Annotated in this window: 39 protein-coding genes and 1 pseudogene (2 of these 40 running past the window's edge); 26 read left to right on the forward strand and 14 right to left on the reverse strand. The window is 70.9% G+C overall.

What is annotated here, in order from left to right:
* Window positions 1-60, reverse strand: the start of a protein-coding gene (locus OOK38_RS06005; RefSeq protein WP_266762966.1) for an Ig-like domain-containing protein. The gene continues 1,170 nt to the left of window position 1, outside the view; only the first 60 of its 1,230 coding nucleotides appear in the window; it begins with the start codon at window positions 58-60; the stop codon falls past the left edge of the window.
* Window positions 61-211: 151 nt separating this feature from the next.
* On the opposite strand from OOK38_RS06005, the gene glgX reads away from it, so the two are divergent.
* From glgX to OOK38_RS06050, 9 genes are all read left to right on the forward strand, one after another.
* A complete protein-coding gene (glgX, locus tag OOK38_RS06010; RefSeq protein ID WP_266762964.1) occupies window positions 212-2,533 on the forward strand; it encodes a glycogen debranching protein GlgX in 2,322 nt (773 codons plus the stop codon).
* Window positions 2,534-2,673: 140 nt separating this feature from the next.
* Complete coding sequence (locus OOK38_RS06015; RefSeq protein ID WP_266762962.1) at window positions 2,674-4,611, forward strand: ABC transporter ATP-binding protein; 1,938 nt, start codon at window positions 2,674-2,676, stop codon at window positions 4,609-4,611.
* Window positions 4,608-6,548 (forward strand): ABC transporter ATP-binding protein, encoded by a 1,941-nt coding sequence (locus OOK38_RS06020; RefSeq protein ID WP_266762960.1) that lies wholly within the window; start codon window positions 4,608-4,610, stop codon window positions 6,546-6,548. The genes OOK38_RS06015 and OOK38_RS06020 overlap by 4 nt, the downstream gene beginning before the upstream one ends.
* A gap of 59 nt (window positions 6,549-6,607) precedes the next feature.
* On the forward strand, window positions 6,608-8,476 hold the full coding sequence (locus tag OOK38_RS06025) for an ABC transporter ATP-binding protein (RefSeq protein WP_266762958.1): 1,869 nt from the start codon (window positions 6,608-6,610) through the stop codon (window positions 8,474-8,476).
* Window positions 8,473-10,230 carry an ABC transporter ATP-binding protein gene (locus OOK38_RS06030; protein ID WP_266762956.1) on the forward strand — a complete coding sequence of 586 codons (1,758 nt, stop codon included), beginning with the start codon at window positions 8,473-8,475 and terminating at the stop codon, window positions 10,228-10,230. The genes OOK38_RS06025 and OOK38_RS06030 overlap by 4 nt, the downstream gene beginning before the upstream one ends.
* 149 nt (window positions 10,231-10,379) lie before the next feature.
* Window positions 10,380-11,357 (forward strand): NAD(P)-dependent alcohol dehydrogenase, encoded by a 978-nt coding sequence (locus OOK38_RS06035; RefSeq protein WP_266762954.1) that lies wholly within the window; start codon window positions 10,380-10,382, stop codon window positions 11,355-11,357.
* 435 nt (window positions 11,358-11,792) lie between these two features.
* On the forward strand, window positions 11,793-13,856 hold the full coding sequence (locus OOK38_RS06040) for a M4 family metallopeptidase (protein WP_266762952.1): 2,064 nt from the start codon (window positions 11,793-11,795) through the stop codon (window positions 13,854-13,856).
* A 310-nt stretch (window positions 13,857-14,166) separates the two neighbouring features.
* Window positions 14,167-15,831, forward strand: a complete 1,665-nt coding sequence (locus OOK38_RS06045; RefSeq protein WP_266762950.1) for a M4 family metallopeptidase — start codon at window positions 14,167-14,169, stop codon at window positions 15,829-15,831.
* 70 nt (window positions 15,832-15,901) lie between these two features.
* Entirely contained in the window at window positions 15,902-16,402 is a 501-nt protein-coding gene (locus OOK38_RS06050; RefSeq protein WP_266762948.1) for a DUF1990 family protein, read from the forward strand.
* 171 nt (window positions 16,403-16,573) lie between these two features.
* Here OOK38_RS06050 and OOK38_RS06055 read toward each other — a convergent pair whose 3' ends face one another.
* Window positions 16,574-19,192, reverse strand: a complete 2,619-nt coding sequence (locus OOK38_RS06055; protein WP_266848183.1) for a glycosyltransferase family 1 protein — start codon at window positions 19,190-19,192, stop codon at window positions 16,574-16,576.
* A 381-nt stretch (window positions 19,193-19,573) separates the two neighbouring features.
* Here OOK38_RS06055 and OOK38_RS06060 point away from each other — a divergent pair, with 381 nt between their 5' ends.
* The 5 genes from OOK38_RS06060 (at window position 19,574) to glgB (ending at window position 29,245) form a co-directional block, all read left to right on the forward strand.
* A complete protein-coding gene (locus tag OOK38_RS06060) occupies window positions 19,574-20,770 on the forward strand; it encodes a S8 family peptidase (protein WP_266762944.1) in 1,197 nt (398 codons plus the stop codon).
* Between the two features lie 222 nt (window positions 20,771-20,992).
* Window positions 20,993-23,380 (forward strand): alpha-1,4-glucan--maltose-1-phosphate maltosyltransferase, encoded by a 2,388-nt coding sequence (locus tag OOK38_RS06065; RefSeq protein WP_266762942.1) that lies wholly within the window; start codon window positions 20,993-20,995, stop codon window positions 23,378-23,380.
* Window positions 23,377-25,098: a maltose alpha-D-glucosyltransferase gene (gene treS / locus OOK38_RS06070; protein ID WP_266762940.1), complete on the forward strand. Its 1,722-nt coding sequence runs from the start codon at window positions 23,377-23,379 to the stop codon at window positions 25,096-25,098. Before OOK38_RS06065 ends, treS begins: the two co-directional genes overlap by 4 nt.
* A 110-nt stretch (window positions 25,099-25,208) precedes the next feature.
* Entirely contained in the window at window positions 25,209-26,645 is a 1,437-nt protein-coding gene (locus OOK38_RS06075) for a phosphotransferase (RefSeq protein ID WP_266762938.1), read from the forward strand.
* A gap of 47 nt (window positions 26,646-26,692) precedes the next feature.
* Window positions 26,693-29,245 (forward strand): 1,4-alpha-glucan branching enzyme, encoded by a 2,553-nt coding sequence (glgB, locus tag OOK38_RS06080; RefSeq protein WP_266762936.1) that lies wholly within the window; start codon window positions 26,693-26,695, stop codon window positions 29,243-29,245.
* A gap of 70 nt (window positions 29,246-29,315) precedes the next feature.
* Here glgB and OOK38_RS06085 read toward each other — a convergent pair whose 3' ends face one another.
* The 4 genes from OOK38_RS06085 to OOK38_RS06100 all read right to left on the reverse strand — a co-directional run bounded on the left by OOK38_RS06085 (window position 29,316) and on the right by OOK38_RS06100 (window position 33,098).
* On the reverse strand, window positions 29,316-31,643 hold the full coding sequence (locus tag OOK38_RS06085; RefSeq protein ID WP_266765861.1) for an AAA family ATPase: 2,328 nt from the start codon (window positions 31,641-31,643) through the stop codon (window positions 29,316-29,318).
* A gap of 119 nt (window positions 31,644-31,762) precedes the next feature.
* A complete protein-coding gene (locus tag OOK38_RS06090) occupies window positions 31,763-32,119 on the reverse strand; it encodes a thioredoxin domain-containing protein (RefSeq protein ID WP_323178783.1) in 357 nt (118 codons plus the stop codon).
* Entirely contained in the window at window positions 32,092-32,520 is a 429-nt protein-coding gene (locus tag OOK38_RS06095; protein ID WP_266762934.1) for a MerR family transcriptional regulator, read from the reverse strand. The genes OOK38_RS06090 and OOK38_RS06095 overlap by 28 nt, the downstream gene beginning before the upstream one ends.
* Window positions 32,521-32,576: 56 nt before the next feature.
* Window positions 32,577-33,098, reverse strand: coding sequence for an Lrp/AsnC family transcriptional regulator (locus tag OOK38_RS06100; protein WP_266762933.1), 522 nt, complete (start codon window positions 33,096-33,098; stop codon window positions 32,577-32,579).
* Between the two features lie 110 nt (window positions 33,099-33,208).
* Here OOK38_RS06100 and OOK38_RS06105 point away from each other — a divergent pair, with 110 nt between their 5' ends.
* Entirely contained in the window at window positions 33,209-34,111 is a 903-nt protein-coding gene (locus OOK38_RS06105; RefSeq protein WP_266762931.1) for an NAD-dependent epimerase/dehydratase family protein, read from the forward strand.
* A gap of 1 nt (window position 34,112) precedes the next feature.
* Entirely contained in the window at window positions 34,113-35,039 is a 927-nt protein-coding gene (locus tag OOK38_RS06110; protein ID WP_266762929.1) for an aldo/keto reductase, read from the forward strand.
* Between the two features lie 21 nt (window positions 35,040-35,060).
* Here OOK38_RS06110 and OOK38_RS06115 read toward each other — a convergent pair whose 3' ends face one another.
* Together OOK38_RS06115 and OOK38_RS06120 are read right to left on the reverse strand one after the other, a co-directional pair.
* Window positions 35,061-35,825 carry a DUF2127 domain-containing protein gene (locus OOK38_RS06115; RefSeq protein WP_266762927.1) on the reverse strand — a complete coding sequence of 255 codons (765 nt, stop codon included), beginning with the start codon at window positions 35,823-35,825 and terminating at the stop codon, window positions 35,061-35,063.
* Window positions 35,826-36,356: 531 nt separating this feature from the next.
* A pseudogene (locus OOK38_RS06120) lies at window positions 36,357-37,967 on the reverse strand (MFS transporter); the annotation flags it as partial.
* Between the two features lie 214 nt (window positions 37,968-38,181).
* On the opposite strand from OOK38_RS06120, the gene OOK38_RS06125 reads away from it, so the two are divergent.
* Window positions 38,182-38,790 carry a TetR/AcrR family transcriptional regulator gene (locus OOK38_RS06125; RefSeq protein ID WP_266762925.1) on the forward strand — a complete coding sequence of 203 codons (609 nt, stop codon included), beginning with the start codon at window positions 38,182-38,184 and terminating at the stop codon, window positions 38,788-38,790.
* Window positions 38,791-39,222: 432 nt separating this feature from the next.
* On the opposite strand, the gene OOK38_RS06130 is transcribed toward OOK38_RS06125, so the two are convergent.
* Window positions 39,223-40,632: a cation:dicarboxylase symporter family transporter gene (locus OOK38_RS06130; RefSeq protein ID WP_266762923.1), complete on the reverse strand. Its 1,410-nt coding sequence runs from the start codon at window positions 40,630-40,632 to the stop codon at window positions 39,223-39,225.
* Between the two features lie 192 nt (window positions 40,633-40,824).
* Between OOK38_RS06130 and OOK38_RS06135 the strand changes: the two genes are divergently transcribed.
* The 6 genes from OOK38_RS06135 to OOK38_RS06160 all read left to right on the forward strand — a co-directional run bounded on the left by OOK38_RS06135 (window position 40,825) and on the right by OOK38_RS06160 (window position 47,303).
* On the forward strand, window positions 40,825-42,480 hold the full coding sequence (locus OOK38_RS06135) for a sensor histidine kinase (RefSeq protein ID WP_266762922.1): 1,656 nt from the start codon (window positions 40,825-40,827) through the stop codon (window positions 42,478-42,480).
* Entirely contained in the window at window positions 42,477-43,154 is a 678-nt protein-coding gene (locus OOK38_RS06140; protein WP_266762920.1) for a response regulator, read from the forward strand. The genes OOK38_RS06135 and OOK38_RS06140 overlap by 4 nt, the downstream gene beginning before the upstream one ends.
* A gap of 165 nt (window positions 43,155-43,319) precedes the next feature.
* The gene (locus OOK38_RS06145) at window positions 43,320-44,690 is read left to right on the forward strand and encodes an extracellular solute-binding protein (protein ID WP_266765859.1); all 1,371 of its coding nucleotides are present in this window, start codon (window positions 43,320-43,322) and stop codon (window positions 44,688-44,690) included.
* 77 nt (window positions 44,691-44,767) lie between these two features.
* On the forward strand, window positions 44,768-45,622 hold the full coding sequence (locus OOK38_RS06150) for a carbohydrate ABC transporter permease (RefSeq protein ID WP_266765858.1): 855 nt from the start codon (window positions 44,768-44,770) through the stop codon (window positions 45,620-45,622).
* 1 nt (window position 45,623) lies between these two features.
* Window positions 45,624-46,478 (forward strand): carbohydrate ABC transporter permease, encoded by an 855-nt coding sequence (locus OOK38_RS06155; protein WP_266762918.1) that lies wholly within the window; start codon window positions 45,624-45,626, stop codon window positions 46,476-46,478.
* 195 nt (window positions 46,479-46,673) lie between these two features.
* Window positions 46,674-47,303 (forward strand): helix-turn-helix transcriptional regulator, encoded by a 630-nt coding sequence (locus tag OOK38_RS06160; protein WP_266765857.1) that lies wholly within the window; start codon window positions 46,674-46,676, stop codon window positions 47,301-47,303.
* An 81-nt stretch (window positions 47,304-47,384) separates the two neighbouring features.
* Here OOK38_RS06160 and OOK38_RS06165 read toward each other — a convergent pair whose 3' ends face one another.
* A complete protein-coding gene (locus tag OOK38_RS06165) occupies window positions 47,385-48,410 on the reverse strand; it encodes an ATP-dependent 6-phosphofructokinase (protein ID WP_266762916.1) in 1,026 nt (341 codons plus the stop codon).
* 255 nt (window positions 48,411-48,665) lie between these two features.
* Here OOK38_RS06165 and pta point away from each other — a divergent pair, with 255 nt between their 5' ends.
* The 3 genes from pta (at window position 48,666) to pyk (ending at window position 53,542) form a co-directional block, all read left to right on the forward strand.
* Window positions 48,666-50,756 carry a phosphate acetyltransferase gene (pta, locus tag OOK38_RS06170; RefSeq protein ID WP_266762914.1) on the forward strand — a complete coding sequence of 697 codons (2,091 nt, stop codon included), beginning with the start codon at window positions 48,666-48,668 and terminating at the stop codon, window positions 50,754-50,756.
* On the forward strand, window positions 50,753-52,015 hold the full coding sequence (locus OOK38_RS06175; protein ID WP_323178784.1) for an acetate kinase: 1,263 nt from the start codon (window positions 50,753-50,755) through the stop codon (window positions 52,013-52,015). Before pta ends, OOK38_RS06175 begins: the two co-directional genes overlap by 4 nt.
* Before the next feature lie 96 nt (window positions 52,016-52,111).
* The gene (pyk, locus tag OOK38_RS06180; protein ID WP_266762912.1) at window positions 52,112-53,542 is read left to right on the forward strand and encodes a pyruvate kinase; all 1,431 of its coding nucleotides are present in this window, start codon (window positions 52,112-52,114) and stop codon (window positions 53,540-53,542) included.
* Between the two features lie 89 nt (window positions 53,543-53,631).
* Here the strand turns inward: pyk and OOK38_RS06185 are convergent, their stop codons facing one another.
* From OOK38_RS06185 to OOK38_RS06200, 4 genes are all read right to left on the reverse strand, one after another.
* Entirely contained in the window at window positions 53,632-54,942 is a 1,311-nt protein-coding gene (locus OOK38_RS06185; RefSeq protein WP_266762910.1) for a hypothetical protein, read from the reverse strand.
* Window positions 54,932-55,510: a DUF6114 domain-containing protein gene (locus OOK38_RS06190; RefSeq protein ID WP_266762908.1), complete on the reverse strand. Its 579-nt coding sequence runs from the start codon at window positions 55,508-55,510 to the stop codon at window positions 54,932-54,934. Before OOK38_RS06190 ends, OOK38_RS06185 begins: the two co-directional genes overlap by 11 nt.
* Before the next feature lie 117 nt (window positions 55,511-55,627).
* Window positions 55,628-56,263 carry a DUF6230 family protein gene (locus tag OOK38_RS06195; protein WP_266762906.1) on the reverse strand — a complete coding sequence of 212 codons (636 nt, stop codon included), beginning with the start codon at window positions 56,261-56,263 and terminating at the stop codon, window positions 55,628-55,630.
* 620 nt (window positions 56,264-56,883) lie between these two features.
* Window positions 56,884-57,671: the 3' portion of a tetratricopeptide repeat protein gene (locus OOK38_RS06200; protein ID WP_266762904.1), read on the reverse strand. It continues 187 nt past the right edge of the window; the window shows 788 of its 975 coding nt (coding positions 188-975); its start codon lies beyond the right edge, outside the window — the gene reads right to left on this strand; the stop codon is at window positions 56,884-56,886.

A 57,671-nucleotide genomic window follows, 5' to 3' on the forward strand; every position in this document is an offset into this window, starting at 1 on the left:
GGTCAGTACGGCGGCCAGCGCGGCCCCTGCGCGCCGCGCGCGCGTCTGTACGTGCTTCACAAGGGACCCAACGACGCCGCCCCTCCGGGGAAACGTGAGTGCGAGCCACGCTCTGGGCAGAACAGTGGGGAGGACGACGCGACAAGGAGCTGCGGCCGGGACGCCGTGCACCCTTTTTCCTGTCGTTCCACGAGCCGTGGGAGGCTGACCGGTGTCGAGCGCACCCGAGCAGGAGGCGGTCCACGAGGGACGCGCCGCGGGCGGCGGGCTGCCCGCGCAGACCGCCGCGGACCCGGTGGGGCAGTCCGCCGCCGCACCGCCGGCAACAGAGCCGGCGGCGCAGCCGGCCGCTCCCGCGCTGAACGGCGCACGGCGCCCGGCGGCGCCCCCCGTCTCCGCGTGGCCGGGTGCCCCGACTCCGCTCGGAGCACGCTTCCGGGTCGGGCCCGACGGCACCACGGGCACCAACTTCGCACTGTGGGCGGGCGGCGCGGAGGCCGTCGACCTGTGCCTCTTCGACGAGACAGGCGCCGAGACGCGCGTCCCGCTCACCGAACTCACCCACGAGATCTGGCACGGCTTCGTCCCCGGAGTGCTCCCCGGCCGCCGCTACGGCTTCCGGGTGCACGGCCGCTGGGACCCGTGGACCGGCGCCCGCTGGAACCCGGCGAAGCTGCTCCTCGACCCGTACGCCCGTGCCGTGGACGGCGACTTCACCCTGCCGCCGGAGGTGTACGGACACGTCCGGGACTGGCCCCAGCAGCAGGTCGCCGACACCGTGCGCGACGACCGCGACTCGGCGCCCTTCGTCCCCAAGGGCGTCGTCGTCCAGGACGACGACGACTGGTCGGACGACCACCGCCCCAAGACCCCGTGGGCGGACTCGGTGATCTACGAACTGCACGTCCGGGGATTCACCCGTCTGCACCCCGGGATCCCCGAGGACCTGCGCGGCACGTACGCGGGGCTGGCGCACCCGGCCGCGGTCGAGCACCTGGTGAACCTCGGGGTGACGGCGGTGGAGCTGCTGCCGGTGCACCAGTTCGCCCACGAGGACCATCTGCTGCGCCGGGGCCTGAAGAACTACTGGGGCTACAACTCGATCGGCTACTTCGCCCCGCACGCCGGCTACGCCGCCTCCGGCACGACCGGCCAGCAGGTCGGCGAGTTCAAACGGATGGTGCGCGCGCTGCACGCGGCCGGGATCGAGGTCATCCTCGACGTGGTCTACAACCACACCGCGGAGGCGGGCGAGCTGGGCCCGATGCTGTCGCTGCGCGGCATCGACAACCGGGGGTACTACCGGCTCCAGTCCGACGCCCGCCGCTACGCGGACTACACGGGGTGCGGCAACACCCTGCACGTCGTGCAGCCGCAGGTGCTGCGGCTGATCACGGACTCGCTGCGCTACTGGGTCACCGAGATGGGCGTCGACGGCTTCCGCTTCGACCTGGCGGCCGCGCTCGCCCGGTCCATGCACGACGTCGACATGCTGTCGCCGTTCCTCGCCGTCATCGCCCAGGATCCCGTTCTGCGCCGGGTCAAGCTGATCGCCGAGCCGTGGGACGTCGGCTCCGGCGGCTACCAGGTGGGTGCGTTCCCGCCCCTGTGGACCGAGTGGAACGACCGCTACCGCAACGCCGTCCGGGACTTCTGGCGCGGTGCGCTGCCCGACGTACGGGACCTGGGCTACCGCCTGTCCGGGTCGAGCGACCTGTACGCCTGGGGCGGACGGCGCCCGTACGCCTCCGTCAACTTCGTGACCGCGCACGACGGCTTCACCCTGCGGGACCTCGTGTCCTACGAGCGCAAGCACAACGAGGCGAACGGCGAGGGCAACCGGGACGGCACCGACGACAACCGGGCGTGGAACGGCGGGACGGAGGGCGAGAGCGAGGACGAGCGCGTACAGGCTCTGCGGCGGCGCCAGTTGAGGAATCTGCTGACGACGCTGCTGCTGTCGACCGGGGTGCCGATGCTGGTCGCCGGGGACGAGTTCGGGCGGACCCAGCGGGGCAACAACAACGCCTACTGCCAGGACAACGAGATCAGCTGGGTCGACTGGTCGCTGATGGACGACCCGGGCTGGCGGGCGCTGTTCGAGCTGACGTCGCGCCTGATCGCGCTGCGGCACGAGCATCCCGTGCTGCGCCGCCGGGCGTTCTTCTCCGGACGGGCCCATTCGGCCGACGGACTGCGGGACCTGGCCTGGTTCACCGCGCGGGGCACCGAGATGACGGAACGGGACTGGTACGCGCCCGCCGCGACCCTCGGCATGTATCTGTCCGGCCGCGACATCCCCGGCCGGGACGCGCGGGGCACACCGGTCGTCGACGACAGCTTCCTCGCCGTGCTGCACGCCGGGGACCGGCCGGCCTCCTTCGACCTGCCGGGCGCTCCCTGGGCCGCCCGCTACGAGGTGGTCGTGGACACCTCGCGGGAGGAACAGTCCGAGGCACCCGGGGTCGTGCACCGGGCGGGGACGTCGATCACGGTGCCGCCGCGGTCCGTGCTGCTGCTGAAGGTCTGCTGAGGGCGGTCCGGGCGGTCCGGGCGGATCCCTCGAACGCCCGGCCGGGTGCCGGGCGCGGGCCGGTCGCGGGCCCTCGAAGGATGCAGGTGCGCCGAAAACTCGGTGGGCACTGTCAGTGGTGAAACGTAGGCTCGCCCCTGATGCCCACATCACCAGATGCAGCCGCCCAGGACCACCCCGACCGTTCGACCGTACGCAGCCTGCTGCGCCTGTGGCCGTATGTACGGCCGGTGCGGGCGCGGCTGTTCGGCGCGGCGTTCGTCGCGGTGGTCGCGTCCTGCATGGCGCTGGTGTTCCCGCTGATCCTGAAGTGGATGGTGGACGGTCCGGTCGCCGGGCACGATCCGGCGGGCGTATGGCTCGGGGCGCTGTACCTGCTGCTGCTCGGCATCGCCGAGGCCGGGCTGTTCGGGCTGCGCCGGTGGCTGGTGGCACGGCCGCTGGCCGGGGTCGAGGCGGCGATGCGGGCCGATCTGTACCGGCATCTGCAACGCCTGCCGGTCGCCTTCCACGACCGCTGGGCCTCGGGCCAGCTGCTGTCCCGGGGAACCACCGATCTGATGCTGGTCCGCATGTTCCTGGCGTTCCCGCTGACCTTCCTGCTGGTGAACGCCGTGACGATCTCCGCGGGCATCGCCATCATGCTGGCCCAGGAATGGACCCTCGGGCTGGTGCTGCTCGCCCCCGCCATCCCCGTCATGATCGTCTGCTGGCTCTTCGAGCGGCGCTACTCGGACGTGGCACGGCGGGCGCAGGACCAGGTCGGTGACCTCACGACGGTGGTCGAGGAGAGCGTGCTCGGCATCCGGATCATCAAGGGGTTCGGACGCCATCGCAGCCAGGCACGCGCCTTCCGCGACCTGTCCCGGACGCTGCGCGGCACAGAGCTCGTCAAGGCCCGGCTGCTCGCCTCCATCTGGGCCGTCATCGTCACGCTGCCCGAATTCGCCATCGGCGCCGCCCTCGTCCTCGGCACGGTCCAGGTCGCCGACGGCCACCTCTCCGCCGGCACGCTGGTCGCGTTCCTGTCGACCGCGCTCGCCCTGCGCTGGCCCGTGGACTCCATCGGCTTCCTCCTCGCGATGAGCCAGGAGGCGGCGACGGCCACGGAGCGGTACTTCGAGGTCATGGACGCGGCCCCGGAGTCGGCCGTCGTCCCGGCCCCCTCCCGGGAACCGTCACCGGCACCGGCCGTCACGTCCGCACCCGCCCAGGAACCGTCACCGGCCACCACCGCCACAACGGATCGCGAGCCGGTCCCCGTGACGGCCGCCGCCGGCGCGCCCCTGGCCGGACCGGCGTCCGCGGCGGGTGGCGGTGCACCGGAGGCCGACGGCGGACTGCGGTTCCACGGCGTCGAGTTCCGCTACCCCGACGCCCCCGCGGACACGCCGCCCGTCCTGGTCCACATCGATCTGCACATCCGCCCCGGCGAGAGCATGGCCCTGGTCGGCGCCACCGGCACCGGCAAGACCACGCTCACCGCGCTCGTCCCCCGCCTGCACGAGGTGACGTCCGGCCGGATCACCCTGGACGGCCGGGACATCACCGGGATGCCGCGCGAGGAGCTGCGTGAGCTCGTCGCCGTCGCCTTCGAGGAGCCCACCCTCTTCTCGGCCACCGTCGGCGAGAACGTCCTCATGGGCGCGGCGGACACCGCCGGCCGGGCGGAGCTGGACCGTGCCCTCGCCGTCGCGCAGGCCGACTTCGCGCACGCGCTGCCCCAGGGCACGGCGACGCAGGTCGGCGAGCAGGGTCTCAGCCTCTCCGGCGGCCAGCGGCAGCGGCTCGCGCTGGCCCGCGCGGTGGTCGGCCGGCCCCGCTTCCTGGTGCTCGACGACCCGCTGTCGGCGCTGGACGTGCACACCGAGGCGGCGGTCGAAGCCGCCCTGCGCCGGGTGCTGGCGGAGACGACCGCGCTGATCGTGGCGCACCGCCCGTCCACCGTCCTGCTGGCCGACCGTGTGGCCCTGCTCTCCGGCGGCCGTGTCGCGGCGGTCGGCACCCACCACGAACTGCTGCGCACGCACGCCGAGTACGCCCATCTGATGTCGGGTGCAGAGGAGGACGGCCGATGACGGCGGCGCCCACGACCACCGCGCCGGGCAAGGACCCGAACGAGGAACCGTACGGGGGATCGACCGGGAGACAGGACGAGCGCCCGGAGGAAGAACCGGGCGGAGGGCGGGGGAAGGACCGGGCGGCCGGGGAACCCGAGCCGCACCAGGACCCCTTCGACCGCGACGCCCTCCCCACTCCCCCGGGCGCGACCGCGGCACTGCTGCGCTCGCTGCTCGCCCCGCTCAGGACCCGGGTGGCCGTGACCACCGTCCTGCTGCTGCTCCAGCAGGCCGCGGTGCAGGTGGGTCCGCTGCTGGTGGCGTACGCCATCGACCGCGCCGTGCCCGCGTTCCGGCAGGACGACCACGGGCCGCTGATCGCCGTCGGTGTCGCCTATCTGCTGTGCTCGGCGGCCTCGGGCGGTCTTCAGTACGCGTTCATCACCGCCTCGGCCCGGGTCAACCAGGACGTGCTGCTCGACCTGCGCGGCCGGATCTTCCGGCACGCCCAGGCGCTCAGCATCGACTTCCACGAGCGCTACACCTCGGGCCGGCTGATCTCCCGGTCCACGACGGACGTCGAGTCGCTGCGCGAACTGCTCAGCGAGGGCCTCCAGGAACTCGTCACGGTCATCCTGTCCTTCGTCTACATCTCGGCGATGCTGCTCTGGCTCGACGCCAGCATGGGCGCGGTCGCGGTGGTGTCCTTCGTGCCGCTGTATCTGCTCATCCGCCGCTACCAGCACCGGGCGGGCCGGATCTTCGCCGTCCGCTCGACGACGATCGCCGCGGTGATCGTGAAGTTCGCGGAGACGATGAACGGCATCCGGCCGGTGCGCGCGTTCCGCCGGGAGGCCGCCAACGAAGCGGACTTCCGGGTGCTCAACCGGCGGCACGAGAAGACGAACGGCGACGCCCTGCTGGAGATGGCCCGCTATGTCGTCGGCTCCCGTCTCGTCGCCAACACGGCGGTCGCGGGCATGGTGCTGTGGGGCTCCTACCGGGTGGCGTCGGGTTCGCTGGCGCTCGGAGTGCTCGCGGCGGCGGTCCTCTATCTGCGCCGGCTGTACGACCCGATCGACCGTCTCGGCATGTTCCTGAACTCCTACCAGTCCGCGGCGGCCTCGCTGGAGAAGATCGCCGGTCTGCTGGCCCAGACGCCGTCCGTGCCGGAGCCTTCCGTGCCGCGGCGACTGCCGGCGCTCGCCTCCGAACACCCCGGCCGCGAGGTCGTCTTCGACGAGGTCCGCTTCACGTACCGCACCGGCGGGGAGGTCCTGCCGGCCTTCTCGCTCACGCTGCCCGCCGGACAGACGGTGGCCGTGGTCGGCTCGACCGGCGCCGGCAAGTCGACGCTGGCCAAGCTCCTCGCCCGGTTCTACGACCCCTCCGACGGACGGGTCCTGCTCGACGGCGTCGATCTGCGCGAGCTGTCGGTGCCCGAGCTGCGGCGCGGGGTGGTGATGGTGACCCAGGAGGCCTTCCTGTTCTCGGGCACGGTCGCCGAGAACATCGCGATCGGCCGTCCCGAGGCGTCCCGCGAGGAGATCGAGCAGGCCGCGAAGGCGATCGGCGCGCACGACTTCATCAACGCCCTGCCCGACGGCTACGACACGGACGTCCGCAAGCGCGGCGGCCGGATCTCCGCCGGTCAGCGCCAACTGGTCGCCTTCGCACGGGCGTTGCTGGCCGACCCGGCCGTCCTGATCCTCGACGAGGCGACCAGTTCGCTGGACATCCCGGGTGAACGGGCCGTGCAGCGCGCGATGTCGACGGTGCTGCGGGGCCGTACGGCGGTGGTCATCGCGCACCGGCTGTCGACGGTGGAGATCGCCGACCGGGTGCTGGTGATGGAGCACGGGCGGATCGTCGAGGACGGAACGCCCGCCGAACTCATCGCGGGCACCGGGCGGTTCGCGGACCTGCACCGGGCATGGCGCGACAGCCTCGTATGACGGCGGACCGGCTGAACGGCGGTCCGGCTGAACGGCGGTCCGGCAGGCGAAGGGGACGGATGATCGACGCGTACGCGGATCCGGGAACACCGGACCGCCGGGGCGGCTGGCGGTTCCTGTGGTGGCTGGTCACCCGGCAGGCGGGCCGCTCACTGACGGGCGCGGTGGTCGCCACCGTGTGGATGGGGCTCACGGCGCTGACGCCGTATCTGCTGTCCCGGGCGATCGACGACGGTCTGGAGCCGGGCGACGGGACGGCGCTGGCCGGCTGGACGGCCGCCGTGCTGGGTGCGGGCGTGTTCAACGCCTGGCTCGGCGTCGTACGGCACCGCACGATGACCAAGGTCCGGATGGACGCCAACTTCCGTACGGTCAAGGTCGTGGTCGAGCACGCGGCCCGGCTCGGCGCGGCGCTCTCGCGGCAGATCGGGGCCGGGGAGGTCGTCACGGTCGGCGTCGGTGACGTGCAGACGATCAGCACGTCGCTGACCGTCGTCGGGCCCGGTCTGGCCGCGGTCGTCACCTACGCCGTGGTCGCCGCGCTGCTGCTGCCGGTCTCGGTGACGCTGTCCCTGGTGATCCTGCTCGGGGTGCCGCTGATCGCCGTTCTCGTCGGGCCGCTGATGGGCCGGCTCCAGGGGACCGAGACGGGGTACCGCGAACGGCAGGCCGTGCTGACGGCCCGGATCGGCGATCTCGCGGCCGGCCTGCGCGTCCTGAACGGGCTCGGCGGCAAGGGGCTGTTCGCGGACGCGTTCCGCCGCGACTCGCAGGAGCTGCGGGAACAGGGGTACCGCGTCGGCGCGGTCACCAGCTGGATCCAGTCGCTGGGCATGGGACTGCCGACCCTCTTCCTGGCCGTGGTGACCTGGATCGCGGCCCGGCTGGCCGCCCAAGGAGCCATCACCATCGGCGAGTTGGTCTCCGTGTACGGCTATGTCGCGGTCCTCGTCCTGCCGGTGTACTTCTTCATCGACTGCGCCTACGAACTCTCCCGGGCCGTGGTCGCGGCCCGGCGCGTCGTACGGTTCCTGTCGCTGGAGCCCGTCACCGGACCGTCAAAGGCGCTGGACGGCCCGGGGTTCCCGGCCGTGCTGCACGATCCGGAGTCCGGGGTCCGGGTGGTCCCGGGGAAGCTGACCGCGCTGGCCGGGGCCCGCCCCGCGGAGTCCGAGGCCGTGGTCGACCGTCTCGGCCGGTACGCCGCGTCGGACGTGACCTGGGGCGGCGTACGCCTGGACGAGGTCGCCCTGCCCCAGGTCCGCGAACGGATCCTGGTCGCCGACAACGAGGCCGACCTGTTCGCGGGCACCCTGCGCGAGCTTGTCCGAGGACGCCGGGACCCTGATGAGGAGACCCTGGCCCGGGCCGTGCGCACGGCCGCCGCCGACGACATCGTCCTCGGCCTGCCGGGCGGTCTCGACTCGCCCGTCGACGCGCAGGGCCGCAGCCTGTCCGGCGGGCAGCGGCAGCGGGTGCGGCTCGTGCGCGCGCTGCTCGCCGACCCGGAGGTGCTGCTCGCCCTCGAACCGACCTCCGCGCTCGACGCCCACACCGAGGCGGCCGTCGCGACCCGGCTGCGCGCCGCGCGCTCGGGCCGTACGACCGTCGTGACCAGCACGTCGCCGCTCGTGCTGGACCGCGCGGACACCGTCTGCTTCCTGGTCGACGGCAAGACCGCGGCGATGGGCACCCACCGCGAACTCCTCAGAACGGAACCGGGTTACCGGGCCCTGGTGGCCCGTGACATGGAGCCGGACACCGACGCGGGCCCGGCGGCGGACCCGGACGCGGAGACAGGCATGGAGACGGACACCCGTCCGGTGGCGGACGCCGGAACGACGGCCGACGCGGGCCCGGCGGCCGACGCCGGTCCGGCGGGCGGCGCGGGCCCGGCGGCGGACGCGGACGAGGAGGTCATGTCGTGAGCGGCCGTCTGCCGGTCGCCGGGCGGGCCGAGGTGCGGCGGGCGGCCGTACGGCTGATCCGGGCGGACGGGCGGGTGTTCGCCGCCGTGCTCGGTCTCAACGCGCTGGCCGCCGCGGCCGGTCTGGTCGGCCCCTGGCTGCTCGGCCGGATGATCGACGACGTACGGAGCGGCGCCGGGGTGGAGGCGGTGGACGGGCCCGCGCTCGTCATCCTCGTGTCCGCGGTGGCCCAGCTGCTGCTGGCACGCTGGGCCCGCTACGTGGGGCACCGGTTCGGGGAGCGGACGCTCGCGCGGGTGCGGGAGGAGTTCGTGGAGCGGACGCTGACGCTGCCCGCGTCGATCGTGGAGCGGGCGGGCACCGGCGATCTGACGGCGCGCGGCACCGCGGACGTCACCGTGGTGGGCAACATGCTGCGCGACGCGGGCCCCCAGCTGATGATCTCCGGCGCGCAGGCCCTGTTCGTCCTCGTCGCCGTCTTCGCCATCGATCCGATGCTCGGCGGCTGCGGGGTGCTGGGCCTGGCCGGTATCGGGTTCGCGCTGCGCTGGTATCTGCGCCGGGCGCGCACGGCCTATCTCGCCGAGGGCGCCGCCACTTCGGAGGTCGCCGAGATCCTCGCGGCCACCGCGTCCGGCGCCCGCACGGTGGAGGCGTTCGGGCTGGGCGGGCGCCGGATCGGGGCGAGCCGGGACGCGCTGGAGGTCTCCCGGGTGAGCCGGATGCGGACCCTGTTCCTGCGCAGTGTGTTCTTCCCGGCCGTGGACATCTCGTACATCGTCCCGGTGGTCACCGTGCTCCTGGTGGGCGGCGCGCTGCACGCCCGGGGCACGCTGAGCCTCGGCACGGTGGTCGCCGCGACGCTCTATCTGCACCGGCTCGCCGAGCCGCTCGACCAGATCCTGAACCAGGTCGAGCAACTGCAGAGCAGCGGAGCCTCGTTCGCCCGCGTGGAGGGCCTGGCCCGCGCACCGCGCGCCGTCCCGGCCGGTTCGCCCGCGCCGGAGGACGACCGCATCGACGTCACTGGCGTCCGGTACGCGTACGACCGCGGCGGTGAGGTGCTGCGCGGGGTCGACCTGACGGTGCGGCCCGGGGAGCGACTGGCCGTCGTGGGGCCCTCCGGCGCCGGGAAGACCACCCTGAGCAGACTGCTGGCGGGGGTCGACGCTCCGGGCAGCGGGACGGTGACGGTCGGAGGGGTGCCGGTCGTCGACCTCGACCCCGAACAGCTGCGCCGGCAGGTCGTCCTCGTCACCCAGGAGCACCATGTGTTCCTCGGCACCGTCCGCGACAACCTGCTCATCGCCGAACCCGCCGCCGAGGACGCCGAGTTGCGGGCCGCGCTCGCGGCGGTCGGCGCCGACGACTGGGCGGCGGAGCTCCCGGACGGGCTGGACACCGAGCTGGGTCCCGAGGCCCTCCCCGTCGACGGCTCACGCGCCCAGCAACTGGCGCTGGCCCGGGTGGTGCTGGCGGACCCGCACACCCTGATCCTCGACGAGGCCACGGCGCTCCTCGACCCGACGACCGCCCGGCACACGGAGCGCGCCCTTGCCGCCGTCCTCGAAGGCCGCACCGTCATCGCCATCGCCCACCGGCTGCACACCGCGCACGACGCCGACCGGGTGGCGGTGATGGAGGACGGCCGTCTGACCGAACTGGGCACGCACGAGGACCTGGTGGCGGCCGACGGCGCCTACGCGGCGCTGTGGCGCTCGTGGCACGGGGAGCGACGGCCCGCCGACGGCTGAACGGGGGACGCCGCCCCCGTTTGCCCGGTGCCCCCTAGGGCTTGTCCCCGATTCCCGTGAACCGGGTCCCCGGCTAGCCTCGCAAGCAGTGGCGCTCCTCCGGCCAGCCGATCAACTTCCGCACCTCAGGGGTGCTTTACGGAGTTCCGATGAAAGCGATCGCCCAGGACCGGTACGGCTCTCCCGACGCCCTTGAGCTGCGGGAGGTCGACAAGCCCGTGCCGGCCGGGAACCAGGTGCTGGTGCGGGTGGAGGCGGTCTCCCTCAACGCGTACGACTGGCACCACCTGCGCGGCGATCCATATCTGGCCCGGCTGACGTTCGGTGTCCGCCGGCCCAAGCAGCGGGTCCTGGGGCGGGACTTCGCGGGCCGGGTGGAAGCGGTGGGCGCCGACGTGAAGCGGCTGCGTCCCGGGGACGATGTGTTCGGTGAGGCCGAGGGGGCGTTCGCCGAGTACGTGTGCGCGCCGGAGGACGTGGTGGAGACGAAGCCGGCGGGTCTGACCTTCGAGCAGGCCGCCGCGCTGCCGCTGGCGGGGAACACCGCTCTCGTCGGGCTGCGCGACGTGGCTCCGCTGCGGCCCGGGCTGCGGGTGCTCGTCAACGGCGCGTCGGGCGGCGTCGGCACCTTCGCCGTGCAGATCGCCAAGGCGTACGGCGCGGAGGTGACCGGCGTGTGCAGCGCGCGGAACGCGGACCTGGTGCGGTCGCTCGGCGCGGACCGCGTGATCGACTACGCCGCGGTGGACTTCACCCGTGAGGGGCGGCGTTACGACGTCGTGTTCGACCTGGTGGGCAACCGCTCCCTGACCGCGTTCCGGCGCGCGCTGACACCCACGGGCACGCTCGTGCTGTCCGGCGGCGGGGTGTCCGAGGGCGGCAGCCTCTTCGGGCCGATGGGGCTCCTCCTGAGGGGCCCGGCGCTGTCGCGCTTCGTCGGCCATCGGATCCTCACCTTCTCCGCTACGCAGTCCGGGGAGAACCTCGCAACCCTGCGGGAACTGGTCGAATCCGGAAAGGTCGCCCCGGTCGTCGACCGGACGTACGCGTCCCTGGCCGAGGTGCCGGAAGCGATCCGCTACCTGGAAGTGGAGCACGCCCGGGCGAAGGTCGTCGTCACGGTGTGAGCCCTGCCGCCGGCCGGGCGGCCGGCGCGGCACGCGCGCCACGGGTCCTCGACTCCCCGCAGGTCGGCGGGGATCCGGTCCCCTCGCGGACTCCCTCCGCGAGGGGTCCGACCGTTGCGGCGCGGTTCCCGGCGCGTGTCCGAGGAACGAATTCCTCCTCACATCCGACGGAAGACCGGCACACCGCCCGGAGGACAGTTCGTTTACCGAACATGGCGCCCCGGTCAACGAACCGTTTCCGGCCAATGTGCTGACGCGGTCCTGACAGAAAGCGTCGTCTCCTGCCACTCTTCCCTCGGCTACTTCACAGCAACCTCACAGCTACGTCCGCTGTGTCGTGCCGAACGACCCCATGCACCTGGTTCCGCGTACGCCCAGTTCTGCCCGGACGGGTCACCCATCGTCCGGTCTCCCCTGGCCGCGCGACCCGCGGCCATGCAGAAGGAGTCAGTGTTGAGCAGCAGTTCTCCCCACAGACGCACCTCCCACATCACCAAGCGCCGCATCGCCGGTGTCGCCCTCGTCGGCGTCTCCGCCCTGCTGGCCGCGGCCGTCCAGTCGGGCGCCGCGAGCGCCGCCCCGGAGCAGGCTCCCCGGGCGGGCAGGATCAACCCGGGCGCCGTCGCCATGAAGCTCACCGCCTCGCAGCGCGCCGAGCTGATACGCGACGCCGACACGGCCAAGGCGGCCACCGCCAAGGACCTGGGCCTCGCCGCCGGCGAGAGCCTCGTCGCCCGTGACGTCATCAAGGACCACGACGGCACCGTCCACACCCGCTACGAGCGGACGTACGAAGGACTGCCGGTCCTCGGCGGCGACCTGGTCGTCGACACCGCCAAGTCCGGGAAGACCGGGCACGTCTACAAGGCCACCAAGGCCGCCCTCAAGGTCGCCACCCTCAAGCCGACGGTCGCCGCCGCCACGGCGGAGAAGCAGGCCCTGTCCGCCGCCAAGGCCGCCGGTTCGAAGCGCACCGACGCCGACCGCGCGCCCCGCAAGGTGATCTGGGCGGCGAGCGGCAAGCCGACCCTCGCCTACGAGACCGTCGTCGGCGGCTTCCAGGACGACGGCACCCCGAACGAGCTGCACGTCATCACCGACGCCGTCACCGGCAAGAAGCTCTACTCGTGGCAGGGCATCAAGAACGGCATCGGCAACACCCAGTACAGCGGCCAGGTGACCCTGACGACCACGCAGTCGGGCTCCACCTACACGCTGAACGACGGTGCGCGCGGCGCCCACAAGACGTACAACCTGAACCGCGGCACGTCGGGCACCGGCACGCTGTTCTCGCAGACGAGCGACACCTGGGGCAACGGCACCACGTCGAACGCCGCGACGGCCGGCGCCGACGCCCACTACGGCGCCGCGGAGACCTGGGACTTCTACAAGAACACCTTCGGTCGCAGCGGCATCAAGAACAACGGCGTGGGAGCGTACTCGCGCGTCCACTACGGCAACGCGTACGTCAACGCGTTCTGGGACGACAGCTGCTTCTGCATGACCTACGGCGACGGGTCCGGGAACGCCGACCCGCTGACCTCGCTGGACGTGGCCGGCCACGAGATGAGCCACGGCGTCACCTCCAACACCGCGGGCCTGAACTACTCGGGCGAGTCCGGCGGTCTGAACGAGGCGACCTCCGACATCTTCGGCACCGGCGTCGAGTTCTACGCCAACAACTCCTCCGACGTGGGCGACTACCTCATCGGCGAGAAGATCGACATCAACGGCGACGGCACCCCGCTGCGCTACATGGACAAGCCCAGCAAGGACGGCGGCTCCAAGGACTCCTGGTACTCCGGTGTCGGCAACGTCGACGTGCACTACTCGTCCGGCGTCGCGAACCACTTCTTCTACCTGCTGAGCGAAGGCAGCGGCGCCAAGGTCATCAACGGCGTCAGCTACAACTCGCCCACCTCCGACGGGCTTCCGGTCACCGGCATCGGCCGCGACAAGGCCCTGCAGATCTGGTACCGCGCGCTCACCACCAAGTTCGTGTCGACCACCAACTACGCGGCGGCCCGCACCGGCACGCTCGCGGCGGCGGGTGAGCTGTACGGCACGACGAGCGCCGAGTACACGGCGGTGCAGAACGCCTGGGCGGCCGTGAACGTCGGTTCACGTCCGGGCGGTGGCGGCGGTGGCGGTACGTCGTTCGAGAACACGGCCGACGTATCGATTCCGGACAACGGCGCGGCGGTCACCTCGTCGGTCACGGTCAGCGGCCGTACCGGCAACGCCCCGTCGAACCTCGCGGTCGCCGTGGACATCGTGCACACCTGGCGCGGTGACCTGGTGATCGATCTGGTGGCCCCCGACGGCTCGACGTACCGCCTGAAGAACTTCAGCTCGTCCGACTCGGCGGACAACGTGAACGCGACCTACACGGTCAACGCGTCCTCCGAAGTGGCCAACGGCACCTGGAAACTGAAGGTCCAGGACCAGGCGGCCCAGGACACCGGCTACATCAACAGCTGGAAACTGACCTTCCCGTAGACCGCGGCGGAAGCCTGCGCGAAGGCAGAACCCCAGGGCGCCGTCCCGGAGATTCGACTCTCCGGGGCGGCGCCCTCCTTTGCCCTCAAGGAGGTTTGCTTTGACCCTTCCTTGACGGCGACCGACAAGGCGCCCGGCCACCCGACTGTTCACCTGATCGACGATTTTCAGCCAAGGTCTTTATGGACTCCTGACATGTACGCGCCTGGGATGGCACGCTTCCACCGCACGGCTCACCCGCACCGCAACTTCACCATCGTCCCTCCGGCCACCCCACGCCGTACGGACGCCCCCACAAGAAGGAGCTTGCGTGACTCCCCTCTACGCGCGTCACAAGCGCACCACTCTGGCCATCGCCACCGCAGTCGCGGCCGGAGCCCTGCTCACCACCGGTCTGACCACCGGTGCCGCCGCCCAGACCGCGGCGGTCTCGTCCGGCAAGACCACCCCCCTCGCCGGTTCGCCCGTCCTGCTCTCCAACTCCGCGCGCACCGCGCTCATCCAGAAGGCCGACGCCGCCACGGCGGAGACGGCCCAGCAGATAGGCCTCGGTGCCAAGGAGAAGCTGGTCGTCAGAGACGTCGTCAAGGACGCCGACGGCACCGTCCACACCCGCTACGAACGCACCTACAACGGGCTTCCGGTCCTCGGCGGCGACCTCGTCGTCCACGAGACCAAGGCCGGCAAGACCGAGGGCGTGACGAAGGCGACGAAGACGGCCATCAAGGTCGCCTCGCTCAAGCCGCTGGTCACGACCGCGAAGGCCGAGAAGCAGGCGCTCACCGCGGCCAAGACCGCCGGCTCGGAGAAGACGACCGCCGACAAGGCGCCCCGCAAGGTGATCTGGGCCGCGAGCGGCAAGCCGACCCTCGCCTACGAGACCGTCGTCGGCGGCCTCCAGGACGACGGCACCCCCAACGAGCTGCACGTCATCACCGACGCCGCCACCGGCAAGAAGCTCTACGAGTACCAGGGCATCGAGACCGGCACCGGCAAGAGCCTCTACTCGGGCACGGTCACCCTCAACACGACCCTGTCGGGCTCGACGTACCAGCTGACCGACGGCACCCGCGGCAGCCACAAGACGTACAACAAGTCGCACACCACCAGCTCCTCCGCGGGCACGCTGTTCACCGACGCGGACGACGTGTGGGGCACCGGCGCGGCCTCCAGCTCGACCACCGACCAGACCGCGGCCGTCGACGCCGCCTACGGCGCGCAGGCGACCTGGGACTTCTACAAGAACACCTTCGGCCGCAGCGGTATCAAGAACAACGGTGTCGCGGCCTACTCCCGCGTCCACTACGGCAACGCGTACGTCAACGCGTTCTGGGACGACAGCTGCTTCTGCATGACGTACGGCGACGGCTCGGGCAACACGCACCCGCTGACCTCGCTGGACGTGGCCGGCCACGAGATGAGCCACGGCGTCACCGCCAACACCGCGGGCCTGAACTACTCGGGCGAGTCCGGCGGTCTGAACGAGGCGACCTCCGACATCTTCGGCACCGGCGTCGAGTTCGCCGCGGCGAACTCCTCCGACGTGGGTGACTACCTCATCGGCGAGAAGATCAACATCAACGGTGACGGCACCCCGCTGCGCTACATGGACAAGCCCAGCAAGGACGGCGGTTCCAAGGACTCCTGGTCCTCCACCCTCGGCAACCTGGACGTGCACTACTCGTCCGGCGTCGCGAACCACTTCTTCTACCTCCTCTCGGAGGGCAGCGGTTCGAAGACGATCAACGGGGTCAGCTACAACTCCCCGACGTCCAACGGCACCACGGTCACCGGCATCGGCCGGGCCAAGGCGCTGCAGATCTGGTACAAGGCGCTGACGACCTACATGACGTCGACGACCAAGTACGCGGGCGCCCGCACGGCCACGCTCTCCGCGGCGTCGGCCCTGTACGGCTCCACGAGCACGGAGTACAAGACGGTGGCCGCCGCCTGGTCCGCGGTCAACGTCGCCTAGCGAGCGCGTAGCCGAACAGAGGCGGCACCCGGGGAAGGACAGTCCCGGGTGCCGCCTTACTCTTGCCCCCATGCCCTACACGTACGAGGACGTGGGCGCGACCCGCGAGGATCGCTGCCCGCCGGGCTTCCACCGACTGCATGTCCGCTTCCGGATCGGCGAGGGCGAGGCCGTCTTCCGGCGCGCCTCCGAAGCCCTGATGACCTGGGAGCTGCACCGTGCCATGGGTATCGGCATGGTCTCCGACGCCGACAAGGCGGCTCCGGGCGTCGACGTCACCGTCGGTCTCGGCCCGATCAAGGCCCCCTGCCGCGTGGTCTGGACGGCGGAGGAACCCCGGCGCACCGCCTGGGCCTACGGAACGCTGTCCGGCCACCCCGAGTGCGGCGAGGAAGCCTTCGTCGTCTCCCGTACCGGCGACGGCACCGTCTGGCTGACGATCACGGCCTTCAGCCGCGCGGTCAAGTGGTACGCCCGCGCGGGCGGCGCCGCGACGAGAGGACTCCAGCACGCGTACGCCCAGCGGTGCGGGAAGGTGCTGCGGAGGTTGTGCGCGGGGCTGGACAGCTGAACCCGGAGGCAGGTGTGCACAGCCCCGCGGGGCGGCGGACGCCGGAGTGATTCCGGCGGGGTGACCGATGTGACCGATGCCGGACGGGTGTGCCGGGGACGGCCCGGCGTCGGGCGGCCCGAAGGCGAGCCGTGGCGTGCGGCTCGCCCCCGGCGGTGTCCCGCCCGCGCCTCACCGCATCAGCAGACCCGCCCCCTCCCCCATCTCCTCCGACGGCACCGCCAGCAGGCCGAGTTCCGCGCCGGAGGCCAGTAGGCGGTGGGTCGGCAGGATGCGGACCGTGTAGCCGAAGGGGCCCGTGCGGTCGAGGGACAGCGGGCCCTCGTACACCCAGCGGCCCTCGAGGTCGGGGCCGCCGGCCGGTTTCAGCGGGACGCAGACCGCGTCGCCGATGCGGTCGTCGGTGTCGACGCGGCCCGCGACCGCCTGGACCTCCACGTCGTCGGGGGCGAGGTCGCCGAGGCCGACGCGCACGCGCAGCGACAGGGTGGTGCCGAGTTCGGCGGTCGTGGTGGCCGAGGACGCCTCGACATGGTCGACGGTGACATGCGGCCAGGCGGCGCGGACACGTGACTTCCACGTGGCCAGTTCGCGGGCCGTCTCGGCGGTGAGGGACCGGTGGGCCTGGGCGGCGGGGGCGTACAGGCGCTCCACGTACTCACGCACCATCCGGCCGGCCAGGACCTTCGGGCCGAGGTGGGTCAGCGTCTGGCGGACCATCTCGATCCAGCGGTCGGGCAGACCGTGCTGCCCCCGGTCGTAGAAGCGGGGGGCCACCCGCTGTTCGAGGAGGTCGTAGAGGGCCCCGGCCTCCAGCTCGTCACGGCGGTCGTCGTCGGTCGCGGTGCCGTCCGCGGTCGGGATCGCCCAGCCGAAGTCGGGCTGGAACCACTCGTCCCACCAGCCGTCCAGGACGGAGAGGTTGAGGCAGCCGTTGAGCGCCGCCTTCATACCGCTCGTGCCGCACGCCTCCAGCGGGCGCAGCGGATTGTTGAGCCAGATGTCGCAGCCCGGATACAGCTTCTGTGCCATCGCCATGCCGTAGTCGGGCAGGAAGACGATCCGGTGACGCACCCGGGGGTCGTCGGCGAATTTGACCAGCTCCTGGATCAGCCGCTTCCCGCCGTCGTCGGCGGGGTGGGCCTTGCCCGCCACCACGATCTGGACCGGCCGCTCGGTGTGCAGCAGCAGATCCATGAGCCGGTCGCGGTCGCGCAGCATGAGGGTCAGCCGTTTGTACGAGGGGACCCGGCGCGCGAAGCCGATGGTGAGCACGTCGGGGTCCAGCACCCCGTCGATCCAGCCGAGTTCGGCGGTGCCGGCGCCCCGCTGGCGCCAGGAGGCCCGGAGTCGGTCCCTCACCTCCAGCACCAGCTGTTCCCGCAGCACCCGTCGCAGGTCCCAGATCTCCTGGTCGGCGATCTCGGCCACCGCGTCCCACCGGTCCGAGCCGCCGACGGTCAGCGCGTCCTCGGTGCGCTGCGCGCCGATCTGCCGGGCACCGAGGCGGAAGACCTCGGGCGCCACCCAGGTCGGCGCGTGGACGCCGTTGGTGACCGAGGTGATCGGCACCTCCTCGGGGTCGAAGCCCGGCCAGAGCCCGGAGAACATCTCCCGGCTGACCTGGCCGTGCAGCAGCGAGACCCCGTTCGCCCGCTGGCCGAGCCGCAGGCCCATCACGGCCATGTTGAAGAGGTTCGGCTCGCCTCCGGCGTAGGTCTCCATGCCGAGGGCGAGGATGCGCCCCACGTCGATGCGCGGGAGTTCGGCGTCGGGGCCGAAGTGGCGGGCGACCAGTTCCCGGTCGAAGCGGTCGATGCCGGCGGGTACCGGGGTGTGGGTGGTGAAGACCGTGCCGGCCCTGACCGCCTCCAGCGAGGACGCGAAGTCCAGCCCCTCGTCGGCGAGTTCGGCGATCCGCTCCAGGCCGAGGAACCCCGCGTGCCCCTCGTTGGTGTGGAACACCTCGGGCTGCGGATGCCCGGTCAGACGGCAGTACGTCCGGACCGCGCGCACCCCTCCTATACCGAGCAGCATCTCCTGGAGCAGCCGGTGCTCGCTGCCGCCGCCGTACAGCCGGTCGGTGACTCCGCGTTCGCCGAGGTCGTTCTCCTCGACGTCGGAGTCGAGCATGAGCAGCGGGACGCGGCCGACCTGGGCCAGCCAGACCCGGGCGTGCAGCGCGCGGCCGCCGGGCAGGGCGAGGGAGACCTGGGCGGGCGTGCCGTCGTCGTCGCGCAGGGGCACCACGGGCAGTTCGTTGGGGTCGAGGACCGGATAGTGCTCCTGCTGCCAGCCGTCGCGGGACAGGGACTGGCGGAAGTAGCCGTGCCGGTAGAGCAGGCCCACGCCGATCAGCGGGGCACCGAGGTCGCTGGCCGCCTTGAGATGGTCGCCGGCGAGGATGCCGAGGCCCCCGGAGTACTGCGGCAGCGCGGCGGTGATGCCGAACTCGGGCGAGAAGTAGGCGATGGCGGCGGGCAGGTCGGAGGTCTGTGTCTGGTACCAGCGGTCACCGGTCACGTACTCGCGCAGGTCGTCGGAGACCTCGCCGAGGCGGCGAAGGAACCGGCTGTCCTGCGTGAGCTCCGTGAGCCGTCCGGCCGACACGCTGCCGAGCAGGCGTACGGGGTCGCCGCCGGACGCGGTCCAGCGCTCCGGGTCGACGGACTGGAAGAGGTCGCGGGTCTCGGCATGCCAGGACCAGCGGAGGTTGCGTGCCAGGTCACTGAGCGGGTGAAGGACTTCGGGGAGAACGGGTCGGACGGTGAATCTGCGGATCGCCTTCACGAGTTCCACCTTCACGGAGGACGTACGCGGCAGAGGGACGCACGGCGTTGTGCGGCCTTCGTCACCCACGACGGTAGCGGCGAGGGTGCCTTCGCGACACGGCGCATCGCGGCACGACCCCCGGATCGGATCGACCGGGTGACATCGGCGGGAAGGCGTGTTACATCGGCGAGAAGCCGGGTTACGTCGGCGAGAAATCGACGCAACCTTCACGGACAGCCATGGACACACCCGTGGGCGGTATGGCCGATTCCGCCCTCCTGGGCGGCCTTGTGGTGCTTCGCGCCGCACGAGAGGCTGCCAGGTGACGTACGGCCGGGCCCTGCCCAGAACGGCCGGCTCCGGCCTGCGTACGTCGACTTGAGGAGGGGAACTCCAGTCATGGCACGGACGAGGAAGTGGCGTCTGCGCTGGGCGGCGGGTCTCACCGCGGTCACGACGGCCGCGGTGCTTTCGGCCATCGCCCCGCCCGCGCAGGCGGCCCCGGAGGGGCAGATACGCGGAGCCGGTCTCCCGGGCTCCGTCGGCGGGAGCTACATCGTGACGCTCAAAGGGGGTACGCGGGCTCCGTCTCCGGCGGGCACGGGCATCGCCGAGCGGTACGGGGCGAGAATCAGCCACACGTACGGAACGGCCCTCAACGGCTTCGCCGTGCGGGCCGAGGAGAGACAGGCCAGACGGCTCGCCGCGGACCCCCGCGTGGCCTCGGTCGTCCAGGACACCCGGGTGGCGCTCGACGGTGTCCAGAGAAACCCGCCCTCGTGGGGCCTGGACCGGATCGACCAGCCGGGCCGGCCGCTCGACAAGCGCTACACGGCGCCGGGATCGGCGGGCTCGGGGGTGACCGTGTACGTCATCGACACCGGCATCCGCGTCACCCACCGGGACTTCGGGGGCCGGGCGGCCGACGGCTGGGACTTCGTCGACGACGACAGGACCGCGCGGGACGGCAACGGCCACGGCACCCATGTGGCCGGAACCGTCGCGGGCACCGCGTACGGCGTCGCCAAGAAGGCCAGGGTCGTCGGCGTCCGTGTCCTCGACGACCAGGGGGCCGGTTCCACCGCCCAGGTCATCGCCGGCATCGACTGGGTCACCCGGCACGCGAGGAAGCCGGCCGTGGCCAACCTCAGTCTGGGCGGGTACGCCAACACCCAGCTGGACGCGGCCGTCCGCAACTCCATCGCCTCCGGTGTGACCTACACGGTCGCGGCCGGCAACGACGGTCTGCCGGCCTCGCTCTACTCCCCGGCCCGGGTCGCCCAGGCCGTCACGGTGGGCGCGAGCGACCGGACCGACGCGCGGGCGAGCTTCTCGAACACCGGGTCGGCGCTCGACCTCTTCGCGCCGGGGGTCGCGATCACGTCGACTTCGTACACCGGCGACACGGCGAAAGCGACGTACTCCGGCACGTCGATGGCGAGCCCGCACGCCGCCGGCGCGGCCGCGCTGTATCTGGCGGGTCATCCGCGGGCCACACCGGCCCAGGTGGCGAAAGCGCTGGTGAAGCGGGCGGCCTCGGGAAAGGTGTCGGGCGTCGGCCCGGGTTCACCGAACAAACTCCTGCGGGTCGGCTGACCCAGGTGGAACGCTGGTACAACCAGGGTGATTCGGCCACACCGCACCGGCCTCGCCTGCCCGGGACGAGGCCGGTCTTGTGTGTAGACATACGCGTGAGTAGTTAACAAAGTGCCGGAATGCTCACCCGCATAGGGTGGGAAGGCTCCCCCGGTACACCCGCAGGCCCCACCTCCCCACACCCTCATCCGCCCACCCACGTTGACGCGGACAGGAGCGGTCATGCCCGCCACGCACCACACGTCGCCACCCACGACGACCACCCCCGAGACCCCCCGAACACGCAAGGCCGATGCCGGTCCCCGTACCCCGGAGAAACCCTCCGCCGCCCCCGGCGGCGGCAGCCCGGCCGCCGCCGACGCGGCGGCGGCCACCACCGCCCCGGGCACCGGCACCTCCGCTCCCGCCACGTCCGACCCCGGCACGTCCGATCCCGGCACGTCGGCCCCCCGCGCCGCCGCTCCCAAGCCCAAGGCCAAGACCAAGACAGGCGGGTCCGTTCCGAAGGCAGGCAGGGCCGCGCCCAAGAAGAGCAGGGCCGCCGTCCCCGCCACGCGCACTGCCGATACCCCGGCCGCCTCCGCCGTCACCGCGGCGACGGCCGTCGGGCGCATCCCCGTCCTCGACGTCCGCCCGGTCGTGCAGCACGGGCGCCGTCCCGCGAAGGCGGTGGTGGACGAGGAGTTCGAGGTCTCGGCCACGGTCTTCCGCGAGGGCCATGACGCGGTCGCCGCGAATGTCGTCCTGCGCGACCCGGACGGCCACCCCGGCCCGTGGGCGCCGATGCGCGAGCTCGCCCCCGGCACCGACCGCTGGGGCGCCACGGTGAGCGCCGGCAAGGAAGGCCGCTGGACGTACACGGTGGAGGCGTGGGGGGACCCGATCGCCACCTGGCGGCATCACGCGGGGATCAAGATCCCGGCCGGGATGGACACGGAACTGGTGCTGGAGGAGGGCGCCCTGCTGTACGAGCGGGCGGTCGCCGCCCTGCCGAAGGGGCAAAGGAGCAAGCGCCTCAGGGACACGGTCCTCGGTGCCGTCGACGCGTTGCGCGACACCGGCCGTCCCGTCGCCTCCCGGCTCGCCGCCGCCCTCACCCCCGAGGTGGACGAGGTGCTGGCGCGGCACCCGCTGCGCGACCTGGTGACGTCGTCCGAGCCGTTGCCGCTGCTGGTGGAGCGGGAGCGGGCGCTGTACGGCGCCTGGTACGAGTTCTTCCCGCGTTCGGAGAGCGGGCAGCTGGATCCACCGGCGCACGGAACGTTCCGTACCGCCGCCGAACGCCTGCCCGCGATCGCGGAGATGGGCTTCGACGTCGTCTACCTCCCGCCGATCCACCCCATCGGCACCACCTACCGCAAGGGACCGGACAACACCCTGTCGGCCACACCCGAGGACGTCGGGGTGCCCTGGGCCATCGGCTCCCCCGAGGGCGGCCACGACGCGATCCACCCCGACCTCGGCACCCTCGACGACTTCGACGCCTTCGTCCGCCGGGCCGCCTCGCTGAAGCTGGAGATCGCGCTCGACTTCGCGCTCCAGTGCTCCCCCGACCACCCCTGGGTGGAGAAGCACCCCGAGTGGTTCCACCACCGCCCCGACGGCACGATCGCCTACGCCGAGAACCCGCCCAAGAAGTACCAGGACATCTACCCCATCGCCTTCGACAAGGACATGCCCGGCCTGGTCCGCGAGACCGTCCGGGTGCTCCGCTTCTGGATGGACCACGGCGTCCGCATCTTCCGCGTCGACAACCCGCACACCAAACCGGTCGTCTTCTGGGAACAGGTCATCGCGGAGATCAACGGGACCGACCCCGACGTGATCTTCCTCGCGGAGGCCTTCACCCGCCCGGCGATGATGCACACGCTGGGGGCGGTCGGCTTCCAGCAGTCGTACACGTATTTCACCTGGCGCAACACCAAGCAGGAACTGACGGAGTACCTCACCGAGCTGTCCGGCGAGGCGGCCGCCTGCATGCGGCCCAACTTCTTCGTCAACACCCCCGACATCCTGCACGAGTTCCTCCAGCAGGGCGGTCGGCCCGCCTTCGAGCTGCGCGCGGTGCTCGCCGCCACCCTCTCCCCCACCTGGGGCATCTACAGCGGCTTCGAACTCTGCGAGAACGTCCCGCTGCGCGAGGGCAGCGAGGAGTATCTGCACTCCGAGAAGTACCAACTACGGCCACGGGACTGGGAGTCGGCGGAGTGTGACGGCCGGAGCATCGCGCCGTTGGTGAGCGCGCTCAACGCGGTCAGGCGGCGCAGTCCCGCACTGCGCCAACTGCGTGATCTGCACTTCCACCACGCCGACCAGGAGGCGGTGATCGCCTACTCGAAGTCCGTCACGGACGCGCGCGGTTCGAACACGGTTGTGGTGGTGGTCAACCTCGACCCCCACCACACCCAGGAGGCCACGGTCTCGTTGGACATGCCGCAACTCGGCCTGGACTGGCACGAGTCCGTACCGGTGCGCGACGAGCTCACCGGCGAGACCTACACCTGGGGCAGGACCAACTATGTGCGACTGGAGCCGGGACACCGGCCCGCGCACATCCTCACCGTCCTGCGACCGTCCTCACCGCAGATCGGAGGGTCACCCACCACATGATCGTCAATGAGCCCGTCCCGGATACGTTCGAGGACACCCCGGCCAAGGACCGCGATCCCGAGTGGTTCAAACGCGCCGTCTTCTACGAGGTCCTGGTCCGCTCCTTCCAGGACAGCAACGGCGACGGCATCGGCGACCTCAAGGGCCTGACCGCGAAGCTCGACTACCTCCAATGGCTCGGCGTCGACTGCCTGTGGCTGCCCCCGTTCTTCAAGTCACCGCTCCGCGACGGCGGCTACGACGTCTCCGACTACACCGCCGTCCTGCCCGAGTTCGGCGACCTCGCCGACTTCGTCGAGTTCGTCGACGCCGCCCACCAGCGCGGCATGCGCGTCATCATCGACTTCGTCATGAACCACACCAGCGACCAGCACCCGTGGTTCCAGGAGTCCCGCGCCAACCCCGACGGACCCTACGGCGACTACTACGTCTGGGCCGACGACGACAAGCAGTACCAGGACGCCCGGATCATCTTCGTCGACACCGAGGCCTCCAACTGGACCTTCGACCCGGTCCGCAAGCAGTACTACTGGCACCGCTTCTTCTCCCACCAGCCCGACCTCAACTACGAGAACCCCGCCGTCCAGGAGGAGATCGTCTCCGCGCTGCGGTTCTGGCTCGACCTGGGGATCGACGGCTTCCGGCTGGACGCGGTGCCGTATCTGTACCAGGTCGAGGGAACAAACTGCGAAAACCTTCCTGCCACCCACGAGTTCCTCAAGCGGGTGCGCAAGGAGATCGACACGCACTATCCGGACACGGTCCTGCTGGCCGAGGCGAACCAGTGGCCCGAGGACGTCGTCGACTACTTCGGCGACTTCCCCTCCGGCGGCGACGAATGCCACATGGCCTTCCACTTCCCCGTCATGCCCCGCATCTTCATGGCCGTCCGCCGCGAATCCCGCTACCCCGTCTCCGAGATCCTCGCGAAAACCCCGGCCATCCCGTCGAACTGCCAATGGGGCATCTTCCTGCGCAACCACGACGAGCTCACCCTCGAAATGGTCACCGACGAAGAACGCGACTACATGTACGCGGAATACGCCAAAGACCCGCGCATGCGCGCCAACATCGGCATCCGCCGCCGCCTCGCCCCCCTCCTCGACAACGACCGCAACCAGATCGAACTCTTCACCGCCCTGCTCCTGTCCCTGCCCGGCAGCCCGATCCTCTACTACGGCGACGAGATCGGCATGGGCGACAACATCTGGCTCGGCGACCGCGACGCGGTGCGCACCCCCATGCAGTGGACCCCCGACCGCAACGCCGGATTCTCCTCCAGCGACCCCGGCCGCCTCTTCCTCCCCACGATCATGGACCCCGTCTACGGCTACCAGGTCACCAACGTCGAGGCGTCCATGTCGTCGCCCTCCTCGCTGCTGCACTGGACCCGCCGCATGATCGAGATCCGCAAACAGAACAAGGCCTTCGGACTCGGCTCCTACACCGAACTCCCCTCCTCCAACCCCGCCGTCCTCGCCTTCCTGCGCGAGGCGCCTTCGAGCGAGGGCGAGGGGGACGACGATCTCGTCCTGTGTGTGCACAACTTCTCCCGTTTCGCGCAGCCCACCGAGCTGGATCTTCGCGAGTTCAACGACAGACACCCGGTCGAGCTGATCGGCGGCGTGCGATTCCCGGCCATCGGGGAACTGCCGTACTTGCTGACCCTCGCCGGTCACGGCTTCTACTGGTTCCGGCTCCGCAAGGACGCCGTCTAGAACCCTGGCGGCGGGGCGGTTTCCCCCGCCCCGCCCTGGGCACGCATCACTAGCACCCCGACTCGCCCGGTATCCGGGACCCCGGGTCACTGGGGAAAGGACGCGACGCCATGTCGGAAGCCGTAACCCACTCTGCCACGGCCCCGGTCGCACGCCCCGAGTTGCTCGCGTCACTCGATCCACTGCTGCGGGAATGGCTGCCCCGGCAGCGCTGGTTCGCGGGCAAAGGGCGTCCGGTGACCGGATTCTCACTGGTGGCCGCGGTGGAACTGCTGCCGCCCACAGCCCCGTTGGGCCTGATCCATCTGCTCGTACGCGCCCATCAGCCGCGCACGCCGACGCAGGGCGCCCCCTCCCGTCCCGGCGACTGCTACCAGCTGCTGATCGGTGTGCGCGAGGCGCTGCCGCCACGGCTCGCGCCCGCGCTGATCGGGCATCCCAAGGAGGGGCCGCTCGCCGGCCGGACGGTGTACGAGGCGCTGTACGACCCGCGCCCCGCCGGTGTCCTCCTGGAAGCCCTGCGCAGCGGGGCCCGCGTCGGTGACCTGCGCTTCGAGCACGACCGGCGCCAGGAGATACGGAAGGACCTGGTACCGCGCCTGGTGACGGCGGAGCAGTCCAACTCGTCGATCGTCTACGGAGATACGTTCATCCTGAAGGTGCTGCGCCGGGTCGTCCCCGGGGTCAACCCCGATCTGGAGCTTCCGCTGACGCTGGCCCGGGAGGGCTGCGCGCGGGTCCCGGCCCCCGCGGCCTGGATGCTCGCGGACCTCGACGCGGAGACCTATGTACTCGGCGTGCTCCAGCCGTTCGTGCAGGGCGCGGCCGACGGCTGGGAACTGGCGCTGCGCGAGCTGGCCAAGGGCGAGGACTTCTCCGCCGAGGCGCGGGCGCTGGGCCGGGCCACCGCCGAGGTGCACACGGCGCTCGCCCGGTCGCTGCCCACGGTCACGCTGGGCCACACGCAGATGCGGCCTCTCGTCGACGGCATGACCGAGCGGCTGGACGCCGCCGCACAGGCGGTGCCCGCGTTACGGCCCCACGCCCGCGCCCTGCGCACCGCGTTCGAGGCGCTGGGCGATCTGGCCGCCGAGGGGCATACCTGGACGGCTCAGCGCATCCACGGCGATCTGCATCTCGGCCAGTGCCTGCGCTCTCCCGACGGGGAATGGTCGCTCATCGACTTCGAGGGCGAGCCGTCGAAGCCGCTCGCCGAGCGCCGTATGCCCCAGCCCCCGGCGCGTGACATCGCGGGCATGCTCCGCTCCTTCGACTACGCGGCCCACTCCGTCCCCGGATCTCCCGGCTCCACGCGGGCAGGGGGGACCCCCGTCCCGCTGGTGCCCGGCTGGGCCGACACCTGCCGGGCCGCGTACTGCACCGGATACGCCGAGGTCAGCGGCCTCGACCCGCGCACGGACCCTGTCCTGCTGCGCGCCTTCGAGACGGACAAGGCGGTGTACGAGGTCGTGTACGAGGCCCGGCACCGCCCGGACTGGCTGCCGGTTCCCCTGGCGGCGGTACGGCGGCTGGCCGCGTCGCTCTGATCTCCCCCTGCCGTTCCCCAGCTCACCCTCCCGAGGAGGCCCTGCCCGTGACGCCCCGCCCCCCGTCCGACAGTCCGAAGAAGAACGGCGCGAAGAATCCGGCCGCCGCCAAGAAGACGCCGGCCGAGAAGGCAGCGGTCAAGAAGGCGGCCGAGGGGAAACCGGCGGCCGAGAAGACCACGGCCGGCAAGAAGTCCGCCGCGAAGAAGGCCCCGAAGAAGGCCACGAGGAAGGCGGTGACGGCCGTGGCGAAGATCCCGGAGCCCGCCGTCGGCGAGAACGCTCCCGCGGTCGGCGAGAATCCCATACCGTCCGGGAACGGTCCCGTACCGACCGGGAGCAGTCCCGTACCGACCGGGACAGGTCCCGCACCGGCCGAGAGCAGTCCCCCCGCCGGCTTCGAGGCTCCCGTCTTCGCCGGTGTCGGCCCGGCGGACCGGCAGCGGCTGCTCGACGGTACGCACCACGATCCGCACGGAGTGCTGGGCGCCCATCCGGTGCCGGGCGGCGTCGCCTTCCGGGCCTTCCGCCCGTACGCGCTCGGGGTCACCGTCGTCACGGACGACCTGCGTGCCGAACTGCGCGACGACGGGGACGGCTTCTTCTCCGGGCTGCTGCCGCTGCGCGCGGTCCCGGAGTCGTACCGGCTGCTCGTGGCGTACGAGGGGAAGGTGCTGGAGACCGAGGACGCCTACCGCTTCCTGCCGACGCTCGGTGACTTGGACCTGCATCTGCTCGGTGAGGGCCGGCACGAGGAGCTGTGGCGGGCGCTCGGCGCCGAACCGATGGAGCGACAGGGCGTCGCCGGAACGCGCTTCACCGTGTGGGCCCCCAACGCGCTGGGTGTCCGGCTGGCCGGCACCTTCAACTTCTGGGACAGCACGGGATATCCGATGCGGTCGCTCGGCTCCTCAGGGGTGTGGGAGCTGTTCGTGCCCGCGATAGGCGAGGGCGAGCTCTACAAGTTCGACATCACGCGGCCCGACGGTTCCCGCACGCAGCGCGCCGATCCGATGGCCCGCCGTACCGAGGCTCCGCCCAGCACGTCCTCGATCGTCCACGCCTCCCACCATGTGTGGCAGGACGCGGACTGGATGGCGAAGAGGGCCGCCCGGCCCGCCCACGAGGCGCCGTTCTCGGTGTACGAGGTCCATCTGCCGTCCTGGCGACCCGGCCTGACCTACCGTCAGCTTGCCGACCAGCTCCCCGCCTACGTCTCCGACCTCGGCTTCACCCACGTCGAGCTGATGCCGGTCGCCGAGCACCCCTTCGGGGGCTCCTGGGGATACCAGGTCACCGGCTTCTACGCCCCGACCGCGCGCCTGGGCACGCCCGACGACTTCAAGCACCTCGTCGACGCGCTCCACCGGGCCGGCGTCGGCGTCCTCATGGACTGGGTCCCCGCCCACTTCCCCCGCGACGACTGGGCCCTCGCCGAATTCGATGGACGCCCCCTGTATGAGCACGCCGACCCGCTCCGCGCCGACCACCCCGACTGGGGCACCCTCGAGTTCGACTACGGCCGCCGCGAGGTCCGCAACTTCCTCGTCGCCAACGCCACCTACTGGTGCGAGGAGTTCCACATCGACGGCCTGCGCGTCGACGCCGTCGCCTCCATGCTCTACCTCGACTACTCCCGCGAACCCGGCCAGTGGGTCCCCAACGAACACGGGGGCCGGGAGAACCTCGACGCCGTCGCGTTCCTCCAGGAGATGAACGCCACCGTCTACCGCCGCAACCCCGGCGTCGTCACCATCGCCGAGGAGTCCACCGCCTGGGACGGCGTCACCCGGGCCACTCATCACATCGGTCCCGGAGGCTTCGGCGGTCTGGGTTTCGGGCTGAAGTGGAACATGGGGTGGATGCACGACTCGCTGGACTACGTGTCCCACGAGCCGGTCCACCGCAAGTACCACCACGACGAGATGACGTTCTCGATGGTGTACGCCTACAGCGAGAACTACGTCCTGCCGATCTCCCACGACGAGGTCGTGCACGGCAAACGCTCACTGGTCTCCAAGATGCCCGGCGACTGGTGGCAGCAGCGCGCCAACCTGCGCGCCTACCTCGCCTTCATGTGGGCCCACCCCGGTAAACAACTCCTCTTCATGGGCCAGGAGTTCGCCCAGGGCGCCGAATGGTCGGAGGCCCACGGCCCGGACTGGTGGCTCCTCGACCCCGCCTACGGCGCCGAACCCGACCACCGCGGCGTCCGCGACCTCGTCCGCGACCTCAACACCACCTACCGGCACGAAGCCGCGCTCTGGGAACGCGACACCGACCCCGCCGGCTTCGCCTGGATCACCGGGGACTCCGCCGACGACAACGTCTTCGCGTTCCTGCGCCACGCCGCCGACGGCACCCCCCTGCTCGCCGTCTCCCACTTCTCCCCCGCCGTCCGGCACAACTACCGCCTCGGCGTCCCCGAGGACATCCCCGCCTGGCACGAGATCCTCAACACCGACAACCTCCGCTACGGCGGCGGCGACATCACCAACCCCGACCCCGTCAAACCGGAACCCCAGGGCTGGCACGGCCGTCCGGCCAGCATCCAGCTGACCCTGCCGCCGCTCGCGACGGTGTGGCTGCGCCCCGCCTAGCGCCTGTCCACGCAGGGTCCCGGCCTTCCCGGGGCTGAACCACGGGGAAGGCCGGGTCGGCGGGACCCCGTCACTCCAGCCCGGCGCCCCGCAGCGACGCGGGCAGTTCCCCGGTGTGCACGAGTCCCAGGGTCTGGGTGGCCCGGGTCAGCGCCACGTACAGGTCGCTGGTCCCGTACGACGCGGGCTCGACCACCAGCACGGAGTCGAATTCCAGCCCCTTGGCCTGCCGGGGGTCGAGGAGCACCACCGTGCGGGTGAGGTCCGGCTCCTGGCCCGCCGTCACCCCGTCCAGCCGGGCGGCGAGCGCGCCGTGCAGGGCACGCGGCGCGATGACCGCGAGCCGCCCCTCGGCCGGGGTCAGCTCGGCGACGGCCTTGGCGACCGTGCCGGGCAGGTCGTCCCCGGCGTCCCGCGCCCAGGGGCGCACCCCGGTGGAGCGGACGGAGCGCGGCGGCTCGAAGCCGGGGCGCTCGGCCCGCACCACACCGGCGGCGACGTCCATGATCTCGGACGGGGTGCGGTAGTTGACGCCGAGCCGTGTGTGCTCCCAGCGGTCCTCGACGTACGGGGAGAGGATCTCCTCCCACGATCCGACCCCCGCCGCCTCCGCCGTCTGCGCGGGGTCGCCGACGAGCGTCATGGAACGCGTCGGGGTGCGGCGCATCAGCAGCCGCCACGCCATCGGCGACAGCTCCTGCGCCTCGTCGACGATGATGTGACCGAAGGCCCACGTGCGGTCGGCGGCGGCGCGCTCGGCGGCGCTGCGGTGATCGTCCTCCTCGTGCCGTTCGGCCATCCGCTCGGCGTCGATGATGTTGTGCGCGGACAGGATCTCGGAGTCCTCCTCGTCCTTGTCCTCGAACTCGTACGTCCGCGAGGCGTAGGAGACGTCCAGCACTCCCTGCGCGTACGCGATCTGGGTGTGGCGTTCCTGGTCGGCGAGCGCCCGGGCGACCCGGTCGTCCTCGCCCAGCAGTTCGGCGGCCTCGTCGAGGAGGGGCACGTCCGCGCCGGTCCAGTCCCCGGCTCGGGTCAGCGGGCGGCGGACGACCGCCGCGTCCTCGTCCGGTAGGTAGCCCCGCGGGTCCGCCAGGAAGTCTGCGACCAGTCGCTGCGGGGTCAGCCTCGGCCACAACTGGTCTACGGCGGACCAGACTTCGGGGTTCTCGGCGAGTTCGTCGCGGATCTGGGTGATGTCGCTCGGGTCGAGGAGGTTGGAGCCGTCGAAGGGGTCCGTGCCGATGCGTTCGGCGAGCATGTCGGTGAGGGTGTTGAGGATGTGGCCCTCGAAGTGCTCGCGGGCGACGTTGTGGGGCAGGTCGGCCGCGCGGGTGCGGTCCCGGGCGACCTGGACGAGGCCCGCGTCGAGCATCAGGATGTCCCGGTCGTGCTCGATCGCGATCACCGGGTCGGGAAGGGCCTGGCGGTCACGGACGACCTCGGCGAGGACCTCGGCCATCTCGGCGCGCCCCTTCACGGCGGCCGCCTCGGGCGTGTCGAGTGCCGTGGCGTGGACGCCGGGGAAGAGTTCGCCGACGGTCGAGAGCAGCACACCGGTCTCGCCGAGCGAGGGCAGCACCTCGCCGATGTAGCCGAGGAAGGCCGGGTTCGGGCCGACGATCAGGACGGCCCGCTTGGCGAGCAGTTCCCGGTGTTCGTACAGCAGATACGCGGCGCGGTGCAGGGCGACGGCGGTCTTGCCGGTGCCGGGGCCGCCTTCGACGACCATGATGCCCCGGTGCGGCGCGCGGATGATCCGGTCCTGTTCGGCCTGGATGGTCTGCACGATGTCGCCCATCCGGCCGGTGCGGGCCGAGTTGAGCGCGGCGAGCAGCACGGCGTCGCCGGTCGGGTCCTCGTGACCGGTGCGTTCGCGGTCACCGAGGTCGAGGATCTCGTCGTGCAGGGCGGTGACGTGCCGGCCCTCGGTGGTGATGTGCCGGCGACGGCGCAGGCCCATCGGGGTGTGGCCGGTGGCCAGGTAGAAGGGGCGGGCGACCGGGGCCCGCCAGTCGACGAGGATCGGGGTGCGCTCGGTGTCGTCGGCGCGGATGCCGATCCGGCCGATGTGGTGGGTGAGACCGGCGGAGGGTGCCCCTTCCGCGGGGGATTCCACCGGGGCCAGATCGATACGGCCGAAGCAGAGCGACCCGTCCACGGCGTTCAGCGCGGCCAGCAGCCCCGAGCGTTCGGCGACCAGGACGTCCCGTTCGAGCCGTGCCTGCATGGGTGTGTTGCCCTGGGCGAGCGCATCCTCGACAGAGGCCTCGGTGACACCGCGCAGGGCGTCCACCCGCGTGTACAACCCGTCGATGAATTCCTGCTCGCTCCGCAGTTCATCGTCGGGGAATTCTGTGTGCGATCCCTTGTTTGACAATTCCGCTCCCGCCCAGATATACTCTGCCTACTGAACTTCTTTGCGACTCGATCCCCTCGAAGTCGCGAATCATCGAATATACGCAAAGAAATCCCCCGGGCGCAATTGCCCAGGGGATTTTTGTATGCCGGGTGGGATCAGAGCACGTCGGACAGCTCCTGGAGCAGCCGACGCTTGGGCCGCGCGCCCACCATCGACTTCACGGGCTCACCGTCGCGGAAAACCATGAACGTCGGCATCGAGAGCACGCCGTACGCCAGCGTCGTCTCCGGATTGGTGTCCACGTCCAGCTGGACCACCTTGAATCGGTCGGCCTCCTCGAAGGCCAGCTCGCTGAGCACCGGCCCCATCTGCCGGCACGGCGGGCACCAGTCGGCCGTGAACTCCACCAGCACGGGCAGATCCGCCCCGATCACCTCCGCTCCGAAGTCCGCGTCCGTCACCTCGGCCACACCTGCCGCCTTGATCACCGCGTCCGCCCTCCCAGTTCGCATACGGGTTCCGGACCGCCCGGAACCTCCGCGTCGGCCGCCAGCTCGTCGCGCGCCCGTTCGGCCCGCGCCAGCTGCTCGCCGACCTGCGCGCGCACCGACCGCAGCTCGTCGATCAGCCCGTCGAGCTCGCCGAGCTTGCGGCGGTAGACGTCGAGGGACGCCGGGCACGAGTCGCCCTCGGGATGCCCGGCCCGCAGACACTCCACGAAGGGCCGTGTCTCCTCCAGGTCGAACCCGAAGTCCTGCAACGTCCTGATCTGCCGCAGCAGCCGCAGGTCGTGCTCGTCGTACGTCCGGTACCCGTTCTCGCCCCGCCGCGCGGGCAGCAGCCCCCGCGACTCGTAGTAGCGCAGAGTCCGCGTGGTCGTCCCGGCTCGTTCCGCCAGCTCGCCGATTCGCATGCCTCGACGGTAATCCTTGACGCCGACGTCAAGGCAAGCGTCCGCGGCCGGCCGGTTCAGCGGACGGTGCGCGGCAGCAGCGGCTTCCGCTCCACCGGAGACGACAGCACGATCGATGTCGTCGTCCGCCCCAGCGCGGAGGTCTGCTCCAGGACGTCCTCCAGATGGATCGTGTCCTCGACGGCGACCTTGAGGATCCAGCAGTCCTCGCCGACGACGTGGTGGACCTCGGTGATCTCGGGGCGGGCCAGCAGTTCCAGGGTCCGCGGGTGCTTGAGCGTGTAGCCGCCGTGCGGATTGACGCGGATGAAGGCCTGGATGCCGTAGCCGAGACGGGGTGCCGACACCCGGGCGCCGTAGCCGGTGATCGCGCCCGTCGTCTCCAGCCGCCGCACCCGCTCCGCCACCGCCGCCGGGCTCAGCCGGACCCGGCGGCCCAGCTCGCTGAGCTTGATGCGGCCGTCGCTCTGGAGCAGCTCCAGGATCTGCCGGTCCAGCGCGTCGAAGGCCACCGGCGTTTCGCCGGAGACGGCGCGCGGCTGCCGTGGTTCTTTCGGTGCGACGGCCGGATCTCCCATGTCTCCCCCTTCAGACCTGTCCCTTGCGACGGGAGAATTATGACCACAGGCCGAGGAACCGTGAACGCCCGGTGATCGGTGGCGGGTGCGCGGGAATAGGGGAGGGCGATGTGCGAGAGATCTGCGTGATCGGCGGAAACCGGTATTTCGGAAAGCGTCTCATCGACCGGTTGACGGCCGCGGGGGACCGGGTCACCGTCATCAATCGCGGCTCGTCGGCGCCGCCCGCCGGGACCATTCATCTGATCGCCGACCGCAATGACGAGAACTCGCTGGAAAAGGCGCTGGGTTCACGGACCTTCGACGTCGTCGTCGACCAGGTCTGCTACTCACCGCGGCAGGCGGAGATCGCGCGCCGGGCCTTCGCGGGGCGCACCCGCCGGTATGTGATGACGTCCACCGTCGAGGTGTACGAGTACGAGGACGCGGCGGCGCCGGTCGGCGAGGGAGCCGTGGATGCTCGTACGGTCGCCGTCGATCCCGGCCTCCCTTGGGACGACACGGAGTTCCTCGACGCGCACTACGGGGAGGGCAAGCGGCAGGCCGAGGCGGTGTTCGCGGCCGAGCCCGGCCTCCCGTACGTGGCCGTGCGTGTCGCCCATGTGCTGGGCGGGGACGACGACTTCACCGGGCGTGTGCAGCACTACGCCGACCGTATCCGCGCCGGCGAGCCGATCGCCGTGCCCCCGGTGAACCACCCGGCGACGTACATCCACGTCGAGGAGATCGCCGACTTCCTGTTCTGGACGGTGGGCGAGGACTTCACCGGCCCGGTCAACGCGGCCTCCCACGGGACCCTGACCACGGAAGAGCTGTGCGAGGCGATCACCGCGCACCTCCCGGACGGCAGGACGCTCCTGCGGGCCGTCGACGTGGGTGAGGTCTCCCCCTTCTCCTTCAGCCGTTCCTACGGCATGGACAACTCCCGGGCCACCCGGCTCGGTTTCTCCTTCGGTGACGCCCGGACGTGGCTGCCGCGCGCCGTGGCCGAGACCCTCGGAAAGGACGACTGACATGCGTCACCGCACACTTGGCGGGCTGCGCGTGAGTGCCGTGGGGCTCGGCGTGATGCCGCTGTCCATCGAGGGCCGTCCGGACGAGGCGCGGGCGCTGGCCACGGTGCACGCCGCCCTCGACGCGGGCGTCACGCTCCTCGACACGGCGGACTCCTACCATCTGCCCGGCGACGAGCCCGGCCACAACGAACGGCTCGTTGCCCGCGCCCTGGCGACCTACGGCGGCGACACCGCTGGCGTCCTGGTGACCACCAAGGGCGGCCGCGGCAGGCCGGCCGACGGCACCTGGACCGTCGACGGCTCCCCGGGGCACCTCAAGACGGCGGCCGAGGCCTCGCTGAAGCGGCTGGGCCTGGAGGCGATCGGGCTCTATCAGCTGCACAAGCCCGACCCCGCCGTCCCCTTCGAGGACTCGGTCGGCGCCCTGCGCGACCTTCTCGACGCGGGCACGATCCGGCTGGCCGGCGTCTCCAACACCACCGCCGACCAGATCCGCCGGGCCCACGCGATCCTCGGCGACCGTCTGGTCTCCGTCCAGAACCGGTACTCCCCCGCGGTACGGGACAGCGACGCCGAACTGCTCCTCTGCGCCGAGCTGGGTCTCGCCTTCCTGCCGTGGAGTCCGCTGGGCGGCATCTCCCGCAGTTCCCTGGACGGCCCGTCCGGCACCGGCTCCGCGGACGGTCCCCGGGAGGGGCTCGAAGCGTTCCACGCGGTGGCCCGGGAGCAGGGCGTGAGCCCTCAACAGGTCGCTCTCGCCTGGCTGTCGGCCCGCTCCCCCACCGTGATCCCGATCCCGGGCGCCAGCCGCCCGGAGACCGCCCGGGACTCGGCGGGGGCCGCTGACCTGCTGCTGAGCGCGGCGGACCTGGCCCGCCTGGACACGGCGACGGACCACCGGCGTCCGCCCCTCACCGGCCCCTGAGCCGGGCGTCGGCCAGAAGGGTCACACCAGGACCCCGGCCGACTCCTCCACCTCCAGGAGCGACGCGCTCTGCCGCTCCGCCTCGAACGCCTTGTGCCCGCCACGCAGGCCGAACAGCCGCTTGGTGAGGGCGATGTAGAGGACGGCGAGAATATTCAGGACCAGCGTGGCGATCTTCAACCAGCTGATGTGCTCGGTGAGTTCGTAGATCTCCAGCGGAAGGAACGCCGCGGTGGCGACGACCGTGAGGTACTCCGCCCAGCGCTTGGCGTACCAGAGCCCGACCGCCTCGACGATCTCGATCAGCGCGTACACCAGCAGCAGGACGGCGACCAGCAGCAGCGTGGAGTGCTTGTAGCCGAAGGTCTTCTGGATGGTGCCGACCACGGGCGAGTGGTCGAGGTCGTAGTGGAAGTGCCGGAAGACGGGGCGGAGGACGTCGAGGTATTCGTCGAAGAGGCGGCGCACCGCGTCCTGGCTGTTGCTGAACTTCCACACGGCGGCCGCGACCAGCACGATGAACACCCCGCGCACAGCCCGCTCGATCGCCAGGAAGCGCAGGATGAACAGATCGCGGAGCACCTTGCCGCGGGGCACGAGCGGCGCTTCGCCGGCGGGGCCCGTGCCGTGCGGATCGCCCAGCGCGAAGTCGCCGCAGCGCAGACAGCGCCAGGCCTCGCCGAGACCCGTCTCGGCGCGCAGCCGCTCCCGCAGCACCCGCTCGTCGGGCGCGTACGTCACATGGCCGCGCCGGGCGCACGTACGCCGGTCCCAGTCGATCTTCATGCTCGGTGTCCTCCGCAGAACGTGTCGTGCCGTGCCGGTCGGTCCGGCACGGCACGGTAGTGCACATGTTCTACGAGACGGCGGCCCGCGGGTCACGGTTCCGGGCGGCCTGGACGCCGCCCGGCCGAGCGGCCGGGCGGCGGGGTGGGTCAGGGGTCAGCGGGTCGTCTTTCCCGCGGACACGGTCTCCTCCGACGACACCTCGGCGTCCACCGGGGCGTCCGCACCGACCGCGGCGCGCGTCCCCGTACCGGCAGCGCCTTCCGCCCCCGCCCCGGCGCCACCTTCGGCCCCGGTCCCGGTCTCGGTCTCGGTCTCGGTCTCGGCCCCAGTCCTGGTCCCGGCCCCGGTCTCGGCCCTGGTCCCGGTATCGGCACCGGCCCCGGTCTCGCCACCGGTCCCGGCCCCGGTCTCATCCCCGGTCCCGCTGCCGGACTGATCACGGGTCCGGCCCTCGGCCTCGCCGCCGGCCCGCTTCGCGGCGCCGTTCTCCGATTCGCGCTCGGCCGCGGCCTCGGACTCCGTGCGCCCCTTGCGCGGCAGCAGCACGGCCACCAGCACCGTGCCCACCCCCAGGATCACCGCTCCGACGAGGCTGGTGTGTGCCACCGCGTCCGAGAAGGACGAACCGACCGCGTCCGCCATCTGCCGTGCTCCGTCGGCGAGTTGACCGGCCTGCGCCTTCAACTGGGCCGCCTGCTCGGCGTTCGCCGTCTGCGCGGCCTGTTCGCCGAGCGCGCGGGCCTTGTCGCCGATGCCCTGGGCGACGGCGTATCCGGCGCCCACCGAGTCCTGGGCCGTGGTCAGGGCGCCCGCCGGGAGCTTGCTGCCCGCGGTCGCGTCCGCCAGGTGCGAGGAGTACGAACCGGCCAGCACCGAGCCGAGGATGGCGATGCCGAGCGAGCCGCCGAGCTCCAGCGAGGTGTCGTTGACCGCGCCGCCGACGCCCAGTTCGGCCTCGGGGAACGCGCCCATGATGGCGTCCGTGCAGGGCGAGAGCGCGAGCCCGATGGCGAGGCCGAGGATGACGAGGGGCAGGACGAGGTCGCCGTACGCCGAGGAGGCGTCCACCCGGGTGAGGAGCGCCAGCGCCACCGTGCCGCCGACCATGCCCGCGGTCACCGTGAACTTCATGCCGATGCGCGGGGTGAGGTACCCGGTGAGCGCCGAGCCCACGAAGACGGCGCCGGCGAGCGGCAGCATCCGTACGCCGGTGTCCAGCGCGTCGTAGCCGAGGACGAACTGGAGGTGCTGGGTGAGGTAGTAGAAGGCGCCGAAGACGGCCAGGAAGAAGAGGGCGACGGCGAGGTTCGAACCGGCGAAGCGACGGTGGGCGAAGCGTCGTACGTCGACGACCGGGCGCGGGTGGCGCAGCTCCCACAGGACGAAGAGGACCAGTCCGGCGCCGGCGGCCACCGCGGCGGTCACGGCCTTCGCGCCCCACCCGAAGTGCGGGCCTTCGATGATCATGTAGACCAGCGAGCCGATCCAGACGACGGAGAGCAGCCCGCCGACGTAGTCGATGCGGTTGTGGTGCGCGGCCTTGGACGGCGGTACGAGGACGAGCGTGCCGACGATGGCGAGGGCGGCGATCGGCACGTTGATCAGGAACGTGGACGACCAGCCGTGGTGCTCCAGGAGGGCGCCCGCGACCAGCGGCCCGGCGGCGATCGCAAGGCCGGCGGTGGCGGTCCACAGGACGATCGCCTTGGCCCGTTCGGCGCGCGGGAAGGTCGCGGCGAGCAGGGAGAGCGTGGCCGGCATGATCAGCGCGGCACCGACGCCCATGACGGCGCGGGCCGCGATGACCCCGGTGGAGCTGTCGACGAGCGATCCGGCGACCGCGCCGCCGCCGAAGACGACGAGTCCGAGGATGAGCGCGCCGCGGCGGCTGTACTTGTCGCCGATGGCGCCGAGCAGCAGCATCAGCGCGGCGTACGGGACGGTGTATCCGTCGATGACCCATTGCAGGTCGGCGCTGGACAGGCCGAGGTCCTGGGTCATGTCGGGAGCCGCGACCGTGAGGGCGGTGTTCGCCATGACGATGATCAGCAGGCTCAGGCAGAGCACCAGCAGCGCCCACCAGCGCCGGGCGTAGGGCCGGTCCATCCTCTCGACCGGCTCGTTCATGACGAGACGCATGGCTGCGGCCGCCTTCCTCGATCGACGGGTACGGAGATCCGTCCGCACCAGAACTTGCACAACGGAGTGCAATTGCACAACCCTGTGCAATGTACGAGATTGCACAGCGCTGTGCAAATGCAGGAGGTGGAGAGGTGGAGACCCATGACGAGGGAGGTGGAGGCCCATGACCGCGGGACGGGTGGCCGCCCGAGGGGCGGGCAGAATGGCAGCCATGACCACGGGTAGCCCGAGCCGCGCCGATGTGAACCGCCGCCGCATCCTCGACGTCGCACTCGCCGAACTGCTGCGCGATCCCGACGCGTCCATGGACCAGATCGCCCGAGCGGCGGGGGTCGTACGGCGCACGGTGTACGGGCACTTCCCCAGCCGCGAGGCACTGATCGGCACCCTGACCGACGAGGCCGTGGCGGCGGTCGCGGCGGCGCACGCGGCGGGCCGCGCAGGGGTCGCGGACCCGGCCGAGTCCCTGGCCCGCTCGACCCTCGCCGTCTGGGAGATCGCCGACCGTTACCGGCTGCTGGTCGCCCTCGCCCAGCGCAGCGTCACCATGCAGGGCATCCGCGAGCGCCTCACACCGGTCCGGGAGGCCTGCGCGGAGATCCTTCGGCGCGGCCTCGAACAGGGCGTCTTCGCGTCCCCGCTGCCCCCGCGGGCACTGGCGTACGTGCACGAGCAGACCCTGTTCGCCCTGATGGAGGCGGTGAACGACGGGCTCCTGGCAGCGGAGGAGGCGGGCCGCTCCGCCGCGGTCACCATGCTGACCGCGGCGGGCGTACCCGCCTCGCACGCCACCGCACTGGTGGCGAAGCTGAGCAACTGAGTCCCCGGAGGGGTCAGGGCCTCCGCGAACCCGGTCGCCTTCAGCGGTGCACCGGACGGCCAGGCCCGTGGGGGAAGCCCGACCGCCCGGCGTCTCGGGGGGGTGCGTCACGCGGCCGCAGAAAGCGAGCGCGTCCGGCGAAGGAAGCGAGCTTCGTCCGACGCGCGAAGCGAGCGCCCTGCGGGGCGGGAAGGGAGCTTCGCCCGGCGAAGGAACGGGCGTCGTCCGGCCGCAGGGCACGGGCCGCCGTCCGGCCGCAGGAACCGAGCGCCGCCCGGCCGCAGGGAGCCGGTGCCATTCGGCGACGTCTCCGCACGTCATGACGCGCCCCGGCGGGATCAGCTCGGCGACCTCAAGGACCCGCTCCGCGTACCGTACGCACCGCGCATCCGGTGCCCGCCGCACCGCCGGCCCCACACGGGGCCGACGCTCCTACGCCTTCACCGGCTCCTTCTCGCCGCCCTGTTCCGGCACGTCCGCGTGGACGTCGGCGGTGTCGGCGTCGTCCAGCAGGGTCTTCTCGTCGAAGGGCAGCTGTCCGGCGAGGACCTTGGCCACCCGCTCCCGGTCGATCTCCTTCGTCCAGGTGCCGATCAGGACCGTGGCCACGGCGTTGCCCGCGAAGTTCGTCAGGGCGCGCGCCTCACTCATGAAGCGGTCGATGCCGACGATGAGGCCGACGCCGTCCACCAGGGCGGGCTTGTGCGACTGGAGGCCGCCGGCCAGGGTGGCGAGGCCCGCACCGCTGACGCCCGCCGCGCCCTTGGACGCGACGAGGAGGAAGAGCAGGAGCGGGATCTGCTCCCCGATCGACATCGGCGTGCCCATCGCGTCGGCGATGTAGAGCGAGGCCATCGTCATGTAGATCATCGTGCCGTCGAGGTTGAAGGAGTAGCCGGTCGGGACGGTGATGCCGACCACGGGCTTACCGACGCCCAGGTGCTCCATCTTCGCGATGAGCCGCGGCAGGGCGGACTCGGAGGAGGAGGTGGACAGGATCAGCAGGAACTCCCGGCCCAGGTACTTCAGGAACGTCAGGATGTTCAGGCCCGTCACCACGCGCAGCAGCGTGCCGAGCACGACGAAGACGAAGAGGAAGCAGGTGACGTAGAAGCCGAGCATCAGCACGGCGAGGCTCTTGAGCGCGTCCAGGCCGGCGGAACCGGTGACGGCGGCGATGGCACCGAAGGCACCGAGCGGGGCCGCCCACATGACCATGGCGAGGACCCGGAAGACGAGCCGCTGGATGTGCTCCACCCCGCGCAGGACCGGCTGCCCGGCCGACCCCATGGCCTGGAGCGCGAACCCGGTGAGCAGCGCGACGAGCAGGGTCTGCAGGACCTGGCCCTCGGTGAACGCCGAGACCATCGTGGTCGGGATGATCGAGAGCACGAAGTCGACCGGCGGCAGCGCCTCCGCCGACACCTGCCCCTGACCGGCCTCCTTGACCGCGTCGGTCATCGCCAGGCTGCTGCCCGGCTCCAGGATGTTTCCGACGACCAGGCCGATCGCCAGCGCGACCAGCGACATCACCAGGAAGTAGCCGAGCGCGATACCGCCGACGGCTCCGACCTTGGCGGCCTTGCGGACCGAGCCGATGCCCAGCACGATCGTGCAGAAGATGATCGGGGAGATCATCATCTTGATCAGGTTCACGAAGCCCGTACCGATGGGCTTCAGCTCGACCGCGAAGTCGGGGGCGATCAGACCCACGGCGATACCGAGGATCACGGCGCCGATCACGGCGATGTACAGATAGTGCGTGCGGTCCCGCTTGGCGGCGGGTGCGGCAGGTGCCGTTTGCGGCGTGCTGGCCACGGCTGCCCTCCTTGACGACGTCATCGGCATCATCCGGCGTGCGGCTCACGTCCGGCGGAACCCCGGAGTGCGGCTCGCGTCCCGGGGGATCCGGGAGGCGTGGGCTCCCGGGGATGAGGGGACTATCTCCCGGCGTGTGAGGGCGGTCACCCTTCCGTTCATTGAGTTCACGCACCCCCGGAAGAGCTCCCGCCCGGGGGAGGCACACTGAACGGCATGCGCCTCCCCCGTGTCCCGCGACCCCGCAGCCTCGCCGGCCAGCTCTTCGGCATGCAGGCGGTACTGATCGCGGTCCTCGTCGCCGGGTACGCGCTGTTCAGCTACATCAGCGACCGCGGCCAGGTCGAGGAGGCGGCCGGCCGTCAGGCGATGGCGGTCACCCGCTCGGTCGCGGACGCCCCGTCCGTCCACGAGGCCATCGGCACCGCGAACCCCACCGAGGACCTCCAGCCGTACGCCCTGCGGGTGCAGCGGGACACCGGGGTCGACTTCGTGACGATCATGAATCCGCGGGGCATCCGCTGGACGCACCCCGAGGAGGAGCTGATAGGCAAGCACTTCCTCGGGAACATCGGCCCCGCTCTGGAGGGCAGGTCCTTCACGGAGACGTACACGGGCAGCCTCGGCCCCTCCGTGCGCGCCGTCACCCCGATCCGGGTCGACGGCCGGACCATCGGCCTGGTCAGCGCCGGCATCAAGGTCGAGGCGATCACCAAACGCGTCCAGGACCAGGTGACGGCCCTGATCGGGGTCGCGGCGGGCGCGCTGCTGCTGGGCGGTATCGGCACCTACGTCATCAACGCCCGGCTGCGCCGCTCCACCCACGGCATGAACGCGGCCGAGCTGAGCCGTATGCACGACTACCACCAGGCCGCGCTGCACGCCGTGCGCGAGGGGCTGCTGATGCTGGACGGGCAGTTCCGGGTGGCCCTGATGAACGACGGCGGGCGGGAACTGCTCGGCGTCACGGACGACGTGGTCGGCCGTTCGGTGGCCGAACTCGGGCTGCCCGCGCCGCTGACGGGCGCGCTGCTGTCGGCGGAGCCCCGTGTGGACGAGGTCCATCTGACGGACGCGCGGGTGCTGGTCGTGAACACCACCCCGGTGTCCGGCGGCGAACGCCGCGGCACGGTCGTCACCCTGCGCGATGTGACCGAACTCCAGGCGCTGACCGGCGAGCTGGACTCGGAGCGCGGCTTCACCCAGGCGCTGCGCTCGCAGGCGCACGAGGCGGCGAACCGCCTGCACACGATGGTCTCCCTCATCGAGCTGGGCCGCGCCGAGGAGGCCGTCGGCTTCGCCACCGCGGAGCTGGAACTGGCGCAGACCCTCACCGACGAGGTGATCTCCGCGGTCAGCGAACCGGTCCTCGCCGCGCTGCTGCTGGGCAAGGCGGCGCAGGCGAACGAGCGCGGTGTGGAACTCGTGGTCTCCGAGGACAGCGGCATCGACGACGGTCTGCTCCCGGCCTCGCTCTCCGCGCGCGACCTGGTCACCGTCCTCGGCAATCTGATCGACAACGCGATGGACGCGGCGCAGGGCACGGCGGGCGCACGGGTCACGGTGACGGCGTTCACCGACGCATCCGTCCTGGTCCTGCGGGTCGCCGACACCGGCTCCGGGGTGGACCCCGCCCACGCGGAGCAGGTCTTCCAGCGCGGCTGGTCCACGAAACCGGCGGGCCCCGGCGGCCGCGGCCTCGGTCTGGCCCTCGCCCGCCAGACCGTGAACCGTCACGCGGGCACGCTGGAGGTCCGCGAAGGAGTCGACGGCGGGGCGGAGTTCGAGGTGCGCCTGCCGTTGCCCTCGACCGTCCCGCCCGGCCGGTCCGCCCCGCCGTCCGAGTCCGCTGTGCCTGGAGGCGCCGTATGACCGATCCGATCCGCGTGCTCGTCGTCGAGGACGACCCCGTCGCCGCAGACGCGCACGTCATGTACGTCGGCCGGGTACCCGGCTTCACGGCGGTCGGCAAGGCCCGCACGGGTGCGGAGGCGCGCCGCGCGCTGGACCGTACGCCGGTGGACCTGCTGCTGCTCGATCTGCATCTGCCGGACGTGCACGGACTCCAGCTCGCCCGCTCCCTGCGCGCCGCCGGCTATCACGCGGACGTCATAGCCGTGACGTCCGCGCGGGACCTGGCGGTGGTACGGGAGGGGGTGTCGCTCGGGGTCGTCCAGTACGTGCTGAAGCCGTTCACCTTCGCCACCCTGCGCGACCGGCTGATCCGGTACGCCGAGTTCCGCGCGGCGGCCGGCGAGGCGAGCGGCCAGGACGAGGTGGACCGCGCGCTGGCGACCCTGCGCGCTCCGGGACCGGCCGCGCTGCCCAAGGGCCTGAGCGCGCCGACCCTGGAACGCGTGACCGTCACCCTCCGGGACTGCGCCGACGGCCTGACGGCGGCCAAGGTCGCCGAGGCCGTCGGCATCTCCCGGATCACCGCCCGGCGCTATCTGGAGCACCTGGTCGAGGCGGGCCGGGCGGCGCGCGCTCCGCAGTACGGGACGGTCGGGCGCCCGGAGTTGCAGTACCGCTGGGTGAAGGGCTGACCCGCGAGGGGCTGAGAGGACCTCGATCAGCTCGCCGCGGGAGCCCCGTCAGGGCGCCCAACTCAAAGCCGCTGCACAGTCATTGACCTGACATCCGCACATCTCTAACGTTCGGCGGGCAGACAACTCGGCTCGAACGACAACGATGTCGGTCCGTAGGAGGTCCTGCCCGTGCGCCCCACCGCCGCCCCACTTCTCCTCGCGACACTGCTCACGGCCACCACGCTCACCGCGTGCGGCTCCGGATCCGGAAGCGATCCGGACACCGTGAAGGTGTCGTTCAAGCAGTCCACGGACAACTCGGTCCGGGTGATGGACACCTACCTGGGCGAGATGAAGAAGCAGTTCGAGAAGGCGAACCCGGGGAAGAAGGTCGAACTCGTCCCGATCAAGGCCCCGGACTCCGAGTACTACACCAAGCTCCAGCAGATGCTGAGGTCGGCCAAGACGGCGCCCGACCTGGTCTACGAGGACACGTTCCTCATCAACTCGGACATCACGAGCGGGTACTTGAAGCCGCTCGACCCGTATCTGGACAAGTGGTCCGACTGGGGCCAGTTCATCGACACCGCGAAGGCGGCGGCCAAGGCGCAGGACGGGAAGACGTACGGCGTCCCGGACGGGACGGACACCCGCGGACTCTGGTTCGACAAGGGCATCTTCGCCAAGGCGGGACTGCCGGCCGACTGGCGGCCGAAGACCTGGGACGACGTCCTCACGGCCGCCCGCACCATCAAGAAGAAGGTGCCCGGCGTCACCCCCCTGAACGTGTACACGGGCAAACCCGCGGGCGAGGCCGCCACCATGCAGGGCTTCGAGATGCTGCTGTACGGGACCGGCGACGGCACGGCGGATCCGCTGTACGACTCCGCGTCCAAGAAGTGGATCGCCGGCGGGCAGGGCTTCAAGGACGCCCTCGCCTTCGTGGAGACGGTCTACAAGGAGAAGCTCGGCCCCGACGTCGCCGACGCCCTCGACCCGAACTTCGCGACCAGTGTCCGCGGTGAGCTGCTGCCCGAGGGCAAGCTCGGCATCGACCTCGACGGCAGCTGGCTCCCGCAGGACTGGCTGAAGGGCTCGGGTCACGAGTGGCCCCAGTGGTCGCAGAAGCTCGGTCTCGCCCCCATGCCCACCCAGCACGGCCAGGCCCCCGGCAAGGTCAGCATGTCCGGCGGCTGGACCTGGTCGATCCCCTCCAAGGCGTCCAACCCCGACCTGGCCTTCACCTTCGTCAAGACCATGCAGACGAAGGCGAACGCCCAGAAGTGGTACATCGCCAACTCCGGTATCGCGGTCCGCAAGGACGTCGCGGCCGACCCGGCGTACGTGAAGGCGCAGCCCGGCATCGAGTTCTTCACGGACCTGGTGGCCAGCACGCACTACCGGCCCGCCTACCCGGCGTACCCGAGGGTCTCGACCGCCATCCAGGAGGCGATGGAGAGCGTGACGACGGGCGACAGCTCCGTCGACAAGGCGGCCGCCGACTACGACGAGGAACTGAGGACGGCCACCGGCAACAAGGTGATCCGCAAGTGAGTGTCACCGCCAAGACGGCGTCCTCGCGGGTCCGGGCGCCGAGGACCAGGACCGCCTCCCCGCGCCGGGGAGGCCTCCTGCGCTCTCTCACGCGGACCCTCCCCCTCGCCCCCGCCGTCGTCCTCCTGCTCCTCTTCCTCGCGGGCCCGATCGTCTACTGCGCCTACATCGCCTTCACCGACCTCCAGTTGACGGGCCAGGCGCACGCGTCGTTCGTCGGCTTCGACAACTTCCGCAGGGCGTTCAGGGACGACGCCTTCATCAACGCCGTATGGCTGACGCTGGTGTTCACGGTGCTGTCGTCGCTGATCGGCCAGAACACCCTGGGTCTCGCCCTGGCCGCGCTGATGCAGCGGGCGTCGAAGCCGGTGCGCACCCTGGTCGGCGCGGTCGTCATCACGGCGTGGGTGCTGCCGGAGGTCGTCGCGGGCTTCCTGCTGTACGCCTTCTTCCGCCGCGAAGGGACCCTGAACGCCATCCTGGAATGGCTGCGTCTCCCCTCCCAGAACTGGATGTTCACGCTGCCGATCCTGGCGGTGTCGTTCGCGAACGTGTGGCGGGGCACGGCCTTCTCGATGCTGGTGTACTCGGCGGCGCTGGGCGAGATCCCGAAGGAGATCACCGAGGCGGCGGAAGTGGACGGGGCGGGCGGCTGGCGGCGGATGTGGCACATCACGCTGCCGATGATCCGCCGCTCGATCGGCACCAACCTGATGCTCAACACCCTGCAGACGCTGTCGGTGTTCGGGCTGATCTGGGTGATGACGCGGGGCGGTCCGGGAGGCCGCAGCCAGACCCTGCCCCTGTTCATGTACGAACAGGCCTTCCAGAACAGCATGATCGGGTACGGGACGGCGGTGGCGCTGCTGCTCCTGGTGGTCGGCTCGCTGTTCTCGCTGGTGTACATGCGGCTGCTGCGGACGGAGGTGTGAGATGGCCGTACCGACACGCGGCGCGACGCTCCGGTCCCGCCGCTCGGGACGGCGCCTGGCCGCGGACGCGGGCCTGCTGGCGGTGGCGGCGGCGTTCGTGCTCCCGCTGGCCTGGGTGGTCCTGTCCTCCCTGGACGCGCACGCGGACCTGAGGGTGAAGGTGCCGGACGGGGTGACGCTGTCGAACTTCGACGCCGTACTGAAACCGGACATCACCTTCACGCCCCTGCTGAACAGTCTGATCCTGTGCGGCGGCGGCACCGCCCTGACGGTGGTGTGCGCGGCCCTCGCGGCCTATCCCCTCTCCCGCTTCCGGTCGCGATTGAACCGCCCCTTCCTGCTGACGATCCTCTTCGCGACGAGCCTGCCGATCACGGCGATCATGGTGCCGGTGTACGCCCTGTTCGTGCGGGTGAATCTGATCGACACCGTGCAGGGCACGGTCTTCTTCTTCGCCGCCTCTCAACTGCCCTTCGCCATCTGGCTGATGAAGAACTTCATGGACGGCGTACCGAAGGAGCTGGAGGAGGCGGCCTGGACGGACGGGGCGTCGTCGCTGCAGTCCCTGGTACGGATCGTGCTGCCGCTGATGGGCCCGGGCGTGGCCGTGGTGACGGTCTTCTCCTTCGTGATGATGTGGGGGAACTTCTTCGTCCCGTTCATGCTGCTGCTCACCCCGGACCAGATGCCGGCGTCGGTGAGCATCAACGAGTTCTTCGGGAACCGGGGATCGGTGGTCTACGGGCAGCTGGCGGCGTTCTCGGTGATCTACTCGACGCCTGTGATCCTGCTGTACGTGCTGGTGGCCCGGCGGCTGGGCGGGGGGTTCGCCCTCGGCGGGGCCGTCAAGGGGTGAGCACCGTTTCCGGCAGGGCGAATTCAGGGCCGAGGCCGAAACCGTATGTTCCTACAATCTGTGATTGTGGCCGAACAGACCGTAGTCACCGCTGCCCCGGACCCATACTTTGTGCGCGTGCACCGACCGCAAGCCCAACAGCCCACCCCGCCGTTCAACGCCCCCGCCGCCCGGAGACTGCGGGCAGCGCTCGGAATGGGGCCCGAGCATGTCGCGTACGGACTGAGAGCCTCGTACGGGCTGCCGTACGTCACACCCGATCTCGTCACCGCCTGGGAGCGCGGCGTCACCGCGCCGAGCAGCCCTGAACTCACTGCCCTCGCAGGCGTGTTGTGGTGCTCACCGGGTGAACTCATAGGCGCCCCGCGCACCTTGCGCGAACACCGCGTCGCCCGCGATCTCGCTCAGGAGGACGTGGCACGCGCAGTCGGGCTCGAACTCCTCGCCTACCAGCGGATGGAGGAGGCCGGAACCTGGCGCGGCAACGAGCGGCAGTCCACCGCGCTCGCCGATGTTCTCGAACTCTCGCTGCCCGACTTCATCACCGTGACGGGCCGCGACGCGCGGCTCGGCGACCTGCTGCGCAGTGCCGTGACGACGCGCTGGCAGGCCTATGTGCGCCCGGTCTCGAAGGTGGTGCCCCTGGACCGGAACCTCCTGGAGACCGCGCTGGAGGAGATGCACACCGACTACCAGGGGCAGATGGTGGCGACGCTGAACTGGGGCGGCGGTTCGGCCGCGACCGGTTCCGGCGAGTCCGGCCGGGAGTACCTCGACCGGGTCGTCGACCACTTCTGGTCGACGGTCCACAGAAGTACGTACTGAGCGCGGGGCCCGTGGTCCGACGCCCGGCCGGGCGTCGGACCACGGCCACGGCGTCCGGCCGGGGCCTCGCCCCCGAGGGGACTAGAAGACCGACTCCGCCTCGTCCATCCGGTCCTTCGGCACCGTCTTCAGCTCGGTGGTCGCGTCCGCGAGCGGCACCATCTCGATGTCCGTGCCGCGCAGCGCGGTCATCCTGCCGAAGTCGCCGCGGTGCGCGGCCTCGACGGCGTGCCAGCCGAAGCGGGTGGCGAGGACACGGTCGTACGCGGTCGGGGAGCCGCCGCGCTGGACGTGGCCGAGAATGACCGGCTTGGCCTCCTTGCCGAGGCGGCGCTCCAGCTCGTAGGCGAGGGCGGTGCCGATGCCCTGGAAGCGCTCGTGGCCGAACTGGTCGATCGCGCCGTGGCCGTAGTCCATGGTGCCCTCGGCGGGGTGGGCGCCCTCGGCGACGCAGATGACGGCGAACCGCTTGCCGCGCGCGAAGCGCTCCTCGACCATCGCGACGAGATCGGCGGGGTCGAAGGGACGCTCGGGCAGGCAGATGCCGTGGGCGCCGGCCGCCATGCCGGACTCCAGGGCGATCCAGCCCGCGTGCCGGCCCATGACCTCGACGACCATCACACGCTGGTGCGACTCGGCCGTGGTCTTCAGACGGTCCATGGCCTCCGTGGCGACGCCGACGGCGGTGTCGAAGCCGAAGGTGCGGTCCGTCGCGGAGATGTCGTTGTCGATGGTCTTCGGCACGCCGACCACGGGCAGGCCCGCATCCGCCAGCATCCGGGCCGCCGTGAGCGTGCCCTCGCCGCCGATCGGGATGAGTACGTCGATGCCGAACTCGCGGGCCATGTCCTGCGCGTTGTCGCAGGCCTCGCGGAGCCGGTCGCGCTGCAGCCGGGAGGAGCCGAGGATGGTGCCGCCGCGGGCGAGGATGCCGCTGACGGCGTTGAGGTCGAGGGTGCGGTAGTGGCCGTCGAGGAGCCCGGCGTAGCCGTCCTCGAAGCCGATGACCTCGTCCCCGAAGTTGGTGACCGCTCGGTGCACGACCGACCGGATCACTGCGTTCAGGCCAGGGCAGTCGCCGCCTGCGGTGAGAACTCCGATGCGCATCGTGCTGTGTCTCCTGCTCCCTGCTGATTCGTGTGAGCCAGTCCGATTGTTTCATGGCCCGAGGTGGCCCGCCGATTCCCTCCGCCGGGCGTCCGCCGGGCGGGCCGGAACGCCGCTCCCGCCCGACCAGGAGGTTTGCCCTGGCGGGCGTCCTAGCCAGCGCCGGAGGTATTGTCAAGAGGGTTCTGCTCACGTTGGTGGGCCCTTTTCCGAGCCCAGAAAACCGCCTGGCGACGAGACGGATGGAGAGCACGCGTGACGCGCAGCGTGTACGTGACCGGGATCGACCGAGGTGACGGCCGCCAGGTCGTCGAGCTGGGGGTCATGGAGCTCCTGACCCGCCAGGTCGACCGGGTGGGGGTGTTCCGTCCGCTCGTGCACGACGGTCCGGACCGGCTCTTCGAGCTGCTGCGGGCCCGCTACCGGCTGACGCAGGACCCGGCGACGGTGTACGGCATGGACTTCCACGAGGCGTCCGCGCTCCAGGCCGAGCAGGGCACCGACGAACTGGTGTCCACGCTCGTCGACCGGTTCCACCTGGTCGCCCGCGACTACGACGTCGTCCTTGTCCTCGGCACCGACTTCGCCGGCACCCAGGTCCCCGACGAGCTGGCGCTCAACGCCCGCCTGGCGAACGAGTTCGCCGCGTCCGTGATCCCAGTGGTCGGCGGCCGGGGCCAGAATGCCGAGTCGGTGCGCTCCGAGACGCGCAACGCCTACCGCGCCTACGACGGGCTGGGGTGCGACGTCCTCGCCATGGTGGTGAACCGGGTGGCCCCGGAGGACCGGACGGAGATCCTGGAGCGGCTCGACTCCCGTCTCCCGGTGCCCTGTTACGTCCTGCCGGACGAGCCCGCGCTCTCCGCTCCCACCGTCGCGCAGATCACCCACGCGCTCGGCGGCGAGGTGCTCCTCGGCGACGACGCGGGGCTCGCCCGTGACGCGCTCGACTTCGTCTTCGGCGGCGCGATGCTGCCGAACTTCCTGCGGGCGCTGACCCCGGGATGTCTCGTGGTCACCCCGGGGGACCGCGCCGACCTGGTGATCGGCACGCTCGCCGCGCACAGCGCCGGCACCCCGCCCATAGCCGGCATCCTGCTCACCCTGGACGAGCGGCCCAGCAGCGAGATCCTGACGCTGGCGGCCCGCCTCGCGCCCGGCACCCCGGTCGTCTCGGTGGCCGGGAACTCCTTCCCCACGGCGACCGCGCTGTTCGCCATGGAGGGCAAGCTGAACGCGGCGACGCCCCGCAAGGCGGAGACCGCGCTCGGCCTCTTCGAGCGGCATGTGGACACCAGCGACCTGCTGAAGCGGGTCTCCGCGCCGAGCAGCGACCGGCTCACCCCGATGATGTTCGAGCACAAGCTGCTGGAGCAGGCCCGCTCCGACCGGCGCCGTGTCGTGCTGCCCGAGGGCACCGAGGAGCGCGTCCTGCACGCCGCCGAGGTGCTGCTGCGCCGGGGTGTCTGCGATCTGACCCTGCTCGGCCCGGTCGACCAGATCCGCAAGAAGGCCGCCGACCTCGGTATCGACATCAGCGCCACCCAGATCGTCGACCCGCAGACCTCCCCGCTGCGGGACTCCTTCGCCGAGCAGTACGCCCAGCTCCGCGCCCACAAGGGAGTCACGGTCGAGCTGGCCTACGACGTCGTCGCGGACGTGAACTACTTCGGGACGCTCATGGTGCAGGAGGGCCTGGCCGACGGCATGGTGTCGGGGGCCGTGCACTCCACGGCCGCGACCATCCGGCCCGCGTTCGAGATCATCAAGACCCGGCCGGACTCGAAGATCGTCTCGTCCGTCTTCTTCATGTGCCTGGCCGACAAGGTCCTGGTCTACGGCGACTGCGCGGTGAACCCGGACCCGAACGCCGAGCAGCTCTGCGACATCGCCATCCAGTCGGCCGCCACCGCGGAGCAGTTCGGCGTGGAGCCGCGGATCGCGATGCTGTCGTACTCCACGGGCACCTCGGGTTCGGGCGCCGACGTCGACAAGGTGCGCGAGGCGACCGAGCTGGTGCGGCTGCGCCGCGGCGACCTGCGGATCGAGGGGCCCATCCAGTACGACGCCGCCGTCGAGCCCTCGGTCGCGGCGACCAAGCTGCCGGGGTCGGAGGTCGCCGGACAGGCGTCCGTGCTGATCTTCCCCGACCTCAACACCGGCAACAACACGTACAAGGCCGTGCAGCGTTCGGCCGGCGCGATCGCCGTCGGCCCGGTGCTCCAGGGGCTGCGCAAGCCCGTCAACGACCTGTCCCGCGGCGCGCTCGTCCAGGACATCGTCAACACGGTCGCCATCACGGCGATCCAGTCCCAGACCCCCGACCAGAAGGCTTCCCAGCAGTGAGCGCCCACCCGTCCCCCGCCACCGCCCTGCCGGACGAGCCCGGCTCCCCGCAGGCCACGCGTGTCCTCGTCCTCAACTCCGGTTCCTCGTCGGTGAAGTACCAGCTGCTCGACATGCGCGACAGCTCACGGCTCGCCGTCGGTCTGGTGGAGCGCATCGGTGAGGGAACCTCTCTGCTGCGGCACACCGCGCTGACGACGGGTGAGACCCGCGAGAGGGACGCCGAGTTCGCCGACCACGAGGCCGCGCTGAAGGCGGTGGCCGCGGAGCTGGCGGTGGACGGACTCGGCCTGGACTCCCCCGAGCTGGCCGCGATCGGCCACCGGGTGGTGCACGGCGGGAGGTCCTTCACCGAACCGACGGTGATCGACGAGACGGTCCTCGCCGAGATCGAGCGGCTGATCCCGGTGGCGCCGCTGCACAACCCGGCGAACCTCACCGGCATCCGCACCGCGATGGTGCTGCGCCCCGACCTCCCCCAGGTGGCGGTCTTCGACACCGCGTTCCACACGACGATGCCGGAGTCGGCCGCGCGCTACGCGATCGACGTGGCGACCGCCGACGAGCACCGCATCCGCCGGTACGGCTTCCACGGCACCTCGCACGCCTATGTCTCCCGCGCGACCGCCGAGCTCCTCGGCAAGGCGCCCGAGGAGGTCAACGTCATCGTCCTGCACCTGGGCAACGGGGCCTCGGCGTCGGCGGTCAGGGGCGGGCGGTGCGTGGACACCTCGATGGGACTCACACCTCTGGAGGGGCTGGTGATGGGAACACGCTCCGGCGACGTGGATCCGGCCGTCATCTTCCATTTGGAGCGCGTTGGCAAAATGTCCACGGACGAGATCGACACTCTGCTCAACAAGAAGAGCGGTCTGATCGGTCTGTGCGGCGACAACGACATGCGGGAGATCCGCCGCCGTGTCGACGAGGGCGACGAGCGGGCCCGGCTCGCCTTCGACATCTACATCCACCGCCTGAAGAAGTACATCGGCGCCTACTACGCGGTCCTCGGCCGGGTGGACGCCGTCGCCTTCACCGCCGGAGTGGGCGAGAACGCCGCCCCGGTGCGCGAGGCCGCGATCGCGGGCCTGGAGGAACTGGGGCTCGCGGTCGACGGCGACCTGAACGCCGTGCGCGGCGGTGAGCCCCGGCTCATCTCACCGCCGTACGCGCGGGTCGCGGTCGCCGTGGTGCCGACGGACGAGGAACTGGAGATCGCCACACAGACGTATGCGCTGGTCGGAAAGGGCACCGGCTGAGCGGGCCGGAGAGCCACGCCTGAGCGGCCGCCCGCCCATTTGTATCTTCCACCAGACGGAATATTCCGTAGCGAAACAAACCGATAGGATCGCCCCATGCGCCGTTCGAAAATCGTCTGTACTCTCGGCCCCGCGGTCGACTCCCACGAGAAGCTGGTCGCCCTGATCCAGGCTGGCATGAATGTGGCTCGTTTCAATTTCAGCCACGGTTCCCACGCCGAGCACCAGGGCCGTTACGACCGTGTCCGGGCCGCCTCGGCCGAGACCGGTGTCGCCATCGGTGTGCTCGCCGACCTGCAGGGCCCGAAGATCCGCCTGGAGACCTTCGCCGAAGGCCCCGTCGAGCTGGAGCGTGGCGACGAGTTCGTCATCACGGCCGAGGACGTGCCGGGTGACAAGCAGATCTGTGGCACGACCTACAAGGGTCTGCCCGGTGACGTCTCCAAGGGCGACCAGATCCTCATCAACGACGGCAACGTCGAGCTGCGCGTCGTCGAGATCGACGGCCCGCGAGTCAAGACGGTCGTCATCGAGGGCGGCGTGATCTCCGACCACAAGGGCATCAACCTGCCCGGCGCGGCCGTGAACGTGCCGGCGCTGTCGGAGAAGGACGTCGAGGACCTGCGCTTCGCCCTGCGGATGGGCTGCGACATGGTGGCGCTGTCCTTCGTGCGCGACGCCAACGACGTGAACGACGTCCACAAGGTGATGGACGAGGAGGGCCGCCGCGTCCCCGTCATCGCCAAGGTGGAGAAGCCGCAGGCGGTCGACAACATGGAGGGCGTCGTCGCGGCGTTCGACGCCGTCATGGTGGCCCGTGGCGACCTCGCCGTCGAGTACCCGCTGGAGCGGGTCCCGATGGTGCAGAAGCGCCTCGTGGAGCTGTGCCGCCGCAACGCCAAGCCGGTGATCGTCGCGACCCAGATGATGGAGTCGATGATCACCAACTCCCGTCCGACGCGCGCCGAGGCCTCCGACGTGGCCAACGCGATCCTGGACGGTGCGGACGCGGTCATGCTGTCGGCCGAGTCCAGCGTGGGCGCGTACCCGATCGAGACCGTGAAGACGATGTCGAAGATCGTCGTCGCGGCCGAGGAGGAGCTCCTCTCCAAGGGCCTGCAGCCGCTGGTCCCGGGCAAGAAGCCGCGCACGCAGGGCGGTTCGGTCGCCCGTGCCGCCTGCGAGATCGCCGACTTCCTCGGCGGCAAGGGTCTGGTGGCCTTCACCAAGTCCGGTGACACCGCCCGCCGGCTCTCCCGCTACCGCGCCTCGCAGCCGATCCTGGCGTTCACCACGGACGAGGGCACCCGCAACCAGCTCACGCTGAGCTGGGGCGTCGAGTCGCACGTCGTGCCGTTCGTGAACAGCACCGACGAGATGGTCGAACTGGTCGACCACGAGCTGCAGAAGCTCAAGCGGTTCAACGAGGGCGATGTCGTCGTGATGACCGCCGGTTCGCCCCCCGGGGTCCCCGGCACCACCAACATGGTCCGGGTGCACCACCTGGGCGAGGCCGACCGCGCCTGATCCCCCTGCCGTACGCCGCTGAGGGCGCCCCCTGTGAACAGGGGGCGCCCTCAGCGTCTTGTGCGGCTCCCGGACGGGATCTGGACGACTCAGCCGGTCGTGTACTGGTGCAGTCCGGGGACGGTCAGGGTGCCGCCGAACTGACCGGCCTGAACGACCTTCACCTTGGTGAAGTAGATCAGCGGAATGTTCAGCGGCGGCGGGTTCTCCGGGTCGAACGTGACCGGGATGAGCCCGAGCAGGTTCCCGGAGATGCTCTCCGTGTACATGATCGTCTTGCCGTCACGGATGGTGGACGTCGTGCCCGCGCCGGCCTGCACGTGGTAGGTCTTGCCGGCCTGCTTGTCGTCCACCGTCTGGTGCAGGTCCCCGATGTCGGTGCCGTCGGAGATGACGTACTTCAGCACCTTCTTGACGGTGCCGTTGGCCGTCTTCACCTTGACGATGCCCTGGTAGTCGGCGCCCTTGAGGAGCAGGGAGCTGGCGTTGAGGTACCAGGGGTCGTCGGGCAGGGTGACCGGGTTGTCGACGCCGCCCTCGTCGTCGGTCGCGACCGGGCAGTCCGAGGCGTCCGTGGTGGCGCTCGCGGAGGGGCTGGGCGTGGCGGTGACCGCGTCGGCCGCCGCCTCCTTGACCGTCTCGGTGGTGTCCGAGGCCGCCTTCGAGGCCGCGTCGGTGGTGTCCTTGACGGTCTTCTCGACGGTGTCGACGGCCTTGTCGGTCGTGTCCTTGACGGTGTCCGAGGCGCTCTCGCCGTCGGACGCGGCCGTGTCCTCGCTCGCGCTCGCCGAGGCGGACGGCGTGGGTGTGGCGCTCGCCGTCTCGTCGGGCGTGAGGATGTCCTTGATGGCGTCGCCGACGCCCAGCGGGTCGAGCGGGTTCTTGCTGCTCTCCGACGCCGAGGGGGCCGGTGTGGCCGCGCTGTCCGCCGCCTTGTCCGACGTGCTCGCGGAGGAGGACGACGCGGAGGGGGTGGGCTCGGCCTTGTCGTCGGAACCTGAATCCGGCGAAGAGTCCTTGCCCGGCTCCGCGGAGGCCGACGACGCGGAAGGAGTCGGTGTGGCCTCGTCGGACGACTCGCTCGCGCTCGCCGAGGCGGAGGGCGACGCCGTGTCCGACGCGTCCTTGTCGTCCTCGGAGCCGGTCACGGCCTCGACGCACGCCTGGTACTCGTCGGCCGTGAGACTCCTGGACGTGGAGTGGTCCTCGGCCTGGGCGAGTGTCGGGGTGAGGCCCATTCCCATGAGCACCGCCGTCGGCATCGCCGCTATGGCTATCGCCTTGCCGGCAGGCATCTGGAACCTGGTGAACAGCGGCTTCCTGGGGGCCGCGTGTCGCGGCCCGGTTCTCACACGGGACTCGTCCACATCAGTCCCGTGGGTCACCTCGTCAGCCGGCACTGTGCCTCCCGTTCGCCCCGTTGGTCGGGCTCGTTCCTGACAGATCGTTCGGGTCGCCCACAGCGTCCGCCGGCTTGCCGAAGTCGACGGGCTGAGCCGCCGGGTCGGCCGGCTCGTCTCCCTCGTCGAGAGACTCCGGCGCGACGAGCTCCTCGGCGGGCTCGCCCGGAACCCAGGAGACCGCCATGGCTCCGCCGATCATGGCGAACAGGAAGCCGACCAGGAATCCGCCCAGGTTGGACACCGGGAGGGACACCAGAGCGAGGAGGATCGCCGCGACACCCGCGAACGTCCGTACGTGCTTCTGGAACCAGAGGCTGATCCCGAGGACGATGAGGAGTACGCCGATGATCAGGGAACCGGCGCCGGCGGTGGTGGACATCGCCAGCGTCAGGTGACCGAGCTGAAGGTTCGCGTACGGGAAGTAGGCGATCGGAAAACCGCCGAACACGATGAACAGACCGGCCCAGAACGGGCGGTCGCTCCTCCAGTTGCGGAAGTTCCGCCGGAACACCTGAAGATAGTGCTCATCGTTCTGGCCGGGCGCGGCAGGAGTCTCGGCGCTCATGGAAACAGCTCCCTGGAACGGCTTTGCTGTGAGAAGTACGCGTTGAGTGCTCCGCGTACGGCGTGCGGAGCGGGGCGGGCGAAGCGGCCTGAGCCTCCTCGCCCGCCCCAGGGGTGCTTAGTAGCACTCCTTGACGCCGGCCTTGACCGACATCTTCAGACCGCTGAGCTTGAACGTGCCGGCGGTGGTCGCCCACGCCGTCTGCTTCACGTCGGTCAGCGTGGCCGACTCGGCCTGCTGGGCGAACCCGTAGGGGTTGGCCTGCTCGCCGCCGCCCTTCATGCCCGGACCCTTGGTGGTGTCCTTGGCGGCGACACCGATGTCGATGCCGCGGAACGTCGCGTTGGCCTCGAGGTCCTCGACGTCGATGTACAGGTTGTCAGCCTCGACCGGCGTACCGTTGCCGCCGGCCTTCAGCACGAGGCTGACGGAACCGAAGAACGGGACGTCCGGGGTGACGACCGACTGACACATGTTGGTGATCTTGGCGCTCTTGAACGCCGAGACCGCGACGGGGTGAGCCGTCTTGTCACCCTTGAGGGTGTAACCGGTGTCGATCGCCCCGTACTGGGAGAAGCCAGTACCGTCGAGCTTGTCCGCCGACACCTTGAACGACTGGCCCGAGACGCTGAACGACGCGGCCAGAGCGCCCTGCGCGAGGGCGACACCTATCGCAGCCGTCGCGGCCACGCTGGGCACCATCACGACCGCGAACCGCTTCCATCTGGTTCCGCCACGCACCTGGGACTCCATATTTCCTCCTTCTCGGACGTACATCTCCTGGCCCTGACTGCCACGTTGCGGCGGCTCAGCCGGGCAGGGATGGGAGAAGTGCTACGTCCTCGGGAAGGAGAGCGCCTGTACCCAAAAGTGCGATTGCACCTGAATCACCGGCGATCACCCCCGAGCGACAACCACTGGTCGCGCCTGACACACATCACGCACAACCTGCTGGACAGGCTCTGCCGGACGGCAAAGACCCCCCTGTCCAAGAACCGACCGCACTGCCGTCGGCCCTACTCGGTGGGGACCCAGAAAGTCCGCCGACCCGATTGGCTGTCGGGGGTGCGGGAATGGACCGAGCGTCGCCGATCGTGGTGCATTCTCGCCGCGCGCACAAGGGGGTTCGTTACTGGCTAGTAACGGCGGGATAACCGAACTACGACCCGCCGGTATCGGGTGGCGACGCAGGGTGGTGCCACGAGGGGTGACACAACGGATGAATGCCGGACGGAACCAGACAGTTCAACGCCCTCGACTTACTACGAGTAACAGCGGCCGCGTTTACCAAGTTTTGGTAAAGCGCGGCCACTTGCCCCTCTGTCAGCCAATCTTTCACCTGGGCATCACAGGCCCTGGCGTTTAGGGACAGGTCAGAACAGCGCCCTGGCCAGTGCCCTGCGCGCCGCGACAACGCGCGGGTCGTCGGCCCCGACCACCTCGAAGAGCTCCAACAGCCGGAGCCGTACGGCGTCCCGGTCGTCGCCCGCCGTGCGCCGCACCGTGTCGATGAGCCGCCCGAAGGCGTCCTCGACATGGCCTCCGACCAGGTCCAGGTCGGCTCCCGCGATCTGCGCCCGCACGTCACCGGGCTTCTCGGCGGCGTCCTTGCGCACCTGCTGCGGATCGAGACCCTGCACCCGATGGAGCAACTCGGCCTGAGCCAGGCCCAGTTTGGCCTCCGTGTTGCCCGGGTCGTCGGCCAGGACGTTCTTGTAGGCCTGGACGGCACCGCCGAAGTCGCCCGCGTCCAGCGCCTGCACGGCGGCCTCCAGCAGCGCGTCGTACGGTCCGGCCGGCATCTCGGGCTCGGTGGCCCCGACCGGCTCGGCGTCCCCCTCGACCGTCAGGCCGGTCAGGCCGAAGCGCTGCTCGGCGACCTGCACGAGCTGGTCGAGGGTCCCGCGGATCTGCGCCTCGGCGGCGGCCCCCTGGAAGAGCGGCAGGGCCTGACCGGCCACCACCGCGAAAACGGCCGGAATCCCCTGGACCCCGAACTGCTGCATCAGCATCTGATTGGCGTCGACGTCGATCTTGGCGAGCACGAACCGCCCGTTGTACTCGACGGCCAGCCGCTCCAGGACCGGGCTCAGCTGCTTGCAGGGCTCGCACCACTCGGCCCAGAAGTCGATGACGACCGGCACTTCGGTGGAGCGCTGCA

It is taken from the genome of Streptomyces sp. NBC_00568, assembly GCF_026341855.1.
In the GTDB taxonomy this organism is placed as follows: domain Bacteria; phylum Actinomycetota; class Actinomycetes; order Streptomycetales; family Streptomycetaceae; genus Streptomyces.

Bases quoted from the DNA above. Each gene is read 5' to 3' on its own strand.
- pyk (WP_266762912.1), top strand. From the start codon at position 52,112: ATGCGCCGTTCGAAAATCGTCTGTACTCTCGGCCCCGCGGTCGACTCC.
- OOK38_RS06015 (WP_266762962.1), top strand. From the start codon at position 2,674: ATGCCCACATCACCAGATGCAGCCGCCCAGGACCACCCCGACCGTTCG.
- OOK38_RS06075 (WP_266762938.1), top strand. From the start codon at position 25,209: ATGTCGGAAGCCGTAACCCACTCTGCCACGGCCCCGGTCGCACGCCCC.
- OOK38_RS06110 (WP_266762929.1), top strand. From the start codon at position 34,113: ATGCGTCACCGCACACTTGGCGGGCTGCGCGTGAGTGCCGTGGGGCTC.
- OOK38_RS06165 (WP_266762916.1), bottom strand. From the start codon at position 48,410: ATGCGCATCGGAGTTCTCACCGCAGGCGGCGACTGCCCTGGCCTGAAC.
- OOK38_RS06050 (WP_266762948.1), top strand. From the start codon at position 15,902: ATGCCCTACACGTACGAGGACGTGGGCGCGACCCGCGAGGATCGCTGC.
- OOK38_RS06100 (WP_266762933.1), bottom strand. From the start codon at position 33,098: ATGGGAGATCCGGCCGTCGCACCGAAAGAACCACGGCAGCCGCGCGCC.
- OOK38_RS06060 (WP_266762944.1), top strand. From the start codon at position 19,574: ATGGCACGGACGAGGAAGTGGCGTCTGCGCTGGGCGGCGGGTCTCACC.
- OOK38_RS06035 (WP_266762954.1), top strand. From the start codon at position 10,380: ATGAAAGCGATCGCCCAGGACCGGTACGGCTCTCCCGACGCCCTTGAG.
- OOK38_RS06130 (WP_266762923.1), bottom strand. From the start codon at position 40,632: ATGACGTCGTCAAGGAGGGCAGCCGTGGCCAGCACGCCGCAAACGGCA.
- OOK38_RS06115 (WP_266762927.1), bottom strand. From the start codon at position 35,825: ATGAAGATCGACTGGGACCGGCGTACGTGCGCCCGGCGCGGCCATGTG.
- treS (WP_266762940.1), top strand. From the start codon at position 23,377: ATGATCGTCAATGAGCCCGTCCCGGATACGTTCGAGGACACCCCGGCC.
- OOK38_RS06140 (WP_266762920.1), top strand. From the start codon at position 42,477: ATGACCGATCCGATCCGCGTGCTCGTCGTCGAGGACGACCCCGTCGCC.
- OOK38_RS06025 (WP_266762958.1), top strand. From the start codon at position 6,608: ATGATCGACGCGTACGCGGATCCGGGAACACCGGACCGCCGGGGCGGC.
- OOK38_RS06195 (WP_266762906.1), bottom strand. From the start codon at position 56,263: ATGGAGTCCCAGGTGCGTGGCGGAACCAGATGGAAGCGGTTCGCGGTC.
- OOK38_RS06095 (WP_266762934.1), bottom strand. From the start codon at position 32,520: ATGCGAATCGGCGAGCTGGCGGAACGAGCCGGGACGACCACGCGGACT.
- OOK38_RS06065 (WP_266762942.1), top strand. From the start codon at position 20,993: ATGCCCGCCACGCACCACACGTCGCCACCCACGACGACCACCCCCGAG.
- OOK38_RS06160 (WP_266765857.1), top strand. From the start codon at position 46,674: ATGGGGCCCGAGCATGTCGCGTACGGACTGAGAGCCTCGTACGGGCTG.
- OOK38_RS06135 (WP_266762922.1), top strand. From the start codon at position 40,825: ATGCGCCTCCCCCGTGTCCCGCGACCCCGCAGCCTCGCCGGCCAGCTC.
- OOK38_RS06125 (WP_266762925.1), top strand. From the start codon at position 38,182: ATGACCACGGGTAGCCCGAGCCGCGCCGATGTGAACCGCCGCCGCATC.
- OOK38_RS06020 (WP_266762960.1), top strand. From the start codon at position 4,608: ATGACGGCGGCGCCCACGACCACCGCGCCGGGCAAGGACCCGAACGAG.
- OOK38_RS06040 (WP_266762952.1), top strand. From the start codon at position 11,793: ATGCAGAAGGAGTCAGTGTTGAGCAGCAGTTCTCCCCACAGACGCACC.
- OOK38_RS06090 (WP_323178783.1), bottom strand. From the start codon at position 32,119: ATGCGAACTGGGAGGGCGGACGCGGTGATCAAGGCGGCAGGTGTGGCC.
- OOK38_RS06190 (WP_266762908.1), bottom strand. From the start codon at position 55,510: ATGAGCGCCGAGACTCCTGCCGCGCCCGGCCAGAACGATGAGCACTAT.
- OOK38_RS06155 (WP_266762918.1), top strand. From the start codon at position 45,624: ATGGCCGTACCGACACGCGGCGCGACGCTCCGGTCCCGCCGCTCGGGA.